This is a genomic window from Alishewanella jeotgali KCTC 22429, assembly GCF_000245735.1.
Lineage (GTDB): Bacteria > Pseudomonadota > Gammaproteobacteria > Enterobacterales > Alteromonadaceae > Alishewanella > Alishewanella jeotgali.
This window is the reverse complement of record NZ_AHTH01000040.1, coordinates 1-49,655: the sequence shown is the minus strand read 5'-3', so window position 1 is coordinate 49,655 and position 49,655 is coordinate 1. Positions and strand designations below refer to the sequence as shown.

The 49,655-nt window shown below is 48.3% G+C and carries 45 protein-coding genes and 1 tRNA gene; 28 read left to right on the top strand and 18 right to left on the bottom strand.

From position 1 onward, the window contains the following. Both ltrA and rpmE read right to left on the bottom strand, forming a co-directional pair. On the bottom strand, positions 1 to 1,029 hold a 1,029-nt coding region (ltrA, locus tag AJE_RS12500), incomplete at its 3' end, for a group II intron reverse transcriptase/maturase (RefSeq protein WP_237709356.1). A gap of 542 nt (positions 1,030 to 1,571) precedes the next feature. Continuing rightward, a complete protein-coding gene (rpmE, locus tag AJE_RS18260; RefSeq protein ID WP_008951171.1) occupies positions 1,572 to 1,784 on the bottom strand; it encodes a 50S ribosomal protein L31 in 213 nt (70 codons plus the stop codon). A 199-nt stretch (positions 1,785 to 1,983) separates the two neighbouring features. On the opposite strand from rpmE, the gene priA reads away from it, so the two are divergent. The 5 genes from priA to AJE_RS12475 all read left to right on the top strand — a co-directional run bounded on the left by priA (position 1,984) and on the right by AJE_RS12475 (position 7,143). Next, complete coding sequence (gene priA, locus AJE_RS12495) at positions 1,984 to 4,170, top strand: primosomal protein N' (protein ID WP_039928749.1); 2,187 nt, start codon at positions 1,984 to 1,986, stop codon at positions 4,168 to 4,170. A gap of 127 nt (positions 4,171 to 4,297) precedes the next feature. Further along, positions 4,298 to 4,855, top strand: a complete 558-nt coding sequence (locus tag AJE_RS12490; RefSeq protein WP_008951169.1) for an SPOR domain-containing protein — start codon at positions 4,298 to 4,300, stop codon at positions 4,853 to 4,855. A gap of 55 nt (positions 4,856 to 4,910) precedes the next feature. After that, a complete protein-coding gene (gene hslV / locus AJE_RS12485; protein ID WP_008609034.1) occupies positions 4,911 to 5,429 on the top strand; it encodes an ATP-dependent protease subunit HslV in 519 nt (172 codons plus the stop codon). A gap of 11 nt (positions 5,430 to 5,440) precedes the next feature. After that, positions 5,441 to 6,772 (top strand): HslU--HslV peptidase ATPase subunit, encoded by a 1,332-nt coding sequence (gene hslU, locus AJE_RS12480; RefSeq protein WP_008951168.1) that lies wholly within the window; start codon positions 5,441 to 5,443, stop codon positions 6,770 to 6,772. Beyond that, positions 6,772 to 7,143, top strand: a complete 372-nt coding sequence (locus AJE_RS12475) for a gamma-butyrobetaine hydroxylase family protein (protein ID WP_008951167.1) — start codon at positions 6,772 to 6,774, stop codon at positions 7,141 to 7,143. The genes hslU and AJE_RS12475 overlap by 1 nt, the downstream gene beginning before the upstream one ends. Before the next feature lie 10 nt (positions 7,144 to 7,153). Here AJE_RS12475 and AJE_RS12470 read toward each other — a convergent pair whose 3' ends face one another. Further along, positions 7,154 to 7,678: a phosphatase PAP2 family protein gene (locus AJE_RS12470; protein WP_008609037.1), complete on the bottom strand. Its 525-nt coding sequence runs from the start codon at positions 7,676 to 7,678 to the stop codon at positions 7,154 to 7,156. Between the two features lie 187 nt (positions 7,679 to 7,865). Here AJE_RS12470 and rraA point away from each other — a divergent pair, with 187 nt between their 5' ends. After that, the gene (gene rraA / locus AJE_RS12465; RefSeq protein WP_008951166.1) at positions 7,866 to 8,351 is read left to right on the top strand and encodes a ribonuclease E activity regulator RraA; all 486 of its coding nucleotides are present in this window, start codon (positions 7,866 to 7,868) and stop codon (positions 8,349 to 8,351) included. Between the two features lie 3 nt (positions 8,352 to 8,354). Further along, positions 8,355 to 9,422: a formimidoylglutamase gene (locus tag AJE_RS12460; RefSeq protein ID WP_008951165.1), complete on the top strand. Its 1,068-nt coding sequence runs from the start codon at positions 8,355 to 8,357 to the stop codon at positions 9,420 to 9,422. Between the two features lie 7 nt (positions 9,423 to 9,429). Here AJE_RS12460 and hutI read toward each other — a convergent pair whose 3' ends face one another. Continuing rightward, complete coding sequence (hutI, locus tag AJE_RS12455; protein WP_008951164.1) at positions 9,430 to 10,653, bottom strand: imidazolonepropionase; 1,224 nt, start codon at positions 10,651 to 10,653, stop codon at positions 9,430 to 9,432. 157 nt (positions 10,654 to 10,810) lie between these two features. Here hutI and hutC point away from each other — a divergent pair, with 157 nt between their 5' ends. From hutC to AJE_RS12435, 4 genes are all read left to right on the top strand, one after another. Continuing rightward, positions 10,811 to 11,518 carry a histidine utilization repressor gene (hutC, locus tag AJE_RS12450; RefSeq protein WP_008951163.1) on the top strand — a complete coding sequence of 236 codons (708 nt, stop codon included), beginning with the start codon at positions 10,811 to 10,813 and terminating at the stop codon, positions 11,516 to 11,518. Between the two features lie 11 nt (positions 11,519 to 11,529). Further along, a complete protein-coding gene (gene hutU, locus AJE_RS12445; RefSeq protein WP_008609042.1) occupies positions 11,530 to 13,212 on the top strand; it encodes a urocanate hydratase in 1,683 nt (560 codons plus the stop codon). A gap of 10 nt (positions 13,213 to 13,222) precedes the next feature. Beyond that, entirely contained in the window at positions 13,223 to 14,758 is a 1,536-nt protein-coding gene (gene hutH / locus AJE_RS12440; protein ID WP_008951162.1) for a histidine ammonia-lyase, read from the top strand. A gap of 164 nt (positions 14,759 to 14,922) precedes the next feature. Next, the gene (locus AJE_RS12435) at positions 14,923 to 16,944 is read left to right on the top strand and encodes a methyl-accepting chemotaxis protein (RefSeq protein WP_008951161.1); all 2,022 of its coding nucleotides are present in this window, start codon (positions 14,923 to 14,925) and stop codon (positions 16,942 to 16,944) included. Here AJE_RS12435 and AJE_RS12430 read toward each other — a convergent pair. Genes AJE_RS12430 through AJE_RS12415 form a run of 4 tightly spaced genes read right to left on the bottom strand, consistent with a single transcriptional unit; the run spans position 16,941 to position 20,054 of the window. Continuing rightward, positions 16,941 to 17,762, bottom strand: a complete 822-nt coding sequence (locus AJE_RS12430; RefSeq protein ID WP_008951160.1) for an NAD(P)H-binding protein — start codon at positions 17,760 to 17,762, stop codon at positions 16,941 to 16,943. The genes AJE_RS12435 and AJE_RS12430 overlap by 4 nt on opposite strands. A gap of 4 nt (positions 17,763 to 17,766) precedes the next feature. After that, on the bottom strand, positions 17,767 to 18,669 hold the full coding sequence (locus tag AJE_RS12425) for a bifunctional GNAT family N-acetyltransferase/hotdog fold thioesterase (RefSeq protein ID WP_008951159.1): 903 nt from the start codon (positions 18,667 to 18,669) through the stop codon (positions 17,767 to 17,769). Then, a complete protein-coding gene (dtd, locus tag AJE_RS12420) occupies positions 18,669 to 19,109 on the bottom strand; it encodes a D-aminoacyl-tRNA deacylase (RefSeq protein WP_008951158.1) in 441 nt (146 codons plus the stop codon). Before dtd ends, AJE_RS12425 begins: the two co-directional genes overlap by 1 nt. Positions 19,110 to 19,112: 3 nt before the next feature. After that, the gene (locus AJE_RS12415; protein WP_237709355.1) at positions 19,113 to 20,054 is read right to left on the bottom strand and encodes a virulence factor BrkB family protein; all 942 of its coding nucleotides are present in this window, start codon (positions 20,052 to 20,054) and stop codon (positions 19,113 to 19,115) included. 173 nt (positions 20,055 to 20,227) lie between these two features. Between AJE_RS12415 and AJE_RS12410 the strand changes: the two genes are divergently transcribed. Beyond that, the gene (locus tag AJE_RS12410) at positions 20,228 to 20,923 is read left to right on the top strand and encodes a pirin family protein (protein ID WP_008951156.1); all 696 of its coding nucleotides are present in this window, start codon (positions 20,228 to 20,230) and stop codon (positions 20,921 to 20,923) included. Positions 20,924 to 20,927: 4 nt separating this feature from the next. Here the strand turns inward: AJE_RS12410 and AJE_RS12405 are convergent, their stop codons facing one another. After that, complete coding sequence (locus tag AJE_RS12405; RefSeq protein WP_008951155.1) at positions 20,928 to 21,596, bottom strand: flagellar brake domain-containing protein; 669 nt, start codon at positions 21,594 to 21,596, stop codon at positions 20,928 to 20,930. A gap of 231 nt (positions 21,597 to 21,827) precedes the next feature. Between AJE_RS12405 and AJE_RS12400 the strand changes: the two genes are divergently transcribed. The 3 genes from AJE_RS12400 to AJE_RS12390 all read left to right on the top strand — a co-directional run bounded on the left by AJE_RS12400 (position 21,828) and on the right by AJE_RS12390 (position 24,198). Beyond that, a complete protein-coding gene (locus AJE_RS12400) occupies positions 21,828 to 22,274 on the top strand; it encodes a DoxX family protein (RefSeq protein ID WP_008951154.1) in 447 nt (148 codons plus the stop codon). Positions 22,275 to 22,343: 69 nt separating this feature from the next. Then, the gene (locus tag AJE_RS12395; RefSeq protein ID WP_008951153.1) at positions 22,344 to 23,225 is read left to right on the top strand and encodes a LysR family transcriptional regulator; all 882 of its coding nucleotides are present in this window, start codon (positions 22,344 to 22,346) and stop codon (positions 23,223 to 23,225) included. 55 nt (positions 23,226 to 23,280) lie between these two features. Continuing rightward, on the top strand, positions 23,281 to 24,198 hold the full coding sequence (locus AJE_RS12390; RefSeq protein WP_008951152.1) for a pirin family protein: 918 nt from the start codon (positions 23,281 to 23,283) through the stop codon (positions 24,196 to 24,198). Between the two features lie 3 nt (positions 24,199 to 24,201). Here the strand turns inward: AJE_RS12390 and AJE_RS12385 are convergent, their stop codons facing one another. The 4 genes from AJE_RS12385 to AJE_RS12375 form a co-directional block, all read right to left on the bottom strand. Further along, positions 24,202 to 25,584, bottom strand: a complete 1,383-nt coding sequence (locus AJE_RS12385; RefSeq protein WP_008951151.1) for an ATP-binding protein — start codon at positions 25,582 to 25,584, stop codon at positions 24,202 to 24,204. 36 nt (positions 25,585 to 25,620) lie between these two features. Then, positions 25,621 to 26,913 carry a methyl-accepting chemotaxis protein gene (locus AJE_RS12380; RefSeq protein ID WP_237709354.1) on the bottom strand — a complete coding sequence of 431 codons (1,293 nt, stop codon included), beginning with the start codon at positions 26,911 to 26,913 and terminating at the stop codon, positions 25,621 to 25,623. Between the two features lie 66 nt (positions 26,914 to 26,979). Further along, entirely contained in the window at positions 26,980 to 27,198 is a 219-nt protein-coding gene (locus AJE_RS18810; RefSeq protein WP_237709353.1) for a hypothetical protein, read from the bottom strand. 186 nt (positions 27,199 to 27,384) lie between these two features. Next, positions 27,385 to 29,583, bottom strand: coding sequence for a putative bifunctional diguanylate cyclase/phosphodiesterase (locus AJE_RS12375; RefSeq protein ID WP_008951150.1), 2,199 nt, complete (start codon positions 29,581 to 29,583; stop codon positions 27,385 to 27,387). A gap of 272 nt (positions 29,584 to 29,855) precedes the next feature. Between AJE_RS12375 and AJE_RS12370 the strand changes: the two genes are divergently transcribed. Together AJE_RS12370 and AJE_RS12365 are read left to right on the top strand one after the other, a co-directional pair. After that, complete coding sequence (locus AJE_RS12370; protein ID WP_039928748.1) at positions 29,856 to 30,626, top strand: substrate-binding periplasmic protein; 771 nt, start codon at positions 29,856 to 29,858, stop codon at positions 30,624 to 30,626. 77 nt (positions 30,627 to 30,703) lie between these two features. Continuing rightward, positions 30,704 to 31,411 carry a substrate-binding periplasmic protein gene (locus AJE_RS12365; protein WP_008951148.1) on the top strand — a complete coding sequence of 236 codons (708 nt, stop codon included), beginning with the start codon at positions 30,704 to 30,706 and terminating at the stop codon, positions 31,409 to 31,411. Between the two features lie 141 nt (positions 31,412 to 31,552). Here AJE_RS12365 and AJE_RS18570 read toward each other — a convergent pair. Continuing rightward, positions 31,553 to 31,643: transfer RNA gene (locus AJE_RS18570), tRNA-OTHER, on the bottom strand. A gap of 42 nt (positions 31,644 to 31,685) precedes the next feature. Between AJE_RS18570 and AJE_RS12360 the strand changes: the two genes are divergently transcribed. Then, positions 31,686 to 32,843 carry a tyrosine-type recombinase/integrase gene (locus AJE_RS12360; protein ID WP_008951147.1) on the top strand — a complete coding sequence of 386 codons (1,158 nt, stop codon included), beginning with the start codon at positions 31,686 to 31,688 and terminating at the stop codon, positions 32,841 to 32,843. Between the two features lie 483 nt (positions 32,844 to 33,326). On the opposite strand, the gene AJE_RS18905 is transcribed toward AJE_RS12360, so the two are convergent. Continuing rightward, positions 33,327 to 33,455 (bottom strand): hypothetical protein, encoded by a 129-nt coding sequence (locus AJE_RS18905; protein WP_272941543.1) that lies wholly within the window; start codon positions 33,453 to 33,455, stop codon positions 33,327 to 33,329. A gap of 184 nt (positions 33,456 to 33,639) precedes the next feature. On the opposite strand from AJE_RS18905, the gene AJE_RS12350 reads away from it, so the two are divergent. From AJE_RS12350 to AJE_RS12335, 3 genes are all read left to right on the top strand, one after another. Then, entirely contained in the window at positions 33,640 to 35,265 is a 1,626-nt protein-coding gene (locus AJE_RS12350; RefSeq protein ID WP_008951146.1) for a hypothetical protein, read from the top strand. Positions 35,266 to 35,273: 8 nt separating this feature from the next. After that, positions 35,274 to 36,053 carry a hypothetical protein gene (locus AJE_RS12345; RefSeq protein WP_008951145.1) on the top strand — a complete coding sequence of 260 codons (780 nt, stop codon included), beginning with the start codon at positions 35,274 to 35,276 and terminating at the stop codon, positions 36,051 to 36,053. 266 nt (positions 36,054 to 36,319) lie between these two features. Continuing rightward, a protein-coding gene (locus AJE_RS12335; protein WP_138984238.1) for an IS3 family transposase occupies positions 36,320 to 37,470 on the top strand; the annotation gives its coding sequence in 2 pieces (ribosomal slippage) (positions 36,320 to 36,560 and positions 36,560 to 37,470; 1,152 coding nt in all). Between the two features lie 255 nt (positions 37,471 to 37,725). Here AJE_RS12335 and AJE_RS12330 read toward each other — a convergent pair. Further along, a complete protein-coding gene (locus tag AJE_RS12330; RefSeq protein ID WP_039928747.1) occupies positions 37,726 to 38,217 on the bottom strand; it encodes a CC0125/CC1285 family lipoprotein in 492 nt (163 codons plus the stop codon). A gap of 387 nt (positions 38,218 to 38,604) precedes the next feature. On the opposite strand from AJE_RS12330, the gene AJE_RS12325 reads away from it, so the two are divergent. The 5 genes from AJE_RS12325 to AJE_RS12305 all read left to right on the top strand — a co-directional run bounded on the left by AJE_RS12325 (position 38,605) and on the right by AJE_RS12305 (position 45,039). Beyond that, on the top strand, positions 38,605 to 39,882 hold the full coding sequence (locus AJE_RS12325; RefSeq protein ID WP_008951140.1) for a tyrosine-type recombinase/integrase: 1,278 nt from the start codon (positions 38,605 to 38,607) through the stop codon (positions 39,880 to 39,882). Positions 39,883 to 39,982: 100 nt separating this feature from the next. Further along, positions 39,983 to 41,425, top strand: coding sequence for a serine/threonine protein kinase (locus AJE_RS12320; protein ID WP_008951139.1), 1,443 nt, complete (start codon positions 39,983 to 39,985; stop codon positions 41,423 to 41,425). After that, positions 41,415 to 42,575: a UvrD-helicase domain-containing protein gene (locus AJE_RS12315; protein ID WP_008951138.1), complete on the top strand. Its 1,161-nt coding sequence runs from the start codon at positions 41,415 to 41,417 to the stop codon at positions 42,573 to 42,575. Before AJE_RS12320 ends, AJE_RS12315 begins: the two co-directional genes overlap by 11 nt. Continuing rightward, positions 42,572 to 43,990 (top strand): hypothetical protein, encoded by a 1,419-nt coding sequence (locus tag AJE_RS12310; RefSeq protein ID WP_008951137.1) that lies wholly within the window; start codon positions 42,572 to 42,574, stop codon positions 43,988 to 43,990. Before AJE_RS12315 ends, AJE_RS12310 begins: the two co-directional genes overlap by 4 nt. A 209-nt stretch (positions 43,991 to 44,199) precedes the next feature. Beyond that, a complete protein-coding gene (locus AJE_RS12305) occupies positions 44,200 to 45,039 on the top strand; it encodes a hypothetical protein (RefSeq protein WP_008951136.1) in 840 nt (279 codons plus the stop codon). A 320-nt stretch (positions 45,040 to 45,359) separates the two neighbouring features. Here the strand turns inward: AJE_RS12305 and AJE_RS12300 are convergent, their stop codons facing one another. Both AJE_RS12300 and AJE_RS18005 read right to left on the bottom strand, forming a co-directional pair. Next, positions 45,360 to 46,343 carry a DUF4238 domain-containing protein gene (locus AJE_RS12300; protein ID WP_008951135.1) on the bottom strand — a complete coding sequence of 328 codons (984 nt, stop codon included), beginning with the start codon at positions 46,341 to 46,343 and terminating at the stop codon, positions 45,360 to 45,362. Positions 46,344 to 46,502: 159 nt separating this feature from the next. Continuing rightward, positions 46,503 to 47,252 carry an HNH endonuclease gene (locus AJE_RS18005; RefSeq protein ID WP_008951134.1) on the bottom strand — a complete coding sequence of 250 codons (750 nt, stop codon included), beginning with the start codon at positions 47,250 to 47,252 and terminating at the stop codon, positions 46,503 to 46,505. A 629-nt stretch (positions 47,253 to 47,881) separates the two neighbouring features. Between AJE_RS18005 and umuD the strand changes: the two genes are divergently transcribed. Both umuD and umuC read left to right on the top strand, forming a co-directional pair. Next, on the top strand, positions 47,882 to 48,316 hold the full coding sequence (gene umuD, locus AJE_RS12290; RefSeq protein ID WP_008951132.1) for a translesion error-prone DNA polymerase V autoproteolytic subunit: 435 nt from the start codon (positions 47,882 to 47,884) through the stop codon (positions 48,314 to 48,316). Beyond that, positions 48,313 to 49,599: a translesion error-prone DNA polymerase V subunit UmuC gene (gene umuC / locus AJE_RS12285; protein ID WP_008951131.1), complete on the top strand. Its 1,287-nt coding sequence runs from the start codon at positions 48,313 to 48,315 to the stop codon at positions 49,597 to 49,599. Before umuD ends, umuC begins: the two co-directional genes overlap by 4 nt. The last annotated feature ends 56 nt before the right edge of the window (positions 49,600 to 49,655 follow it).

Genomic DNA, 49,655 nt, shown 5'->3' with positions numbered 1-49,655 from the left:
ACTGATAACCTTTGCCACTGACTTTGAGCCGTTTCCTGTCGTCAGACTTCGGATTTTATCTTTCAGCCTGTCTACACTGCTTGGCGCAATTTTCAGTCGCACGACCTGGTGCTTGGTGAAGCTATATCCCAGGAACTTGCGCTCCCAGGGCCTGGCGACTGCACTTTTCTGCTCATTCACCTGCAGCTTCAATGTTTTCTCTAAGAATTCACCGATGCTGCAAAGCACCTGCTCGCCTGCCTTTTGACTACTGACATAGATGTTGCAGTCATCCGCATAGCGGCAGAAGCTATGTCCGCGCCGTTCAAGCTCCTTGTCCAGTTCGTCCAGCAGGATATTTGATAACAGTGGTGACAGCGGTCCGCCTTGTGGCATACCCTTATCACGTTTTAACACACCCTGCTCATCTACCATTTCTGCTTCCAGATATCGGCGGATGAGTTTGAGTAACCGGTCATCTTTGATGATTCGGGCTAACCTCGACATCAGGATGTCGTGGTCTACCCGGTCAAAGAACTTCTCTAAATCCATATCCACAACCCAGCGTTTGCCGCTATGGATGTACTGCTGCGCTTGGCGCACAGCTTGCCATGCATTGCGGTTTGCTCTGAAGCCATAACTGGAGTGTGAGAAGCCGGGCTCAACGTGAGGCGTGAGCACTTGCGCTATCGCTTGCTGGATGAGTCTGTCCACTACGGTCGGTATACCCAGTGTCCTTATCCCGCCATTTGGCTTGGGAATATCGACTTTGCGTATCCTCCGTGGCAGATAGCTACCCGTTATCAGTGCTTCTCTGACACTTGGCCAGTGTGCTTTCAGCCATGGCTTTAATGCCGATACACTCAGGTTATCAACCCCTGCTGCACCCTTGTTTTCCACCACTCGCTGATACGCCAGCATCAGGTTATCTCGGGTTATCACCGCTTCCATCGTCAGCGGTACTTCCGCTTTCGTTCGCCCATTGGCCGCCGTGTTAATTTCAGCACCATAATGCCGCGTCGGCGAATTCTGTTCGCATCTGCTATTCATGGCCGCAGTTTCCTGCGCTTGTGCATCATCAATCAGCATCGAGGTCCAATGTCCTAATCGCGGTTAAACATGTTCAGCCCTTCATGCTGTTGGTTTCAGCACTACTACGGCCTCGGCTGACTTCTGATGGCCCATCCCAACACCTTCCGATGTTAGTAGCACTTTGGCAGACCATCAGACCTCCCGGGGTAATTCGCGCGACCTTCCTGCTTATGCCTGTCGGCTTTACGTTGCAGCATTCCATGCAAGTATTGGGCTTTAGTGATAATGGCCACCTTACCCTGCTACAACGCCTAAACCGCTTCCTGTTCGTCAGGCCAGCATTTTGCTTTCAGCTTCCTTCAGATCCTACCTCACGATAGGCACCCTTGCCGTTCAGCTAACACTTCCCCTTGCCGGGTGTGTAGAGGACTTTCACCTCCAAGTCACCTGCTAACCACCACAGTCAGCAGATAGCGCCGGTCAAGGCGCTGCGCGCCATGCCCGGCGCACCATAAAAAAAAACCGGAGCCTGGCTCCGGTTTTTTCGTACTCGCTGCCGATTAACGGCTGCCCAGTACCGAGAAACGCTTTTTGAAGCGGTCTACACGACCACCAACATCCAACACTTTCTGCTTACCGGTATAGAACGGGTGGCAAGCTGAGCAAACGTCCAGGTGGATGTCTTTGCACAGAGCTGAACGGGTTTTGAAGGTATTACCGCAAGTACAGGTTGCAGTAATTTCTTTGTATTCCGGGTGGATACCTGGTTTCATGGGTTACCTCGTTAGGCCGTATCGCCATCTGGTCGCATTTTTTATCGCCAGACACCATACGTAATTACAGTTAATTTAGGGCGCGTAGCTTAATAGATAGCCGCTGAAGTTGCAACCAGAAAACCAGAAAAGCACAGATTTTTGTTTTACTTGGCAAGGCGCACGCGCTTCCTTAAACTTAACCCCTGATTTTGTTGCTATGGAAGCTGCTGTGACTGCGATCCGCGTTGCCCTGCCCGTACCCTTGCGCCAGCATTTTGATTACCTGTTACCGCCTGAACTTGAGGTGAGCATAGGCTGCCGGGTGCGGGTGCCCTTTGGTAAACGTGAACTGGTGGGGATTGTCTGGCAATTAGCGGTTAAACCCGACGTTAGTGAGCAACAACTTAAACCGGTGCTTGCCGTGATCGACCAGACGCCGGTCTTGCCAGCTTTACTGCGCCAACTTCTTAGCTTCGCTGCAGATTACTATCACCATCCACTGGGGGAGGTCCTCACGGCCGCCTTACCCGCACTGTTGCGTGAAGGCCGCCCACTCGCTGACTACCTGCCCCGTGCGTACCGACTGACCGACAGCGGTAAAGCCGCTAACCCGCAAAGCTTCTCACGCTCGGCTAAACAGGCAGAACTGTGGCAGGCCCTGACAACACAAGCGCTGGATGAAGCGACCGTCAAAAGCCACTACAGCGGCAGTGCGCTGAAGCAATTAATGGCCAAGGAGCTGGTCGAGTCGTTCCAAACCGAGATCGCGCCCTATCACTATCAGGGCCTAGCCGAGCCTGCGTTGCAATTAACCGCCGATCAGGCTCTGGCAGTAACCGCTGTTAATCAGGCCCAGGGCAGCTTCCGGCCCTTTTTGCTGGAAGGTGTCACCGGCTCCGGCAAAACCGAAGTCTACCTGCAGCTAATCCCCTCCCTGCTGGAGCTTGGTCAGCAAATACTGGTATTGCTACCGGAAATTGGCCTGACCCCACAAACGCTGGAACGCTTTAGCAAACGTTTCCGGGCCCCGGTACTGGTCTGGCATTCAAATTTAAGTGACGGCGAACGCCTTAACTGCTGGCTGCAAGCGGCCAGTGGCAGCGCAGCTGTGGTAATAGGTACCCGCTCGGCACTGTTTTTACCTTTTCGCAAGCTCGGACTCATTATTATTGACGAGGAACATGACCTGTCACTAAAACAGCAAGACGGCTTTCGTTATCACGCCCGGGATCTGGCGATTAAGCGCGCAGCACTGGAGTGTTGTCCGATCCTGCTTGGCTCGGCCACGCCGAGTCTCGAGTCACTGTATAACTGTCAGCAAGGTCGTTTTACCAAGCTGACACTGACAGCCCGCGCCAGTGGTCAGGCGATGCCGCAGCTGGAGCTGGTTGATCTGAAGCAACAGGTTTTACAATACGGACTGGCCGCACAAAGTATTCAACAAATGCAGCAACAGCTGAAACTGGGCAAACAGGTGATGCTGTTCTTAAATCGTCGCGGTTTTGCACCGGCTCTCAGCTGTCAGGATTGCGGCTGGTTGACCGAATGTCAGCGTTGTAGTGCTTTTACCACTTACCATAAACATAGCCGGCAGTTGGTCTGCCATCACTGCGGTGCTACCCGGGCCGTACCACGACAATGCGGCGGCTGTGGCAGTACCCGGCTGGCGCCGGTCGGTCAGGGTACCGAGCAACTGGAAGAGCATCTGAGTGTGTTGTTTCCAGAGGTTCCGGTAACGCGGCTTGACCGTGACAGTACCCGGCGTAAAGGTGCTTTCGCCAGCCTGTTAGCCGAAATTCAGCAACCTGGCCCCAGATTGATTTTGGGAACCCAGATGCTGGCTAAAGGCCATCATTTCCCCTTTGTTACTCTGGTGGTGATTGTCGACGTCGATGGCGCCCTGTATAGCGCCGACTTTCGTGCTCCTGAGCAACTGGGGCAGTTGCTGACCCAGGTTGCCGGCCGGGCCGGTCGTGGCCATGATAAAGGCAAGGTGTTACTGCAAACCCAACATCCGGAACACGCCTTGCTGCAGGACATCATGCTAAACGGTTATGCCGCCTTTGCCCGCAGTGCCCTGCTGGAGCGCCAGCAAACCCTGTTACCCCCCTGTCAGTATATGGCGCTATTCAGAGCAGAAGCCCATCAGAGTGAGCTTTGCCAGCAGTGGCTACAGCAGGTTGCCAGCTACTGTCAGCAGCAACCTCAGGTTCAACAGCTCGGCCCTCTGTTATCGCCGCTGGAACGCCGGGCAGGTAAATACCGCTGGCAATTACACCTCTATGCCGCACAACGGCCGCTGCTGCATCAACTGCTAAGTCAGGTTTTAGCAGAGGTATCGCAATGGCCGCTGAGCCGTAAAATCAAATGGCAGCTCGATGTCGATGCGCTGGATTTAAGTTAAGCCGCGAAAACCAGTGACTGCAGCGCCACGGCTTGTTTTGGTAACAGATCGGAGCTGCGTTATTTCCTTTTCTGCCGATCCGGGTAGAATACAGTGTGATTAGAAAAACAGGTAATTGATAAGTCGTATGCCACAAAAAGATTATGTGCGCGCCACCCGTCCGAAAGCACCCGCTAAAGGTCAGGCCAGAGGCAGTCGCGCCAAGGCGCCGGCGGCCAGTAATAAGCCCTGGCTGCTAATTGCGCTTACCTTGCTAACACTTAGCGTCTTTGTCTATGGTCTGTGGTTTTTAAAGCAACAACCGGTCAGTAGCAGTCAACCTGCAGCGGCACCGGTTAAGGCGCCGGCGAAAGATGAGTTACCGCCCAAACCGCAATCTGAGCCTTACCAATATATTAAAGAATTGGAAAACCGCGAAATTACGGTCGAAGTCCCCGAACAGCAACGTAGCGTGCCGGCGGTGTTACAGTGCGGCTCTTTCCGCCAGCAAGGCCAGGCTGAACAGATGAAAGCACAAATTGCCTTTGCCGGCATTACTGCCGATGTCAGACGTACCGAAGGCAGCAACGGCGTCTGGTTCCGGGTGGTAGTAGGCCCTTATGAATCGCGCCGGGCCGCCACTGCCGATATGAACCGATTACGGCAAATGGGGATTAATACCTGTCAGGTCCGTAACTGGACTTGAAAAACCCGGCTGTCCCCCTTACTTAAGCCCTATGTTTTCGCCATAGGGCTTTTTTATGACTACTATCGTCTCTGTTCGCCGCAATGGCCATGTTGCCATCGGTGGTGATGGCCAGGTCTCGCTGGGTAATACCGTAATGAAGGGTAATGCCCGCAAGGTTCGCCGCCTCTATCACAATAAGGTACTGGCCGGTTTTGCCGGCGGCACCGCTGATGCCTTTACCCTGTTCGAACGCTTCGAAGCCAAGCTGGAAATGCATCAGGGCCACTTAATGCGTGCCGCCGTTGAACTGGCGAAAGACTGGCGTACCGATCGTATGCTGCGTAAGCTGGAAGCCCTGTTAGCCGTGGCCGATGCCAATACCTCACTGATCATTACCGGTAATGGTGATGTGGTGCAGCCAGAGCATGATTTGATTGCCATTGGCAGTGGTGGCCCCTTTGCCCAGGCAGCCGCCACCGCTTTGTTACAAAATACTGAGCTCAGCGCCCGCGATATCGTGGAAAAAAGCCTGAAAATTGCCGGTGATATCTGTGTCTACACCAATCACCACCAGACTATTGAAGAATTGTAAGCAGGTAGCCCATGTCTGATATGACCCCAAGAGAAATAGTCCACGAGCTGGATCGCCATATTATTGGCCAGAACAAAGCCAAACGGGCTGTCGCCATCGCGCTGCGTAATCGTTGGCGCCGCATGCAATTAGATCCGGCGCTGCGCCAGGAAGTGACGCCAAAAAATATTCTGATGATAGGCCCTACCGGTGTCGGTAAAACCGAAATTGCCCGTCGCCTTGCCAAGCTGGCGAACGCGCCCTTTATTAAAGTCGAAGCGACCAAGTTTACCGAAGTCGGTTATGTCGGTAAGGAAGTGGAAAGTATTATCCGTGATCTGACAGACAGCGCGGTAAAGATGTTTCGCGAACAGGCCATTGCCAAAAACCGCTTTCGGGCCGAAGAAGCCGCGGAAGAGCGGATCCTCGATGCGCTGTTACCCAAACCCAAAGACGCCTGGGGCGAGCCGGAAAAAGCCAGCACCGACTCTAATACCCGGCAGATCTTCCGCAAAAAACTGCGTGAAGGCCAGTTAGATGACAAAGAAATCGAACTGGAACTGTCGCAGGGGCCTATTGGCGTAGAAATTATGGCGCCGCCGGGGATGGAAGAGATGACCTCGCAATTGCAGAGCATGTTCCAGAGCCTGGGCAGTGAGAAAAAGAAAAAACGTAAGTTGAAAATTAAAGATGCCTTTAAGCAGCTGATTGAAGAAGAGGCCGCCAAACTGGTCAATCCGGAAGAGCTGAAAGCCGAAGCGCTGGAGGCAGTAGAGCAAAATGGTATCGTGTTTTTGGATGAAATTGACAAAATCTGTAAGCGCGGCGAAACCAGCGGCCCTGACGTGTCACGCGAAGGTGTACAGCGTGACCTGCTGCCATTAATCGAAGGCTGCACGGTAAATACCAAGCATGGTATGGTCAAAACCGACCATATCCTGTTTATCGCCTCAGGTGCCTTCCAGATGAGCAAGCCGTCGGATCTGGTGCCTGAACTGCAAGGCCGGTTACCGATCCGCGTCGAGCTGGAAGCCTTAACCGCCGCCGATTTTGAGCGTATTCTGACGGAGCCCAAGGCGTCATTAACCGAGCAGGCGCGTGCGATGCTGGCGACTGAGGGTGTACAAATTCAGTTTACCGAAGATGGCATTAAACGTATCGCTGCCGCGGCGTTTCAGGTTAATGAAACCACTGAAAATATCGGCGCCCGGCGGCTGTATACGGTGATGGAGCGGTTGCTGGAAGAAATTTCCTACGATGCCGCCGACCATACCGGGCAACAAATTGCCATTGATGCGGCCTATGTTGAGCAGCATCTGGGTAGCCTGGTGCAGGATGAAGATCTGAGCCGGTTTATTCTGTAATGGCGACAGCACTGGTAAAACTGCATTACCACCGGCAACGGCGGATCCTGGATCTGCTGGATGCCGCGGGGCAGTGCCAGAGTTTAAGTGCGGAATTTCTGCGGGTGCATTCGCCATCCGCCGAAGTGCGTGGCCATGGCACACCACGGCTGGTCGCCAATAAGCGGCAGGTTGGGATCAGCGCCATCACCCCTGTTGGTCATTACGCGGTAAAATTGCAGTTTGACGATGGCCATCACACCGGCCTCTATAGTTTTGCCTACCTGCAACAACTGGCCAGCCAGCAGGAAACCCTATGGCAGCAATATCTGGCGCGGCTAAAAGCTGCCAATGCCAGTCGCGCCCCCCTGATCAATATTAAAAGCCTGTGACACCGCCTGCTCAGAGCAGCTTTGCTGCGCTGTAGCAGGAGGCAACGCCAAGGCTGATCCCAGCCAGGATATCCAGCGGAAAGTGCACACCCAGCATAATGCGCGACAAACCAACTAATAGCCCCCACAGTAACACTAACCAGAAACAGGCCGGAAAACAGAGCGCAACCGCTGTTACCACCACAAAGGCCGCAGCAGTATGCCCGGATGGCAGGCTAAAGGTATCAGAGGGTACGATATGCGCTACCACCGGGTGCAGCCTGACCGCCTGCTGCGGTCGCATCCGCCGGATAGTGTTTTTTAACAACAGATACAACGGCAGCTCTATCGCAAACGCCAGCAATAATAGCCGGGTAAACTGCCAACTATCTGCTACCTCAAGCACCAGCAGCAGTAGCACCAGTAATAAATACAGTGGACCATCGGCCGTTTTCGATATCCAGTAACTGCCGCGCGACAGCAGCAGCGAGGAGCTCCTGGCGAACAGCCGGCAGAAAAAAGCATGGTCCCAGTATTCCAGTCGTTTTAGCAACATGACAGTGATCCTGTTGTGCAATAACTAACCGGATACTAAGCAAGCTTAATGACGAAAAAATGACAGCGACGATTAAAAGTGCTGCCGCCCGCTGCGGCGCTGGCGCCAAAAGGCGATAAGTTCCGCTTGAGCTTATATGTCAGCGGGTTATACTGAGCACACCCCTTCTTCTGGTATGGAGTTAACCGTGGAATATAATACGTCTGAACTGTGCGATCTGTATGCGGATCAGGTTGATGTCGTTGAACCGATTTTTGCAAACTACGGCGGCCGCCGCTCCTTTGGCGGACAAATCCATACTGTTAAATGTTTTGAGGATAATGGCCTGATCCGTCAGGTACTGGCTGATAATGGCATTGGCAAGGTATTGCTGATTGACGGCGGCGGTTCGGCCCGGCGTGCGCTGATTGATGCCGAACTGGCCTCGCTGGCGGCCACCAATGGCTGGGAAGGCATTGTTTGCTATGGCAGTGTGCGCGATCTGGATGCCCTGGAAGACTTTGATATCGGTATTCAGGCGGTGAATGCCATTCCGATTGGTGCTGACGATAATGGTTTTGGTGAAACCGAGGTGCCGGTGAATTTTGCCGGTGTTACCTTCCTGCCGGGCGACCATTTGTATGCCGACAGCACGGGCATCATTCTGTCACCGGATGCGTTGGATCTCGAATAAGCTATGGCAGCAGTGCAGTATTTAACTAAGGCGCATCTAAGCGCCTTTTTTCAACCCCGTCCGGGTGAAAGCCGTCTGGCAGAACAATGCCAACTGCCGGATCCGACATTGGACCTAGCTGCGAATTTAGCCCGCCATGCCGCAACGGGCGGCCAGTTTGTGTTGCTGGGCATTCCCGAGGATATCGGCCCACGGGCCAACTGTGGCTTGCCCGGTGCCACCTTGGGCTGGCAGGCATTTTTAAGCAAATTTCTCAATCTGCAGGCAAACAGCTTACTGGATGCGCAGCAGCTGTTAGTGCTGGGTGAAGTCAGCTGTGCCGATTTACAGCAGCAGAGCAGCAACCTGAACGCCGCTCATGCCGCGGAGCTGATGCAACTCCGGCAACTCTGTGCTGAGCTGGATGAGCGGGTTGGTGCGGCGGTCGCGCCGATTTTTGCTGCCGGTCTTACCCCCATAGTAATTGGTGGCGGTCATAATAATGCACTGCCGCTGTTACAGGCACTCTACAGCTATACTGGTCAGGCTGCCAACTGTATCAATATTGATCCCCATGCCGATTTTCGTGCGCTGGAAGGCCGCCATAGCGGTAACGGTTTTAGCTATGCGATGGAGAAGCAGCTACTGCAGCATTATCTGGTGCTGGGCCTGCACCAGCAAAAAAATAATGCCGCCAGCCTGGCAGCACTGTCGGCTGCCGGTGCCGATTTTATCAGCTACCAGCAGATTTTTGTCCGCCAACAGCTAAGCTGGCAGCAAGCGCTGGATCTGGCCTGCGATAAAGTGCTTAGCGCCCATACGCCGCTGGCACTGGAGCTGGATACTGATGCCATTACCGCCATGCCGGCCAGTGCGCTGAATTACAGTGGTATCAGTGTGGCGCAGGCAGAGCAGGCGGTGTATCAAATCGCCCGTTTACCCGCTACCGCCTACCTGCATCTGGCCGAAGCCGCGCCGGCGCAACATCCCTCAGGTGTTAGCGCCGGGCTTAACCATTGTGGGCAGGTACTGAGCCAGCTGGTGCAGGCCTTTATTCTCGGCAAACAACGCCAGGCTGCTGTGGTGGAATAAATACCTGTTATGATAGCCGGCACAGACTGCCGGCTATCACCAGTTGTTTTAACGGCGCTACCCCAAACTGATAGCACAGCTCAGCCGGCTGAGTTATCGCATAACAGCCAAAGTCTGCCCGCATACCTGCTTGCAGTTGCCCCCGATCTTTCAGCCCCAGCGCAGTTGCAGCATGGCGGGTGACGCCGAGCAGGGCTTCTTCCGGGGTTAAACGAAACAGCGTGCAGGCCATATTCAGCATCAACTGCAAAGAACAAAACGGCGAGGTGCCGGGATTCAGATCGCTGGCAACCGCCATCGGGACCTGATATTGCCGCAGCAGCGCCAGTGGCGGCAGCTGGGTTTCACGCAGAAAATAATAGGCCCCCGGCAACAATACCGCGACAGTACCGGCTTTCGCCATCGCCGCCACACCGGCTTCATCCAGATATTCAACATGATCGGCCGATAAACCGCCAAACTCAGCCACCAGCGCACTGCCGCCCAGATTCGATAACTGCTCGGCATGGGCTTTTACCGGCAGACCTAGCGCCGTTGCCGCCGCAAACACCTTGCGACTTTGCGCCACACTAAAACCAATGCCCTCACAGAAGATATCTACGGCATCCACTAAGCCGAGCTGCTGCAACGTCGGCAACATCTGACACACCGCCTCGATATAGCCATCGGCATTATCTTTAAATTCCGGCGGTAACGCATGCGCGCCCAAAAAGGTTTTGATAATACTGGCCGGATGATGCTGCTCCAGCAAAGCCGCCACTTCTAACAGCTTTTGTTCACTGGCTAAATCCAGACCATAGCCGGATTTGATTTCAACCGTGGTCACTCCTTCCCGCAGCAGCGCATTTAAGCGATCTTTACCCAGCTTAAACAATGCTTCTTCACTGGCGTCGCGGGTTGCCCGAACGGTACTGGCAATGCCGCCGCCGGCCGCGGCAATTTGCTGATAACTGGCTCCTTGCAGACGCAGCTCAAACTCATTGGCGCGGTTACCGGCATACAACAAATGGGTATGGCAATCGATCAAACCAGGCAGCAGCCACTGCCCCTGCACATCATAAAGGGGTGTCACCAGGCTATCAAAAGGCGGCAGGTCGGCCTGAGGCCCGGCATAGGCAATCAGCCCATCCTTAACCGCCAATGCCCCCTGCTCAATAGCACCATAGGGGCTGCCGTTATCCGTCATCGTCGCCAGCTTCGCATTTAGCCATACCGCATCAAAGTCTGCCATTCTGTGCTCCTGTTTACCGCGGCGGTGCTCCGTAGCCGCGGTGTCATGCTGTTTAACCACTTTGCAAATAGTCTAACCGAAAAACTTGTATATACAACCAAGATCCGCTATTTTTACCACATCACTGCGTAACCCTTGCTAACAGGTCAGCCTCGCTATGGCGAAATTTGCCGAAATTAAAGAATTTATGCTGCGCCAGATCGAAAGCGGCGCCTGGCCGGAACATAGCCGGGTGCCATCGGAAAATGAATTGGCAGAGCAGTTCTCCGTCAGCCGGATGACGGCCCGGCGCGCGTTACAGGAACTGACCGAACAGGGCATCCTGTATCGCACCCAGGGCGTCGGTAGCTTTGTTGCCGCGTTAAAATCGCAATCCTCGTTGCTGGAAATCCGCAATATTGCCGATGAGGTGCAAAGCAGTGGCCATGCCTACCGCGCTAAGTTGTTACAGCTCACCGAACTGCCTTGCCCGACTATTGTGGCGACGGCTTTGGGGTTAAAACGCAATGAGCCGGTATTCTTCTCGCTGATCGTGCATTACTCCGATGCTCTTCCGCTGCAACTGGAAGCGCGTTATGTCAACCCGAAACAGGTGCCGCTGTATACCCAACAGGACTTTCAGGAAATCACCCCGCATCTCTATTTAAGCCAGATCGCACCGCTGACCGAAGCCGAGCATATAGTTGAAGCTATCTGGCCGGATGATTTTACCTGCCAGCAGTTGCTGCTGAAAAAACCCGAACCCTGCCTGCGTCTGACCCGCCGCACCTTTAGCCGTGACGGCGCGGTCAGCCTGGCTTATTTAACCTCTCCCGGCAGTCGTTACCGGCTGGGAGGCCACCTTAACTTTGCCCTACCCCGCTAACCGAGGTTGCTATGAACGATAACCGCATTGATAAAAGCCGGGTGATCCGCGCCCCCCGTGGCAGCCAAATCACCGCTAAAAGCTGGCAAACCGAAGCCGCCAAACGCATGCTGATGAATAATCTGGATCCGGAAGTGGCCGAACATCCCCAAGCGCTGGTGGTGTACGGCGGTATTGGCCGTGCCGCCCGCAACTGGGCCTGCTTTGATAAAATCGTCGAAGTACTGGACCGGCTGGAAGATAACCAAACCCTGCTGGTACAAAGCGGGAAACCGGTTGGCGTGTTTCCGACGCATCCGGATGCGCCACGGGTACTGATCGCCAACTCGAATCTGGTGCCGGCCTGGGCCAACTGGCAGCACTTTAACGAGCTGGACCGCAAAGGCCTGATGATGTACGGCCAGATGACGGCCGGCTCCTGGATCTATATCGGTACTCAGGGCATTGTGCAGGGGACTTATGAGACCTTTGTCGCCATTGCCAAACAACATTTTGCCGGCAAGGCAGCAGGCAAGTGGATCCTGACCGGCGGCCTCGGTGGCATGGGCGGCGCCCAGCCACTGGCCGCGACGATGGCGGGCTTTCATATGCTGGCCTGTGAAGTGGATGAAAGCCGCATCGATTTCCGGCTTAAGACCCGCTATCTGGATCAAAAAGCCTACTCGCTGGATGAAGCTTTGGCTATGTTAGAACAAGCCAAAGCCAGCGGTAAACCGACCTCAATCGGCTTGCTGGCCAATGCGGCCGACGTGTTTAGCGAGCTGGTGGCCCGCGGTATCACGCCGGATGTGGTCACCGATCAAACCTCGGCGCATGACCCGCTGAATGGCTATCTGCCACAGGGTTGGACGCTGGAGCAGGCGAAAGCCAAACGTACGGAGGATGAAGATGCAGTGGTCGCGGCCGCTAAAGCCTCAATGGCCGTACAGGTAAAAGCCATCTTAACTATGCAGCAGCGCGGTGCGGTAGCAACTGACTATGGTAATAATATCCGCCAGATGGCAAAGGATGTTGGCGTAGCTAATGCCTTTGATTTCCCTGGCTTTGTACCCGCCTATATCCGGCCACTGTTTTGTCAGGGCATTGGCCCCTTCCGCTGGGTAGCGCTGTCTGGCGATCCGCAAGATATCTATAAAACCGATGCCAAGGTAAAAGAGCTGATCCCGGACGATCCGCACCTGCATAACTGGCTGGATATGGCGCGTGAACGCATTCAATTTCAGGGCTTGCCAGCACGGATTTGCTGGATCGGCTTAAAAGATCGCGCCCGCATTGCGCTGGCCTTTAATGAGATGGTGAAAAACGGCGAACTCTCAGCCCCCATTATTATTGGCCGCGATCATCTGGACTCCGGCTCCGTTGCCAGCCCGAACCGCGAAACCGAAGCCATGCTGGATGGCTCAGATGCAGTATCGGATTGGCCATTACTAAACGCCCTGCTTAATACCGCCGGTGGCGCCACCTGGGTATCGCTGCATCATGGGGGTGGTGTGGGTATGGGTTACAGCCAACACAGTGGTGTGGTGATCCTGGCTGATGGTACCGAGCAGGCTGCCGCCCGCTTAAGCCGGGTGCTGTGGAATGATCCGGGCACAGGCGTGATGCGCCATGCCGATGCCGGTTACGCCATTGCTGTTGATTGCGCCGAAGAACAAGGCCTTGACTTGCCGATGATTAATCGCACTGCTAACTAGAGAAACGATCATGACTTATGCCCTACATTTAACGCCAGGTAAACTCTCACTGGCCCAATTACGTGCCGTGCAGCAAGGCCCGGTCACGGTGACACTGGATCCAGCTGCGATCCCGGCTATCGAAAAATCGGCTGCTTGTGTCGCCGATATTATTAAGCAAAACAAAGTGGTGTACGGTATTAATACCGGCTTTGGCCTGCTGGCCAATACCCGCATCAAGCATGAAGAGCTGGAACTGTTACAGCGCTCCATCGTATTATCGCACGCCGCCGGTTTTGGTCAGTTTATGGCCGACAGCACAGTGCGGCTAATGATGGTACTGAAAATTAACTCCCTGGCACGTGGCTTCTCTGGCATCCGTTTAAGCGTGATCCAGCTGCTAATTGACATGGTCAACGCCGGGCTTTATCCGTGCATTCCGGAAAAAGGCTCAGTCGGCGCCTCTGGTGATTTGGCACCGCTGGCGCATATGGTGCTGCCACTGATTGGCGAAGGTGAAATCTGTTATCAGGGCCAAATCTATGATGCAAAAGAAGCCTTAGCCCTGGTCGGTTTACAGCCGCTGACGCTGGCGGCCAAAGAAGGTCTGGCGCTGTTAAATGGCACCCAGGCTTCTACGGCTTTGGCATTGGAAGGTTTGTTCCGGGCCGAAGATCTGTTTGCCGCCGGTAGTGTGGTTGGCGCGTTAAGCGTGGAAGCCGCCCTGGGTAGCCGCGCGCCCTTTGACCCGCGTATTCATCTGGCTCGTGGCCAGCAAGGGCAAATTGACGCAGCCGCCATTTACCGACACCTGCTGCAAGATAGCTCAGAAGTCGGCCAATCGCATAAAGATTGCGAAAAGGTGCAGGATCCCTACTCGCTGCGCTGCCAGCCACAGGTAATGGGCGCCTGCTTAACACAAATCCGTCAGGCAGCCGCAGTGTTAGCGGTAGAAGCCAATGGTGTTACCGACAACCCGCTGGTATTTGCCGACGATGGCGATATCTTATCCGGCGGTAACTTCCATGCCGAGCCGGTGGCGATGGCCGCCGATAATCTGGCACTGGCGATTGCCGAAATTGGAGCCTTGTCGGAGCGGCGGATGGCGCTGTTAATTGATGCCAGCTTAAGTAAGCTACCCGCGTTTTTAGTGCCGAATGGCGGCGTGAATAGCGGCTTTATGATTGCGCAGGTCACAGCAGCGGCGTTGGCGTCGGAAAATAAATCCTTGGCGCATCCGGCCTCAGTGGATAGCCTACCGACATCAGCTAACCAGGAAGACCATGTGTCGATGGCCACCTTTGCCGCCCGCCGGCTGGCCGATATGGCCGAGAATACCACCGGCGTGCTGGCGGTAGAGTATCTGGCGGCAGCGCAAGGGCTGGATTTTCGTGCGCCGCTAAAAACCACGCCCTTACTGGAACAGGCCAAAGCCATCCTACGCGAGCAGGTAGCGTTTTATGATCAGGACCGCTATTTCGGCCCGGATATCGAGCGGAGCGCTAACTTACTGCGCGATGGCGCGCTGAATGCGCTGGTACCGGGCGGACTGCTCTGTAGTTTCTGACGCTTCTCAAAATAGCCCGGCACGCCGGGCTTTTTTAGCTAATTCGCCTCGTCATTTCCCTTTTCACTGGCTAGACCAGTGACCCAAAACCTGCTAACGTAAATCTGCGTGCCAGACGCTCAAAAATCACTATACTAAAATCTGGCCAGACAGGGGCTTACGCTATGAAGTTAACCGTTGCGCATAAAGTCATTATCGGCTTTGGCTTTATCACCCTCCTTTTACTGATCGCCAGTGTATCGGCTCTAAGCAGTTTTCGCAGTGTCACTACCGCCAATACCCAAATGAACGAATTGGCCGTACCGGCGCAACAACAAAGCAATCAGGCACAAATCCTGTTATTGCAGCTGGCCCGTCTGACCGCGTCCGGCTTTACGGCCGAGCAACAAGCCGATATTGAGCGATATCAGCAGAACTTCAATCAGCAACAACAGGCATTTAATCAATTGTTGGGCCAGTTTCAACAGTTAAATCTGGGCGGCGAGCTGCAGCAAAGTCTGAATAGTGCCACCGAACATGCCAACCGTTACACTGAGGCGTCCAGCACAATGTTTGGCGCCCGCCTGAGCAGTTTACGGCTGCAACAACAGCTGAGCACTGAGCTGGCCCGGCTGGAAACCCTGCTCGATGAAGCCGGCGCCGCCCTGATTGAACTGTCAGAGCTGGAATTACCGCGCAATCGCCAAACTGCAGAAATTATTGCCGGCACCGCCGGCCGCTTAGACGGTCAGTTGGTTGGTCTGGTGAATACGCTGCGGGAAACTGCAGCCTATAGCGAGTACAGCCAGTTGGAGCGCAATCAGGATAACGTTAGCTTTGCGCTCAGCGATATGCAGGTTAATGTCGATTATCTGGCGCAATTAGCCGAGTCAATTAATACCGATGGCCTGTGGCAGAATTTTGCTATGCACTGGCAGGAGTTAAATGATGCGCTCGGTGCAGAGCCTAATTTACTGACCTTAAAGCAACAACAACTCAGTGCCTTGCAGCAAGCCCGTAATGCCCTGAATACCGCGGAACAACAAGTCGGGCTGGCGCTGGAACTGCTGGATCAGGTGGTTAACGCAGCCGGGCTGCGCTTTAGTACCCTGCAACAACAAACCTCCGGCGCCCTCAGCTCCGGTAGTACCCGAACCTGGTTTATGATGCTGGTGCTGGTCGTACTGGCGGCGACCACCGCCTATTTTACTATTAGCGCGATGTTAAAACCGCTGGCTGGGATTAACCATGTGCTGGGCTATATCGCGCAGGGCGATCTGACCCGCAAGCTCCATATCGAACAGCAAGATGAATTTGGTGCCTTGTCGGAAAAGGTCAATAGCCTGATCAATGCCTTAAGTGGCTTACTGACCAATATCCAGCAAAATGCCACTGCCCTGAGCAGTACGGCGCAGCGTTCCACCACTGCGGTCGGCGAGATCAACCAGTCGCTGCATGCCCAGCAGCAGCAAATCGGTAGCGTAAATCAAATTACTGAGCAACTGGCAGAAAATACCCAGGCGGTCGCAATCCACGCCGCTGATGCCGGTGAAGCCATGCAGCAGGCCTTGCAGCAAAGCCAGCAAATCAGTCAACTGGCGGGGGCCAACAACCAGCGTATTAATAAGCTGGCACAGCAACTGGTTAGCACCAGCCAGATCATGAATAAGGTCGATGATCAGTCAACCAATATCGGCAGTATCCTGACCACTATCAGCGCCATTGCGGAGCAAACTAACCTGCTGGCACTCAATGCCGCCATTGAAGCGGCGCGTGCCGGTGAGCAAGGCCGTGGCTTTGCCGTGGTCGCCGATGAGGTACGCTCACTGGCCGGACGCACCCAGCAGGCCACCAGTGAAATCCGGCAGATGATTGAACATTTGCAACAACAAAGTCAGCAGGCGGTCGCCGCAGTATTAACCGGTAAACAGGAAGCCGAACAGTGTGTGACGACCATGACGGAACTGGTTGCCTCCCTGACCGCAGTCACAGAGGCGATTTCCGCCACGCTGCGGATCAGCAGTGCCGTCAATCAGGCCAGTCAAAGCCAGCAACAACTCGGGCAGGCTATCAATGACCGGATGCACGAAATTGTTGGCCTGGCGCAGCAAAGTGCCACTCAGGCCGAACAAACGATGAGCGAAAGTCAGGAAGTGGCCCGCCTGGCACAACAACTGACTGAGGGCGCGGCCCGGTTTAAAATCTAATTGCAGAGCGGCAAAGCGGTGCGGGGATCGGCAAACTGAAAGCTAAAATCCGCATCCTCGATAAAGCGCTGGCTGCACACCTGGCGGGCAGGCTCGATCGCCACGGCACTCAAATCAATACTGGCCGCGGTCAACCCCAGGCTCTCAGCTGCCGCCTGATAGAATTCGGCTTTTGTCACGTGCTGCGGCGAGCTCAGGTTATAACAGGCTGCGGGTAAGGGCCAACGGCTAAAGATCTGCAGCACAGCCGCTGCCACATCGGCACTATGCACCATATTGACCGGCTGCATCGCACCGCTAACGGCTCTGCCCTGAACAAAGCGACCGGGATGCCGAGCCGGCCCCATTAAGCCGGATAAGCGCAAGGTCAGCCAGCTACCCTGCTGTTGCAGTGCCTGCTCACCGGCTGCCAACAAGGCTACCCGTGGCTGAGTCAGTTGCAGCCCGGCCCGCTCGTTAACGACGCCACTGAGCCCCTGATAAATACCGGTTGAGCTAATATGGATCCCGCCCTTTATCCCTGCAGCCTGAGCTAACTGCGCCAGTTGCTGCAGTACCGGCGGATAATCCGACGCCCCACCTTGCCGGCCTCCGGGTGGAATAGTGCAAATTAGCCAGGCATCCTGAAAAAGTGCCAGCTGTGCATCGGACCAGGGCGGCTGGAAATCCAGCACTATGCCTTGGATCGGTGCCGGCAATGCCTCTGCTGAGGCTTGCGTGCGCCGGCTGCCAAAAACCTGATAACCCGCGGCAGCCAGCACCGGCGCAAGTTGTTGCCCCAGCCAACCACAGCCAATAATCAGTACTTTTTCTGCCATAAAGTTACTCCGGCAATACCGCATATAAGCCGCTAAACTCGGCGCAAAGCTCACCCTCAGCAAACAGCTGGACATTGATTTGCTGTTTTACCCGCTTGCCTGCGGCTAATGGCGTTAGATCACCAGATACGGCCGCAACTTTACACACTGCGGTGGGTTGGCTGCGAATGGGTTTCAGGTAGCGGATATTGGCATCGGCCAGCACCTGTGCGCCATGCAGGCCCAGACTCTGTAACTGTAAATACAGCATGCCCCAGCCGGTTAACGTCGCCAGCGTATAGATACTGCCGGCGAACATGGTCTGGTGCAGATTAATATTGGGTGGCAGCGGCGCCGTACATTGCAGCTGATAACCATCACATTGTTCGATCTGCAATTGCATATAGGCACTGAGCGGAATAGTGCGGTGCCAGGTTTGTTGCAGACTTTGGCACCATTGTTGCCAGTCTGCTGGACTACCGGCCAAACAGAGTTGTTTTTGCATCCGTTGATGCGTAATACCAAACTGGGTCGGCGCTGCTGCAACGACCCGATACCCCTGACGCTGATAAAACGCCAGCGCGCTGTCACGAGCATTTAGTATGATATATTTCATCCCCAGCTGCACGGCCTGTTGCTCCAGCGCCTGTAAAATTCGGCTACCGGCGCCTTTGCCCTGCCATGACTCAGCGACCGCCATATAGCGGACCTGAGCAGTGTCACTATCAACTTGATGTAAACGCCCGACAGCCGCGACCTGCCCTTGTGGATCCAGTAGCATCTGATGAAAGCTGCTTTGCTCCAACTCATCCTGCTCTGAACCCGGCGGTTGCTGCCAGGGTGCGCGCAGCACCTGCCAACGCAGCTGATAATAGGCCTGCCACTGTGCCGGAGTTTGCGGACTGATCAGGGTTAAGGTTTTTGCCATTAGCGGCTCTCCAGCATAAAAGTAACGGGGCCGTCGTTAGTCAGACTAACCTGCATATCGGCGGCAAACTGGCCGGTTGCAACCTTAAGCCCCAGCTCACGGCAGTACGTGCAAAATGCCTGATAATATTGCTCGGCCAGCGCCGGTGCCGCGGCGGGCGTAAAGCTGGGACGCAGACCGGATTGGGTATCCGCCGCCAGGGTAAATTGAGACACCACCAGCAAGGCTCCACCTGCCTGCTGTACATTCAGGTTCATCTTACCGTTGTCATCACTAAATACCCGGTAACGGCAAACTTTCTCAGCCAATTTACGCAGATCGGCTTCGCTATCCCCGGCTTCAACCGCCAATAACACCAATAAACCCCGTTCGATTGCGCCAATTGTGCTGCCGGCGACCTCAACTTTGGCCTGACTGACTCTTTGAATTAATGCTTTCATTGACTACTCTGTTTCAGCTGCAACTGATTTGTCCGCACGCTGCGGCACCGGACAAACTTCATCTTCCCGACACTCCCCCGCTTCCCGCTGTTGTAGTAAGGCGGTGAGTTCCGCTCCCAGCAATACCACCATCCAGGATAAATGGATCCAGACAAACAAAATAGGTAACAGCGCCAGGGCACCATAAATCGTCTGATAAGTCGGAAAGTTTGTGACATAAAAGGCAAAGCCCCGCTTGGATAACTCAAACAGCACCATCGCCAATAAGGCGCCCCAAAGTGCATGTTTAACCCGGACTTTAAGGTTGGGCACAACCAGATATAAAATAAAAAAGGCTGCCAGTGACATCAGATAAGGCACCACCCCCAGCACCAGGGTTGAGAAACCCGGCGTATAGTCGTCCGCAAAGGTACTTAGCCTGACCAGATAAGAGGTTACGCCAATCGACAGCCCAAACAGGATGGGGCCCAACGTCAGAATCATCCAGTAAATTGAAAACGAGATAATTAAACGTGGCCGGCTGGTGACCCGCCAGATTTTATTTAGCGTTTTATCAATATTGTGAATAAGCAATAAGGCAAAAAACACCAGCGCCAGAATGCCGATCGCCGTCATACCGCCGGTATTACCGATAAAACGCGTAATATAAGCCTGGATCTCTTCACCGCGGGAGGGGATTACATTGGCGTAAATAACAGACTCCAGGTTCGCCTGAAACTCGGCAAACATCGGAAAAGCACTTAACATTGAAAACATCACGGTGACCAGCGGCACCAGCGACAGTAAGGTGACATAAGCCAGATATCCACCAATCATTGAGATCTGATCTTGTTGACACCGTTGCCAGTAAGCCTGCGTAAATTCCTTGGTTTGTTGCCAATAGTTACGCCACTCGGAAATCTGCATCCCGCCCTCGCTTTCCCCATCCACATTGGGGCTAAGCATAACGGAAATGCAAAGCCGACTCTACTTTTGCCCGTTCAATGGTGGCGAATGGTTCTTATTAAACGAACATATCATCATATTAAATTCTATATATTCGTTTTAGTGACCTGAGTAAACTAGCAAGCAAGCTTTCGCCGCAGTCAGCGGGCGAAATTAACTTAGCGGAGGTTAGCATGCTAGACGTTATTCGCGCCAACGAACGTGGACGCGCCCACTTTGGCTGGCTAAAAAGCCAGCATACGTTTTCCTTTGGCGATTACTATAATCCGCAGCAAATGGGATTCTCGGCGCTACGCGTGATCAACGATGATGAAGTCGCGCCCGGGGCCGGTTTTAGCACCCATGGGCATCGCAATATGGAAATTATCAGTTATGTGCTGCAAGGGCAAATTGCCCATAAGGACTCAGCAGGTAATGAGGAGATTTTACCGGCTGGCGAATTTCAGCTAATGAGTGCCGGTAAAGGTATTTACCATAGTGAATATAACGCCAGCAAAACAGCGCCACTGAAGTTTCTACAGATCTGGATCGAGCCAAACCAGTTTGATGGCGCCCCGGGCTATCAGCAAAAGGATTTTGGCCGGCAGCCGGGTTTAACCTGGGTCATTACCCCGGATGGCCGGGATGGCACTTTAACTATCAAGCAGGATGCGGCGCTGGCACAGCTGCTACTGGCGGAAAATGACAGCGTGGATTTTCCGCTGCAAACAGGTCGGGCTTATTATCTGCATCTGATCCAGGGGGAGCTGGCTCTCGCCGGGTTAACACTACAACCGGGCGACGGTTTAAAAATTGCGGCCATGGACCAACTACAGGGCCTGGCTACGAAAGGACCTTTGCAGGCCCTATGGTTTGATTTACCAACCTGAACAGTTAGTTTTTTTTAGAAAGCTGCATTAGCTTTTGCAGTGCCCCGTCAGACAAAGGTGTATTAAATTCTAATCCCAAGCGCAATTCACCTTTTGGCCTGGCACTGCGCTTAATCATTGCAGATACTGGCGGTAAGTCAGCCGGTAGTTTCAATATTACTGTCTCGCCACGTCCCATTAATGGTGCACTGTCCCCAAGGGATGCGAGTCCACCTTTGACAGACAAATCAACTAAAGTAGCGTTGAGGATGCTATGCTCTGCATTCTCCAACTGCACCGGAATATGTACCGGATTACGGTTGTCAGCTCGGAGCGACAAATATTGTGTGACCATTGGATAACGGATAATCAACATCCGCTGCGGCTGGCTTACCACATTTAATAACTCTGATTTGAACGCATAGACCCGACCTTGCTCGGCCTCAACCACAAAGCGGCATATCAACCCGGTGTTATGTGACAGCATCTGCTTCGGCAGCACCGGCTCCGAGCTGGACAGTCGCAGGATCAGATACTGCTTTTTTTCATACCCCACCAACTCAGCCCGTAAACGCACGCCGGAATTAACCAGCAGCTGTAGCTCTATCCGCAACCCCAGGGTAAAAGTCTGCCAAAAGGCTGAGTCCTGCGGTATATCATCCAGACTTACCGAGCCCTTATTGTCCAGTTTCATCCATAGCTCTCCGCTAGCCCGCAGTCATTATCTAATATTCTACCAGTAATACCGAACAAGCCCTATACCACTGCAGTCGCAACCAGAAGCACTATAATTCTTTAAATTCGAACATTATATATAAATATATCCTATTTTAAGAAACAAACATTGCAACTATAGTTATCCCAACGACAGCAGTTATCGTCGGCAACCTAAGACATCGTACTTTATAAATTCGAGGACACTCAGATGAGCAAAGCAAAACAGTTATTCCAACAGATCACGCAAACCAACGCCGGCTGGGACGCCCTAGCATTACGGGTACCGGTGGGCATTATCTTCGCCGCCCATGGCGCGCAAAAGCTTTTTGGCTGGTTTGGCGGCTACGGCCTGGAAGGGACCGGCGCCTGGATGGATAGCATCGGTTTAAGCCCAGGCGTGCTAATGGCCTTTTTAGCCGGCGCGGCAGAATTTTTCGGTGGGCTGGCGTTAATTCTGGGCTTACTAACGCGCCCGGCGGCTGCCGCCCTGGCCTTTGCCATGCTGATTGCAATCTTTAGCGTGCATTTTGAAAACGGCCTCTTTATGAGTAACAATGGCTATGAGTTTGGCTTAGCATTACTGGCTGCTAGTGTGTCACTGTTGTTTAGCGGTGCCGGTAAAATCTCTCTGGACCGCTGGTTAAGTCGCAAGTAATAAAACTCAGCCAGTCTGTCGGTAACGACAGACTGGCTCTCGCTTTTTCCGTTCTTACAGGAGTATAAGATGGCGCGTTCAACACTGGAGCAATGGCGGATGTTTAAGGCTGTCGCTGAACATGGTGGTTTTCATCAGGCTGCTGAAGTGGTTTATAAAAGTCAGTCTACTATTCATCATGCAGTGCACAAGCTGGAGCAAACGCTGGATGTGCAATTATTTCAGGTTGAAGGCCGTAAGACATTACTGACTGCTGCGGGTGAACAGCTACTCAGACGAATTAACTTTCTGCTGACCGAAGCCGAGCGGATGGAAAATGTCGCACTGAATTTAAAAGCCGGCGTTGAATCCAGGCTCAGTATTGCGGTGGATGAAGCCTTTCCGCGCGATCTGCTGTATCAAACACTGGCAGCCGTGTCGGCAGAGTATCCGCTGATCCGCATTGAGCTGCTGGAAACTATCCTATCTGGTGCCAACGAGTTACTCAGTCAGGGCAAAGCAGAAATAGCGGTCTCGCCTTTTACGCTGCCGGATAATTTGAGTGAAGATCTGTGCCAGATTGAATTTGTTGCTGTCGCCGGGCCTCAGCATCCGCTGACGCAGCCGCGGCGAGAACTTACGCTGGAGGAGCTGAAAAACTGCCGGCAAATTGTGCTGCGTGATTCAGCACAGCAGCAAAAGAAGGATGTTGGTTGGCTTGGTTCAGAACAACGCTGGACGGTCAGCCATGTTGCAACGTCAATCGAATTATTACGTAAAAACCTGGGCTTTGCCTGGTTGCCACGCCACGCGGTGCAACCCTTTCTCGATAATGGTGAGCTGCTGCCATTACTGCTACCCCGGGGCAGTAGCCGTACCTTTACGTTTTATCTGAACTTTAACGATGCCGATACGCTGGGGCCGGTGGCACGCAGCTTTATCGGGCATCTACGCTATCTGACAAGCTTGTAGTTATGACCAATGTCGCCTAGGCTGGGTAAAACTACGATACTAAGGGAGACTTTTGATGAGTAATGAACAGTTACAAGTCGACGCCGAATGTGAACTGGGACAAAGCTGTCCGGGCATCGCCCTGATTATTGATCCTAAACCTAAAGATCTCGGTGGCTTTACCGTACGCCGCTGTTTACCGGTGCGCGAACAACGTAATGTCGGGCCCTGGATCTTTTTTGATGAAATGGGGCCTGCGCAATTTTCCGCCGGTAGCGGCGTCAATGTCAGGCCACATCCGCATATCAATCTGGCAACGGTAATCTATCTGTTTGCCGGTGAAATTCTACACCGCGATTCGGTTGGCAGTTATCAGCCAATTCAGCCCGGGGATATTAACCTGATGGTGGCCGGGCGTGGTATCGTACATTCCGAGCGCGAGCGACCAGAGATCCAGCGGCAGCCCCACCCTTTGCATGGCTTACAACTCTGGCTGGCGCTACCGGAAGCCGACGAAGAATGTGAACCTGCGTTTTATCATTATCCTGCCGCTCAGATCCCGACGCTGGAATTGGCGGGCGTGCCGGTGCGGGTAATGATTGGTTCCGCTTATGGCGTGACTTCTCCGGTAAAAACCTTTTTTGAAACCCTGTATTTGGAAGCACGGCTACAACAGGGACAGAGCCTTAAACTACCTAATGTTACCGAACGGGCGCTGTACCTGACCCGTGGTGAGTTGGAGCTCAACGGCACCGTGCTTAAGGCGCGGCAACTGGTGGTATTACATCCTGGCGCTGAACTTGAAGTTAAGGCACTTAGCGAGTGTCAGCTGGCATTAATTGGCGGCGAGAGCATTAGTAAACGCTATATCGAGTGGAATTTTGTTTCCAGTCGCAAAGAGCGGATTGAGCAAGCGAAAGCCGACTGGCAGGCCGGCCGTTTCGCCAAGGTGACCGGCGACGAGGAAGAGTTTATTCCTTTACCGGGTAGCTAAGCCTTAAGACTCGGGTGACAAACTACCCAACTTCAAACTAAACCGGGTACCAATACCCGGTTTGGATGCCACTGTTAGTTCACCACCAAGATTTTTTTGCACAATATTATAAACGATAGACAATCCAAGTCCGGTGCCGCCACGACCTCGCCGGGTGGTAAAAAACGGTTCAAAGATCCGCTGCAAATGATCCCGGGGAATACCACAACCGTTATCTGTAAGCTGCAACAACAAGCGTCCATCACTCAAAGCCTGGGTTTCAACCCGGATCCGCGCCCGTTCAACCGCCTGCGGCGGCTCAAAAGCATGAATACAGGCATTGGTTACCAAATTGGTTAACACCTGCGCAATAGCGCCAGGATAAGAGTGCAACACCAAGCCGCTGTTTAGATCCAGTTCCAACTGCACCTCATGTTGTCTGCAAAACGGCAATAAGGTTTGTAAGACGGCCTGGATATAATCATCAATCGCAAACTGATGTAATTCATAGTGCGACTGGTCAACCGCACTTTGTTTAAACTGGCGAATAAGCTCTGCTGCACGGTGCAGGTTGCGCTCGACTAATGCCGTGGAATGCTGTAATTCAGCCAGTGTTTGTTCCAGCTGGACTTTTCCAAGTATGCCGGCATGCACACTATCCGCTAAAGCCGTCAACAGGTAGCTACAATGTGAAATGCCGGTCAGGCCAATGCCGACCGGCGTATTCACTTCATGTGCAATACCAGCAACCAAATTGCCCAGCGATGCCATTTTCTCCGATTCAATCAAGTGTTGCTGGGTTTGCTTCAGCTGATCCAAGGTTTTCTGTAAATGCGCGGTCCGTTCATTGACCAGGCTTTCCAACCGCTCATTGGCATGTTCCAGTTGCAGTTGATAGCGTTGTCGTTCTGCGGCGGCCATGACCCGACCATACAGATCTGACAACACGCCAACAAAGCCGGCATCCTCTTCACTCCAATCCCGGTAGTGCCCGGTCTGCTCACAGCAAATGATACCGATCACCTCACCTTGATAGCGTAACGGCACATCAAGCATCGACCAGATATCAAGCGGAATAAGATAGGATTCAGCAAATTCGCGGGTTGCGTTATCGTTACGAGCATCTTTGGCATTAATCACCCGCTTTTTATCCAACGCCGCGAAGTATTGCGGAAACTGTTGCCGCGTTAACGCAGGTAACTCATTCACACTCAGCTCTTTCGGGCAAATTTGCTGGCAATGCATCGCATCCCGCTTAACATCGTACAGCCAGATACTGGCGCGAGCGATGTCTAAACCATCCAGACATCGCTGCAAAATAGCACTTTCAGCCTGCTCCTTGTTACCACTATCCAATACCGGATCCATCGATAGTGACAGCAGCAAATTATCCTGTAGTTCTTTCATCTGACCTGTTCCAACCCCAGACTAGCTCGTATCGGCCTATGCCACCTTAAAGCGGGCCGCAACCTGCTGGAGATCATTGCCAAGCTGGCTTAGGTTAGAGCTGGCCATCGCTGTCTGTTCACTGGCAACAGCAGACTGCTCAGCCACATCACGGATACTAAAAATACTGCGGTTAATTTGCTCTGCCACCGTACTTTGTTGTAATGCTGCGGCCGCAATTTGCTGATTCATCGCCTGAATGCTCTGCACGGCCTTGCTGATCGTTTCGATGGCATCGCTGACATTATCGGCACTTCCTAGGGTATGTTCGGCCAAGCCAGCACTTTTATCCATATTAGCAACAGCGCTTTCGGCTTTTTGCTGTAAATCGCTGATTAACTTCTCAATTTGACCGGTTGACTCCTGAGTTCTAAATGCCAGCGCCCGTACTTCGTCGGCAACAACTGAGAAGCCACGCCCGGCATCGCCAGCCCGCGCGGCTTCAATGGCCGCATTGAGCGCCAACAAATTAGTTTGATCGGCAATGCTTTTAATTACATCCAACACGGCTCCAATATTGCTACTTTGCTGTTTTAACTCACTGATCGCCTGCGCAGAATTCGCTACCTCATGCGCCAGGGTCTTTATTTGGTGAATGGTTTGACTCACCACCTGCTCACCAAGCTGCGCCTGGGTTGCTGATTCTGTTGCAGCACTGGAAGCTTCTTCAGCATTTTTTGCCACATCCTGAACCGTCGTCGCCATTTCGTTCATCGCGGTGGCAACCTGCTCCGTTTCGGCTTTCTGTTGGCTGACGCCAGCCGCATTTTGCTCAGAAATGGCGGCCATTTCTTCTGTTGCAGCAGCAAGCTGGGCGATACCTGAGGTCAGGTTATGTAGTAAGTCACGTAAGCTGACCGTCATTTGTTGCATCGCTTTCATTAACTGGCCCGGCTCATCCAGTCGATCGGTCGGAAGATTTGCCGTCAGATCGCCGGCAGCAATTTGCTCGGCGACACCGACAGCACGTCGTAGCGGAATGACGACCATCGACGTGATAACTAATGCAGCGGCAATACCAATCAAAATGGCGACAAGCGCAGCCAGTAAAATGGTACGCTCTACCTGTGTGACCTGTTGTTCCAAATTATTCAATTGATTGGCGACCGAGTCCGTTCCCGCCTGATCGGCTGCCCGGGCGGCCTGCTCCATTTGCTCCTCAAGTTGACTTGCGGCAGCAGAGCCGGGCTCAGCCGCAGCCAGGCGGGATAAGGCTTGCTGATATGTATCAATATGTTGCAACATCTGCTGCATTAGTTGCCGGCTTTGCTCGGTACTAAATTGCGCCAAGCTTTGCTCGCCCAGCCTTTTGGCATCGGCGGCCAGTGTAACCGCACGCTGGTAATACTGACGGTCCTAGCGCAGCAGAAAGTTTTTCTCCTGTTGCCGCGCTTCACTGATCAGTAAATTGGCTTCGCTGACATTCGCTACTAACTGAAAACGGCTGCTTAAATTCTCCAGCGCGTTATAACTTAGCCAGGAAATCAGCACCAGAATAAACAGAATAGCGCCAAAACCGCTAAACAATTTGCCGCGAACACTAAGGTTTTGCATAAATATGGTAAAAGCAGTCATGTGACAATTCCTATTTATTTGTTTTATTGTTATTTTTCGCCAGGAACTGCAGGCGAAACCTCAGTATATAAGCTGAAGTTGAATTAGCAAGCCGGGTTTAGAACAGCGGCTCGTTCTTTAAAAAGTATAGCCTGCCAGATGCAGAGCGGTGACATTATCGGCCAACAGCTAAAAGCGACTCATGTATCAAGGCTGCACTGCCAGCCAGGGTTCCAATTGAGCAACTGGCATCGGCCGGGCAATCCCATACCCCTGACCATAACGGTAGCCAATCTCCAGTAATTTTTGGGTGTGGGCGTTCGTTTCGACGCCTTCGGCAATGGTATTTAACTGAAAACTCTCAGCTAACAGACGCACACCTTGCAGGATCGCCAGATCATCCGCATCGGTCAGGACATCGCGAACAAAACTTTGATCCAGTTTTAAGGTACTAATGGGTAATCGCTTCAGATATGACAATGAAGAGTAGCCGGTACCAAAATCATCCAGCGAAAAACTAACGCCCAATGCCGCGCAAGCCAGCATGGTCTGAGAGACATGCTGAAAGTCCTGCAAGGCACTGGTTTCAACGATTTCCAATTCCAGACATTTCAGTGAAACCTGCGGAAACTCCGTCGCCAGTTGCGTGAGTTGCTGCGAAAAATCCGGCTGTTGTAAATGATTGGCGGCAATATTGACCGAAATCGGCAAACTTCGTCCCTGCTGCTGCCAGAGCGCAAGCTGGGTTAAGGCCTGGCGCAGTACCCAGTTTCCAAGCATAATACCAAGCGGATGTTGCTCAATCAGCGGTAAAAAAGTCCCTGGCGCCAACAAGCCCAATTCCGGGTGCTGCCAGCGGATCAAGGCTTCGACACCGATACAGTGACCGCTTTGTAAATCCACTTTTGGCTGATAATGCAACTCAAACTGATTTTGCTCTAAGCCGAGCTGAATCGCCTGCAGGCGTTGATGCAGATCTCTGGCTTGCAGATCGGCCGCCAGATCAAAATAGTGAATACGGTTTTTACCCGCCTGCTTGGCCAGATACATTGCCTGATCAGCCTGTCGTAGCAGTTGTTCCGGCTCAACAGCCAGCTGCTGTGGATAAAAACTTACCCCGATACTGGCCGATAGCTGCGAGCTAACGCCATCAATCAGAACTGGCGTTGCCATCGCATCCAACGCTTGCTGCAATACCGCCGAACAATCGGAATTATGCTCAAGCCCGGTCAGTAATAACACAAACTCATCACCGCTGATCCGCGATACCAGGCTGCCCGCAGTAGCCTGTTCGCTGAGACGCCGGCTTAGCTCTAGTAATACCCTGTCGCCATGCGGATGGCCAAGTTGATCATTTACCGCTTTAAAACCATCCAAGTCGATAAAAGCCAATGCCAGACTTTGTTGCTGCTGGGTGGCTTGTTGCATCGCCTGTTGCAGTCGTTCAGCCAGTAAAAAACGGTTGGGCAAGCCGGTAAGAGGATCATAATGTGCCAGTTGCTTTAGCCGCTGCTGTGCAGACTGACGATTTTGCTCAAGCTGGGCGAGTCGCTGCTGCGTATGACTTAACCAACCGAGTACAGTGTTAGTATCTTGCTCGGCCAAAGGCGCCGGCTGCGTAAAAACTCCCTGCCCCAATTGTTCGATACGACGGTAGATCTCTGTTACCGGTGCGCCCAGAACGGCACGCTCCCGCTGCTTAAAGCGCCAGAGTAACCACAGTAACATTACGCCTAGCAACACAAATAATGCCCGCAGTAACCTGGCCTGCCGCTCAGCAGCGATGACTGCAGCATCAGTACGTTGCCGCATCAGGCTATATAGCTGGTCGATCGGTTGCATAATGCCGGCTTTGGCCTGGTGATAGGCGGTATCATGCAGCATCCGCAGCGCTTGCTCCCTAAGCATTGGTTCACCGCTGGCGACCAAGCGCATTGCTTCCTGCTCAATCTGAGTCAGCGCATCCGAAGCCTGCTTCGCCGACACCAGTTGTGACAGCTCGGACTCGGTAAAGCCAGCTTCTCGCATTAAGTCCAGTAGTGCCACCGCCTTGGCTGTCGCTCGGGGGCGGCGATCAGTTTCATCTACCAGATCCCAGTAGATATGGTGATAGTCGACCGGACGCGGTAAGTCGCCATTGCGGATGGCAAAGATTTCGTTAAAGTAACGCCGGTAACGCTCGTCCCCGGTGACCGCATAGGTACGCACCATACGGGTTAAATCATCAGAAGATTGCCGCAACTCATCGGCCAGCAGGAAGGACTGCAGCCGTTGCTGATGCGCCAGCTCGATATCACGCTCAGCATCGACATAAAGCCGGAAACTGATGACAAACAATACCAATACCAGCAAGGCAACAGCCAGATGTAACTCAAATGCGAGAGGTAAACCAAGTTTGCGCTTCAACCAAAACTCCCGAATGGCTGTGACGGCCTATTATACTTTGCTAATTTGAGCTTAGCATAGGCGACAACCGGCTTCACTGACTATTGCTAAGATCTGAAATCCAATACGACAGTAAAGGACAGCAGGTTTGATCTTAGATGGCATCACAGAAAACGACAGAAAGTATCCGTATTGCCTCACAACGTAAAGTGCCAAGCCGAGGAGCAACCCGCTTGTTTTTTAAACAGATCGTGCTATCGTAAAAGACGCAGCGGTATTCATCTGAGGTGTTGGTGCGCAGCTTCTTACTGGTTATATTATTTCTGCTAAGTAGTAACTTGGCAGCTGTCGAGCGTACAACGGTGAGAGCTATTGTCAGCGCCTCCAACGCCCCTCCTTATGCACTTTTTGACGAAAGCGGTAGTCTCATCGCAGGCATTAGCAAAGACATTCTGGATGAGCTAAGCAAACGCAGCGAGTTGAACTGGCAATATCTTCCTTTACCGCGCGGCCGTGTTGAACAATGGCTGCTGCGCGACGATGCTGATATCGCCTGCTTTTTAAACCCGGCCTGGGTTGAGCAGCCTGAGCAACTGCTATGGAGCCCGGCACTTTTTACGACGCAACAGGTTATCGTTAGACGCAGCACCAGCCCGGCCATTCAAAATATTACTGATCTGTTTGGCAAACGCTTGGGCACCGATCGGGGCTTTAGTTATCCGGAGCTCGATGCTATCTTTGCACAACGCTTAGCGGTACGCGATGACGCCTCTTCGCTACAAATCAATCTGAGCCGATTACAGAAACAAAGGCTGGATGCCGTTTTAACGGTAGATCTGGCTTATCTTTATCATCAGCAACAATATCCCAGTGAAGGTTTACAAGCGGACCCATTATGGGCAGAGCCAGCCAACGTATATTGTGCCTTAAATCAGCACCAACCAGAGCTAACGGCACGCCTGCTGCTGACATTACAGCAAATGGTAGCTGATGGCACTGTTGCTAACATTCTAAAACGCTACCGCCAAGCCGAACCCTCAAATCAATCAACCCCTGTCCTGTGAAAATGGCTTGCACCTTTGCATACAGATGGTCAAACTAGCCCCCAAATACGCTCATTTGAATTTATATCGGTAAGACTATGCGTCTGTTTGTGCTGCTACTACTGTTGTTTTCTGTCAGGTTGTACGCCTTGGATAAAACCCTGACCGTAGCGGTTAACGATGGCGCCCCCTGGGCGTACTATGACAACACAACCGGTGTTACAGGCATTGATGTAGAAATTATTCGCCAGATTTTTCAGACGCTCGGTTATCAAACGGAATTCCACCTGCTTGGTTATAACCGGCTAATTAAAGAATTTAATGACGGCAAGTTTGATGTGGCCAGCCCCGCCGCCTTTGCTTCTGACAGCGGGCATTTCACTGCCCACTACCTACCGTTTCAGGATGTAGCCGTCTCACTTAAACATAAGTCACTAAAGATTGAGCAGATATCTGATTTACATAATAAAAAAATCGTTGCTTATCAGTTTGCCAGCAGTGTACTGGGCCCGGAGTTCGCTAACAGCGTAAAACAGGCTAACTATATTGAGATAGCAGAACGGGAATTACAACTTAAGCTACTGGTCAATCACAGGGCCGATGTGGTGATTGGCGAGCGGCGCTTGCTAAGCTATATTACGCAGCGACATTTTCCTGATACAGAACTTGCTATTCATCCTATCTTTGTCACTCAATCTTATGGCGCTATTGTCAAAGATCGGCAGCTGCAACAGCTGTTTGATCAGCAACTAATCAAAATGCAAGCCTCAGGTGAACTGCAGCGCATCCTGCAACAGTGGCCCTAAGATAGACTAAGCTCTGCGGTGGCTGTCGATATATGTTTCAGCGCTAACCTGCTGTCAACTTTCTACGCATGATTACTTGATGAGACTTGAGCCAAAAACCAACGGAAGCGCAGCAAAAAGCGCTGCTAATTTGGAGATAATTGGTGCCTAGGGTCGGACTCGAACCGACACGGAGTTTCCCCCGGCGGATTTTGAATTAACCGCTTGTATTTTTACGCCATTAAAAACATACTGTTATAAGTGTTTTTTAAAACTATAACAGAAACTATCACAGATGACCTACCAGCACCCCACAGGAAAAGCGCGGCTGTACAAACAGGCCGGTTCAGCCAAATGGTATATGGACTACTACGATCAGTTTGGCAAAAGGCGACAAGTCAGCACCAGAACCACTGATTTTGATAAAGCCAAACAAATGCTGGACGAGCAGATGCTGGTGTTAAAGCTGGTTCGTGAAAATCGGATCGATCTTGCCCCGCGTTGCTTTGTTACGGTTGAAAAGGCAGCAAACGAAACAATCAAACATTTAGAACAGCGTCAAGCGAGAGGGTTAAAGGAAAATAAGCGTAGTCTCTTAAAAATCATAGAATTGTTCGGACCTTTAGACATTAACAAATTGAAACGAAAGGAACTTTATGAGATTTACAACCGTGAAATGTCAGAGACAATGGTCAGGAACTACAATCGCGCTTTTAAATTGCTGTTTAACCATTGTATTGATTTAGGGTATATCGAGGTTAAACCTGAGCTGCCAGAGCCAAGAATCAGCGAGAAAAACAAGCGAACACCAGCAACACAGGAGCAAATCAAATTGCTCCGGCAAAGATTTATAGAGAAATCAGCCACCTCAAAAAACTTGCTCGGCAGGAGCAACTTTATGCTACTGAACCATTTTATAGAGTTACTACTTCTAACAGGCACTAGGTATGGAGAACTCCGATATTTGCGGTTTGACGATGTCCACCCTCAGAAAATTGGAGAAACTAACGCCTTCGTAATGAATATTAGAAAAAGCAAAACTTCAACACGCCAAATCATTATTTGCCAAAAAGCTTACCGCTGCATACAACTGACCAAAATCCAGAAAAATATACACCACCTCGATACAGAGTACGTTTTCAGCAGGGAGCCTGGTTTTTTTCCTGACTTTACCAGCATTTTAAAGGAAGACAGGAACAGGTATAAAGAATGGTATAACGCCAATGGTGTGTTTGACTTTACCTTGTATATGCTTCGGCATACCTTTATTACCGATAAAATCAGAGAGGGTAGAAACTTATTTTTACTCGCACAGCACTGCGGCACCTCAGTCCAAATGATCGAAGATTACTACGCCGACGCCATAGCCAATAAGGACGTTAATTATATTTTTTCTGACGACCAGTTCAGCAAACAGCTACAAAACCAAAGCCTTATGACAGACCTGTTTTAATGATTTTTACCTTTTTAAAAATGCGACAATACAACTTTTAAATGAAAATTATTTGTATTTTAGCTATTGAAAATAGTTTTTTATATGTTACCTGTAAATTAATGACGTATTTTTAAATACATGCTTTAAGCGTTATTTACAGTTTGGAATCAAGATGTCTTGGGCTGTAAATGGTCAGGCCGCTTACAAGGGGAGATCCAAGGCGGCACCCGCGAGGGTGGTTTCAGGTATGAAATCGACAGGTACTAAATCAGTGAACAGAGGGGCAAACAACGCTATCACGGTAAAAAAAAGCGGCAGTTACCAGTAACGAGGAAATATTAAGAGATCACGGACAAAAGGGGGGATTGGCAGCCGCTGCTTGGGTTGTAAGTTTTGTCCAGTCGAATGTGTTCAGCAACAAGATCGACCAAGGTGAAAAAGCACCGAGTAATCCATAGTCCTAGGGGCTTGGTTTGCCGGTGAAAAAGTAAAGAATTAAGATCACCTAACCCAAACCACCAAACCACCAAACCACCAAACCACCAAACCACCAAACCACCAAACCACCAAACCACCAAACCACCAAACCACCAAACCACCAAACCACCAAACATTTTCAGCATTTGACATTTTATTTCAATATGTTAGATGTAAATCATAAGTAATGATTTTCAATAACCATTTATTAAGCGCCCTTGCACTTTTTGCTGCGCAAAAGTCCTATGACACTATAAATGGCGCTACCGCGGGTCTAATTCTTTTGGCTAAACGAAAGCTATTACTTACTTTCGCATAACCAAAAAAATTACCAATCATGAGAGAAACAACCGCCCTATTTAAGTTTATCAATTACCGTAAAACGTCCTATAAAAAACCATTCAGCAGCAACCGAAGGCGCATAAACGGACTGGCCCAATTGGAAGAGTCGATCAGGCACAGCCTGCAGTGTTCGCAACAAGAACTAAAAACTGTTGCTCAGTTCAACCCCGATTTGCAGCACCTGTGTTATCTAATGTCCGGTAAAACTAAACGCCTAACCCGTTTTAGCCCTGATAAGCAGATCCGCCAGTGCTATGCTGATAAACAAATTAAACGCATTACCGACCGTTTAAATACTATTGAAAGCGGTACACCTGATCAACTTCAAGCCATTGCAACAGAAAAGCAAAAAACCGATCAGGATATCCAAAACCTGAAATACAGTTTAAGGCGTTTAGGTGAACCATTTAGCAGCATTATCAGCGACAGTAAGACCGAGATAACAGAGGAACAGATTAATGCGATCAGAGACATTGCTGAACGAGATCCAGCGATTAAACGAGTAAAGCAAAAACTCAACACGGTTGCGAGGTACGCCAAAGCTCATAATCAGCGAATAGCGTTAAACAACAAAACAAACCTGCAGGCAAACAGCACCGTATTGGCGCACGAAGCTATTTTTACCATACCAGTACATAACGGTGTTGAATTGGACAGCCAGACAATGCTGGGCATTATCAGCAGTTTTTATGAGAAGTATTTGCCAGACTTTACCATTATGTTCGCGGTATATCACGCCAATGAAAAACTGGCAGAAGATCAAACCGGCAACCATGTACATATTTTTGTTGATGGTTATAACCAGAGCAGCGGCAAATATGACCTGCCAAGCCAAATCAGGCTATTGGCCGATAAATATGCACGGTTTTACAAACTGCCCGAAATAGGCGCAGATAAACAATTATCAGCAGATAAAAACAAGCGCGTTGGCGAATATATCCAGCAGCTGTTTTACCAACACGCTAACAAGCATCTGAAAGGCCAGGATCTTAAACTGGCATTTTTACCCGATACAGACGAACGCCAGAAAATCAGAGCGGAAATCAGAAAGCAGGCCGATCTGCCAAAACACCAACGTAAGTTTAGTTTTTACAACCGCGCCAAAGAACAAACCGAACAATTAAAAAAACAGGCTAAACAGGCGATTGAAGCGGCAAAAAAAGCCAAGGTAATAGCAGAGCAAGCAGAACAGAAAACAGAGCAAGAAAAACAGCAATTAACGCTATTATTGCAACAGCAGCAAGCCGCAGCGGAAAAACATAAACAGCTTGAACTAGAAACCCACCTTTTAACCTATCAGGCCGAACAAGCCAGAAAGGAAGAACAGGAAACCAGAGCGTTTTTAGATTATTTTTTTAGGCTAAGTGAAGCATTAAACAAGTGGTGGTCTAGCCTGATAAAAAAAGTCCCTGAAATAGTGATTATAAAGGCCGCTGCGGATGTTAAAAAAAGCATTGACGCCTTTTCCGACTCAACTAATCCAAACTTTGTGAATCAGCTAAATCAATTTGTTAGCCTTGAATATGATAGAGCTATGATAGTAGAAAAGGCACAAAAATTAAGCGACAATGCAAAGGTTTCAAATTATTTGCACGTTACCCGACGTCAGAAAAGGATTTAGGTAATTTTATGTTTGGAAATAAACGCCGAGAGTTCAACGCTCGAATTTCGTTACTATTCCCTGGTTTCGGTTTTACTCTGGATGACGCCGGTGTTTTTAACACTTTATCGGCACTCGATATTGCTTGGGAACGAAAATACAACGACTATGAAAGTGCGCTATTTTGCGCTTATATAGTCTATGGTGGGATGTTAAAAAATCAAGACATTCGGGCTAACGACACCCTAAAAAAAATCCTCTTTATCCAGAAAGAATGGCTAAGTAAGAACGTTTTACAGCCAACACTCTTAAAAGATTGGACCGCAAAAGTTATTGACTGGCAGAAAAAATACCTATCCGAAAATGATAAAAGTGACGAGTTAAAAGAGAGTAGCCCTTCACAAAGTAGGGCATCAGAAATCTACGAAAGAGACTTTGAGTTCTCTGGCAATTTTCCTGATTTTGCTAACGCTGATTTTTATAGTTCCTTCTATATCCCCGAAAATAACAAGATTTATTTTTTTGGTGCCTGCCCTATGGTTGCTCAAAAGGTAGTCTCACATGAGTTGCCAATTAGTTATCAGTTAGTAATGGCAGTATTCACAGAGGATGATGTTCCTCTTCTTTTTGTGACATTAGAAAAAAATCTATTAGGGCAGCTAACCCTAGGAGTACTTCATAGAAACGGAGATCACGAAAACCTTGGTCCGGGTGATCGTTATAAAACCATCGATTCATTTGAAAGCGTTGCTCTGGATATAATATCTGACAGATTAGCTTTCAACCTTGATGACATAATTCAAGGTTAACTAATTAAGTAGCTCATCAAGAGATACTTGTGATTTAGCACCATGTATGCTTGCGGCTTTAACTTGTTTGATAAGCCTATAACCGTTTTTTTCGAAGTGAGCAGACCGCCAAGAGTTACCTTTAAAGCCAAAAAGAATATGGATTAACAACAAACTTGGTAAAACAAACATATCCATTTCTAGTGGCATTCTGTTAAGAGCTATGATCCGTACCAACACTTTTGGACACCTTGCTAAGTGAGTACAATCGCTTAACGAGGTGAATAATGTCAACAAAGAAAGTCCGCAAAACACATACCGCTGAATTTAAAGCTGAAGCTCTGAAATTGGCTGATAAGATCGGTGTAGCTGCCGCAGCCAGGGAATTAAAGCTTTATGAATCTCAATTGTATAACTGGCGCTCTGCTGCCGAGAAAAAGTCTACCACCAGTGAACGTGAATCCGAGCTTGCCGCTGAAGTAGCACGCTTAAAGCGTCAGCTAGCTGAGCAAGCAGAGGATTTAGCCATCTTAAAAAAGGCGGCCACCTACTTCGCGAAGAACCAAAAATAGCGCGGTTTGAGTTTATTCTGGAGCATCAGCACCTGTTCTCGTTAATCAGAATGGTTGCGGTGCTTCAGGTGTCGCGAAGTGGGTATTATGCCTGGCGTAAAAGCGGCCTGACGACAAGCCCAAGGGCGGTGAAGCGTGCACAGCGAGATGTCTTGATAAAGGAAGCCTTTGACGATTCCAAAGCACGTAATGGTGCTAGGCGAATTCAGGTAGACCTTGCTGAGCATGGTGATAAACCTGACGTAAAAACCATACGAAACAGCATGGCACGTCAGGGATTGGTGGCCAAAGCGGCGCGCAAGTTCAAGGTTACAACGGATAGCAATCATACGCTCCCTGTTGCACCAAATTTGCTTGAACAAGACTTTAACGCAACAGGCCCGAATCAGAAATGGGTCGGTGATATTACGTACTTGATGACCAGCGAAGGCTGGCTATATTTGGCGGTGATCATTGATCTGTATTCGCGAGCAGTGATTGGCTGGTCGATGAGCAACCGCATGACAGCAGACTTGGTGTGTGATGCGCTTAAAATGGCTTTGTTCCGGCGCAGACGCCCAAAAAAGGTGATCGTTCATAGTGATCGCGGCAGCCAGTATTGCTCGCATGATTACCGCGCCTTGATTACAAAGCACCAACTGGTGCAAAGCATGAGCCGTAAAGGCAACTGCTGGGACAACGCTTGTGCGGAAAGCTTCTTCCATTCATTGAAGGTTGAAGCGCTTCAGGATGAGCCAATAATGGATCGGGAAACAATGCGTCAACACGTTTTTGAGTATATTGAAGTTGATTACAACAAGACCAGAAGGCATAGTGCTCTTGGCTATCTTAGCCCAGAGAGTTTTGAATTAAAGAACAGTGCTTAGTGAAGTGTCCACTGTTGCTGGTACAGATCACTATTCCACTACTTATAGCTGTTATGCCAATGATTTTTAGATTTTTGAAAACTGCCCAGATTCCTGTAAATAGAAACGCCCAGAAGTTAAAGCCATTAGGGATAAACTCAAATTTACCTTGTTCACTTCTGTAAATATTCCAAGTCTTCAATAAAACCACCAGATCAGCTTAAACAGAACGTATGTGTTTTGTCACAAGAAAATCACACTCAACCGATAGGGATATTAAAACTTTAAATTATATTTATTCTTGATTTCAGCCATAAAGGTTTCAATGTGAAAAATCTCTAAATGACGACCTTCTGGTAAACCGTCACTATAAAGAACACCAATCTCAACTCCAGGCTTATAAACTGGCATCGAATTGTCGGTTGTCGTGCTTGTTCCAGAAAAATAAGCAGTGTTTCCGAAACTGCTGACATTACCCGAAGTTGTTGTCGTAGACCCAGAATTGATTATTTCAGTTCTAGATTTATCCAACGTACCAGCAATTACAAAGTGCGTAAAACCCAACTTACTCCCAATTTCAGCAGCTCTAAGCTTGGCGAAATCGTTAGCTTTTTGGCTATCCGTAAAAGCATTACCACTAAATCCGATAATGTAAGCATTCTCAGAAACCATTCTGTGATAAAAGCCACCTGTACCACCCATTGGTTGATAGGCAGTCGCACAACCTGTTAAGAAAAGGATTAAAAGCAATATCTTCCATGATTTCATAACGTCACCAATGATTTGGAATAATATAGTTAACATAACGTGCGAAAGCGCTAATGTAAACATCCGAATTGATGGGGAACGTTTAAAGGTTGGATATAGAAAATTAGGAGTGGTGGCTCAGGTCGGACTCGAACCGACACCCTGTTTCCAGGACCGGATTTTGAACAGACCTCAATTAAAATAGCAGTCTATAAAACAATGAGTTAAACTCGACTTTAGAAACTTTGCAAATTCTTTGCAAGAACTTCGGACTGCTATCATGCCTAAACATCAGCCATCAGAGCAACTTTTGCTCAAAAAGTCAGCGCAATTTATGCTCACTCAACATGGCTATCCTAGCCTATTACCCACTGCCAAAGACTCGAATCAACAGCATGGAGAATGGCAATGAGTGTTCAACTTGAACGACATGATGTTACCACCGGCTTATACATCTTCCTTCAGAATAACAGTAAACGCTGGTATGCCAGATTTGTCATTGATGGTAAGTGGTATTGCAAGGCAACTAAAGAAGAAGACAAAGAAAAGGCCATAGCAAAAGCACACCGCATATTCGTAGAGCATCAGATTAGGTTCGAAACTAACACACTGACCACCAGTAAACGGTTCAAGGATGTTGCTGAAAAAGCCATTGCTACCATGAAACATGATATGGAACGTGGTGCGGGTAAAGTCATCTATGAAGACTATATTGGCTGCTTAAACAGATACCATATCCCATTCTTCGACCGGACTTTCATCACCAGCATAGACGTTGACGCACTTCGAGCCTTCGATAAGTGGCGCGAAGAGAAAATGAAACGTAAGCCTGCTCGTTCTACCCTTCTAACACATAACGCTGCACTGCAACTGGTTTTCAAAGAGGCAGTAGAAAACAAGTGGATGCTGGCCTCACAAATACCAGCTCTTGCAGCAGATGGCGCGAATATGGTTCGTCGAGCAGCTTTTACACCTGCCGAATACGAACGCATTCTTGAAAAGTTGTTTGAAATGGAAGAAAACAGCCGGAAAGAAGTAACAAAGCAGATCCGCGAATTGACGCAAGACTATGCAGAATTTGTGATTAATACTGGTATGCGACCAGGTACTGAGCTAGACAACCTAACATGGGGTGATCTTCATATTGAGCGCCATGAAGATCAAGCTACCTTTTATATAAGCGTACGCAAGGGTAAAACGACACTGCATACTGGTACTCGTGAAGTCGTATGCAAACGCAGTTTACAACGCACAATCTGGCGAATGACAGAACGTTTTCCAAATCGTCAGGCAAAAGACCTACTTTTCAGATTACCAGATGGTTCAGAAACCAAAGAAATTAGTCGTACCTTTAATGCTGCACTTAAAGAACTTGGCCTTGACGAATCACCACATGGTAAAAGAACACTGTATTCACTTCGTCATTCGTTTATTACATGGGAGCTGGTAGCGCAAAAGGTGACTATTGATGTGCTGGCTCGTCAGTGCGGTACAAGTATTGAAATGATCGAACGCCACTACAGCCATGTGATACCTCGCATGTTCAGTCAGCAACTATCAGGCGTGGTAATTCCCGACAAAAAGGAAATCGAGAAAAAGTGGGAGCATCAGGAATCGTTAATAAAACTATGGAAAGAGCGGTTTATTCAGTGGGAAAAGAGCTATAAACGAAAAGGTTGTATCTAATGTTATTGCATCCTAAGGACAAAAGGCATTAATGTAAAACAAATTGGGACGGATTAGTTCACTCGTGTGAACAATTATTTGTTATTAAGGATGAAGAGTAATGCCAGGGCTTGATTCGCAGACTATTGAAGATTTAACAGAACGAGCAAAACGATTTCTAAACCAATCAGGTGGATATGAAGACATTTCATTCATCGATGCTGGAGGCTCAGCTGCTGTTTTTCGAGTTATACGCAAAGGTAGAACAAGTGCTTTAAAAGTATTTGACCCAAAGTTTTTTTCTGGTTCAAGAGGAGCGTCAGAAAGAAGACGACTGGAAGTACAACGTAAACTCATCGGACACTCGTGTGATAGCCTTGTGCAGACTTTTTGCGCAGAAGAAGCTGAAAATACCGCATTTGTAGAAATGGAATTTATAGAATGGCCGCAATTAGCAAAGTGTTTGGTTAATATACCCGATAAGTCTGTTGTTCTTTTGATAGGACAACTAGTTGAAGCTGTCAGGTATTTGGAAGAAAAAAATATTGTTCATCGAGACATTAAGCCTGAAAATATACATGTTTCTGATGATTTTAAGCATTTAAAACTTCTTGACCTTGGCGTTTCTCGAGAGTTTGATTCACTTGACGAAAATGATGCGGCTATTACAGATGACGCTCAAAGGCGTCCATTCCTCGCAACAGCACAATACAGTTCGCCAGAGTACCTTTTTAGATTAGATCAACCAACATCAAAACTCTGGAAAGGTTTAAACTTTTACCAAGTTGGCGCAGTGCTGCACGATCTGATAAATAAAGAGCCCCTTTTTGGATATGAGATATCACTAGAAAATAGGTGGCTAGTCGCGAGGGCTGTTCTTACAAAACTACCATCATTTACCACAGCAGAGTCGGACACACTTTCAAAGGCGAAAGCACTTGCTCTCAGATGTTTATGTAAGGATATAGATACTCGTTTAGCACTTGTTAGCTGGGAGGATTTTAACCTAGAAGGTTCCACTGACCCTTTATCCGCACTAAAAGGCAGGCTATCACGTACTACCGTGATTCAAGGAGCAGAGAGAGCGAGAAGCCTGACAGAGAAACTTAATTTCGAAAGAATTCAGTTCTTGAACAGTTTATTTGGAAATGTCAGAGCGGAATTAATCGAAGCATGTGGCACTCAATTACCTCTCGAAATGGTCATTTCCTGTGAGAATACATTTACTGAGGCACACTTCACTTTTTCACCTGAGTTTGACTTAAACCTAAGGTGTTCGATTAGAGTTGAATGGCAATCGGGTATTCATGAGAAAACAGCTCTTGTCTCCCTAAGTGCTCAAATAGCAGCTAAATCAAAGACAATAGACTCAAACAGCATTACTTTTAACCCAGTATTTGAGATCTCAATTAATGAAGGAGCCAGTAATAGTGCGGTGCTAATTGCGTCAGAAATCTCGCTGAGAGTCGTTAATGCTTTAGATTTAATGGAAACAGCTGGCGAACAAATCATGCAGCTTGACGGTTTTGAAATCAGTAACAAGGAAAATAGCAATGAGAACTAGTTGGTGGCGAACCAAAAACGAGTTAGATACAGATCAAATTGCATTCATACAACTACCTCCGACTGGTCGCTACGCTTTGATTGGCCCACCAGGATCTGGCAAGACCAACTTATTGCTACTTAGGGCACAATACATTGCCGGAAAAGGTGAAAAGAATGTTCTGATAATTACTTATACCAAAGCTCTTGCTGATTTTATTAGAACCGGAATCAATTCAAATGGATTCATAAGAAGTGATCAGGTGAAAACATTTCATTCATGGGCAAACTCGCATATTCTTGAGCATTTGGGACAACGAGGAATAACTGCCGGAGCCGAATTTAATGACGAGAAAAGAGCTGAAATTCTTGAACTGATTAAGACTGCAAATTCAAAAATTCCAGGCAGAAAAATATACAGCGCAATATTCGTTGATGAAGCCCAAGACTTAACTCTTGGAGAGCTAGAAGCTCTTCTTTGCTTGAGTGACAACGTTTGCATTTGCGGGGATGAAAATCAAGGAATCTACAGAAGAGATGGGCTTAAAGCCATTCATAGTTTAGGGCTTATAGTGCATAAACTAAATCGTCATTTTAGAATTGGACAGCGTATTGCGAGAGCTGCTGACAGACTGTGTCCTCCTGATGAAGGTGTTTTAGGGCTTGAAGCGACATCTAATTACAATATTAGAACTCTAGGTGAATCAAGCGCAAATATGCATATATGCTCCAATGTTAATGAGCAGTTCGATAAGATGATTGATTTTATTAGGGTTCAGCTCGATGCATTTAATGACGACAGCATTGGTATTTTCTGCGGAACCAAAGATTCCATAATAAATTTAAAAACTCTCTTTGAAACAACAGATTTGGCAGATCTCGTACTCGCACATGGCGTTGACGAGGAAGCAAGCTTCTCTTCGGATAAAAGAATTCATATTATGACAATTCACGCAGCTAAAGGCACTGAATTTAGATGTGTGCATATTTTCAAAGCTGAAGAGTTGAAGTCACACCCATTAAATAGAAGTCGTTTAGGATACACTGCAATAACTCGAGCCAAAACAGCATTAAATATATTTCGCACAGGTGATACAAACGCACCGTTGGAAAATGCATTCTCGGTACCAGCACATATTGATATCGATGACTTATTCCAGGTGACATCATGAAAAACTCAAAGCTCAGCTGGAGTCTAGTAAGCAAAGAGGACTTACTTGATATATTTTTAGGTGAGTTCTCTATTATTAACAACTCAAGTCGCTTACCAATTCGTGATGTAAAAGAAGGAAAATTAACTATCGGCTTCACTAGTGATGGCTCCCTTTTCGCGGGAGGTAATCCTCATTTATTGGTTTTAGAGGATCACTTGCTTAGCGAAACAATGTCATGGCTTCGTGTGTATTCAGAGGAAATGTCTCCATTAAGCCAATTTGTTAGAGTGGTTTTACGAAGTGATCTAGACGTCTTCGACCTCGCCGCTGAAAGAGAGTGGAAGCATAGCTACCATCAATCTGAACGTTGGGCTTCTATTGCTGTTGGTGAAACGCTAGCATTAGCTGAAGGAGAGTTAGATCTCCGAACTATGGCACTCTCTAGATTATCTTATTCATTTTCTTTACCTATTGGTCGAACATCATTTAATTTCAACAGCGAGAAAAGTACTCGTACATGTGCAAATAGATTAAGAAAAATTGAATCTGAACAAAGGTTCGGTAGACGCTCTATATCTGTAGAACAACTTACCCCTATTTGGGCACTCGCATATTCAAATCTATTGGGTAGAGTATCTGCAGACGAAGCAGTAGAGATAGTTCTCGAGTATTCTGCGAAGTATTACAACTCATATAAAAACATTAACCAACATTTTGAAATAAAATCGCTTGCCAATTTTAATGGGCTAAAAAGCAACTCTACTGAAGAAAGAGTTATGGCTTTTAATCACCTAGTTTCTGAGGTAACTAATAGACTGTCTCAAGGCAATATTGAGGGTTACGCACCAATCTTAGCTGCCGCAGCATGGATGGTAGGCAGAGGAACATCCCATGTTTTCCTACTCAAACGAATAGGCAAAATTATACCTATCAGCTATGTTTGGTTTGGTTTAATAGCAGCCCTTTGTGGACCTCGAGGATGGGACTCTGCATGGATACGAACAGTGAAAGGAGCTGAGCGCTTACTCAAGTATGAATTTAACTGGACGGAGGTGTCTAACACCGATATTTCTTGGCCCGAATTTTCTTGGCTCATTGATACGTTTGAAAATTTAGAGCAGATTAATTCACTTCCTAAAATGCTACCCAGAACATTAGCAGTAGAGATCGTTCCTGGAGCGTCGGTACACTTACGTCTAGCCGGCACTGTAGCAGAACAGGAAAATCGTCCAACAGAAATTCAAAGTGAAAAAGAGAACAATTTGCGAAATGCACTTAGTCAATTTATGTATTTGACCGAGAAGTTTAAAGATCTAATAGAACCTAATATCCATGAAAAATATGTGGTTCGGACTAACCAGAATGAGCAAAAACAGAAGTCTACAGAGAAAAAAACACGTTCAACTCGAACAAACAGAGAACCAAAAATATAGTTAATTGAAATTGAATCGCTATCATTTTGATAATGAACGTATTTTGCAGCAGCTAATTTAAACTTGTCTTTGGACATTAAAAAAATAAAGGTAGTTCTTAAAAAATTCTGACCTTATTTTTGCTAAAGCAGCTTATGCTTAGGTGCAGATTCAAGTCATATTCTGGTCTTAAGCTAAACAATTTGAAAAATAGTGAATTGGGAGATTGAATGCTGGATGCCGTATGCACTTATGCTGGAACACAAAAGACGTACAACATTCTCAATTTTCAGAAGCTGCCAGAAACAGACATAGAAAAATATAGACAACACTTAAAATGTCCAAAATGTGGTGGTCAGGCTTATTACCGAAAAAAAAGTAGTGACGGTAAAGCGGCTTGTTTTGGGTCTCGTTATCATGGTGATGATTGTAAAGAAGGTAATTCGTCTGCTCAGCGTGAGCGTGAAGTGAGGCATGCAACTGAGGTAAATCAAATAGTCGCGGCCTCTAGTGAAATAATTTTTGATTTCTTTGCCAAAGAATCCAAATCATCTGCTGAAGCCAGACAGCCCTCGTCGCGACCTAAGCAAGGTGGTTCTAATACAACGAGATCACACACTGGAAATACAGAGCAAATTCGTTTAAAAGTTCTCGGCATGGAAAAGGCGTTGAACAGCCTCATGCATGGGAGCGACTTAGCTGAAGCCGACATATTGATTGAAATTGGCCAAGGCTATAAGTACAAAGCCAAAAATTTGTTTGTCAATTTTGCTGACGCAGAGGCAGCAGATAGCTTAAAAGATGCACGCCCCAAAATGTTTTGGGGCACAATTTCTCATGCAGATGTTGATATGGAATGGCTTAATCCTTCAGACTGCGATGACGTTGGAGTCCCTATTAAAAGATACAAAGATGAGATATTTAAGCGATTCAAAGTTAATGAGAGACGGGATTTGGAAGGTGCTGGATTGATGTTATTTGGAAAGTGTTTCTGGAATGCTCAGCGGACAAGGAAAATAATCGAATTATGGAATGAAGAAAGAATTTTCATTTCAGTTCTAGAAGACTAATTGACAGTCAACTGAAGATAACCCAATGCTTTAAAAAGCAAATACCGAATAGAGAAAGTTGCGCCATGCTAAAGCATTATTGGGGTTCCACTGCACAATTTTTTCAGGCGTTGCAGCGCCTGCGGCGTAAAAATTGTAACTTGCTAATGCTCAATACGGTTGTTGTTTTAAGTTGTGTTTGACGACAGATCTTATAGAGCAAACCGAATTGAGTCCCCTCCTAAAAGTGATCTACCAATTGGAATAGTTATTTATTGGCAAATATGAGCTGTAGATGGAGCACACCAATTAGTGACAAATATTTAGTAATGTGTAATTTATTAAATTTTTCTCACAAAGTTAAATTTATAACTTACAGATGGCCTGTTGGCATTAAGGAATGGCCGCTTGTTTATTTCGGTAAGGTTTGTATTTTCAGTAAATCTCATTTCTTTAAATGATCTGATGATTTCAGTTAGGTGTTTTATTGATACCTGCTTACTGAAATAAATATTTTTACTGCTATTTAGGTACTGTAGCACGTTAAGATAAAAGACATCTTGACTATTATATATCGTGTGATAGCTACTTTTCCTATTGCCAATTTTATATTTTTTGTCATCGTAAAAAACTAGCAATAGCTTGGGTGTTAGGGGTAATAGCATTCTATAAAAACAGATAGGGTCATTCTCTGGCACGTAAACTAATGGATTATCGCTGACAATAAACGGATTTTTTGTCTTATTTTCAAGGACTTTCATTTTCAATTTAAGGGCCGATGCTATGATTCCATTTGCTGAAATAAATAGAGGTGAATGCAGTTTTTTAACTTCCAATTTTACATTATCAATAAAATCTAATAGTTCTTCTTCAGTAAGTTGACCATTGGCTACATCTGCCAGTTTTTTTACTAATTCGAGTTTTGAATGTTCTTTTATTACGGAAAAATTTTTCTCTACTACCTCTTTTGCAAAATTTAGAGCTTTTTCTGTTCTAACATACTGATATACTGAAAAAATTGTTAGATATAGATGTTCTGCGCTAAGGTGTTTAATATTTGATTTTTCTTGACCAATTGTATTTTTAATTATATTTCCAATTGCTGTTTCGATATTTCCTAACTTAGACTCTATTACTAGATCTTTACCATAGAAATAATCAGCAGCGCATTGAGAGGCATATGGAATCGAAGTTTTTATTTTTTCGGTCGAAATAACAACCATACCTATGTGGGTATTTTCGCTATTTTTGGCGTATTCACGCTTGTGAGCAAACTGCCTTAATAAAACTTTTGGCACATAGTGTTGCAATTTATACTCAGCCACTACTCCTTGCTCCTTAATATAGTTAACTGCGTTAATAGCATTGATAAAGCGCACATATGTTTATCGAAACAAGGCTAAGTCCACTCTTTGCTTATTATTGAGGGAATATTAATTCCTATTTTTAACATTTTAATGTCTGAAGCACCTTAAGGGGAGCGATTATAAACCATAAAAATTATTATGATAATCTATATATTTTTCTGATATATAATGCCCACATGCTCCACGAAGCATATCTATTGATAACCTTATGACTCCATAGTCGAGTTCCACATGATGATTAGGGCAAACACAGACCATATTGTCTATAACATCTGGTCCATTATGTGGCATACCAAGCGGTTGAATATGATGAGCTTCCGAATAGCGTGTACCATTGGGCATAATAATAGTATGCCCACAGATTTGGCATTCATTGTTATGTATAGCCTTAATTTGTTGGGACAACTTAGAATCTCGAAGAATCCGATAAACAGTTGCTTCAACTCTCTCAGGTATATCAAGATCAACGGCTCTGGGGCTCTCGACTAGAGTTAGTCCAATCAGATATGGAGCCCAATTAAACGATAGCGATTTCACAATCTCATGCTCCCACCACCGAAAGTCATCTATTGCTCTCTCGTAGAGATCAAAGTATCCAGAACCAGGTTGCATATAAAAATCGGATTTCCTCTCCATGTTAACTATCAAGCCAGTAATAGCAGGGAAACCATTAATTTTTGTCCATCTCGCTAATTCATCCAGCCCCTGACGCTGCAGACTTCTACCATAAGTTTCTGCCATCAACTCTAAACCAAGTTGTGTGTGTGCTGTACCGTATGAAATATATGTCTTTGGGTTAGCTACTCTGATCTGCGGCAGGACACTAACAAGTAGCTCAAGCAAACGCCTTCCTTGGTCACTCAACATAATTATCTACCTAATATAATAGCTACCGGTAGCCCGTCAGCTGTTGAAATGTATCGCTATTTATTTTAAGGCATCGACTAGCAACGCTAGTTAAATCAGTGTGGTGCTAATAAAGCACTTTAATGTCTATTAAAGTGCGTCTTTTGCACTAAATCAGATACAAAGTACTGTTCTTGTCTCTAACTTAGACAAATCTGATGGGCTTGTCACTAGTCTAGTGAAAATTAACACTAATTACACAAATGAGGACGCTTGATCACTCTAATTCGTCTAATATGCTACCGTACCAGTTTAATAGCTGCTGATAGCTTTCGAACGATTTCTTGAGTGAGTAGCACGTTATGTTGTCTACGCTGACGACTGATATTCTTAACTTGTGATCACGCTTTTCAATTTTCGGTAAGTTTAGAAGAGTCCGGCCTACTGATTTCCATCTCCATAGCTGTTGCCTGAACTGCGCTTCACTAACCTCTATCGTTTCCATACTGAATATCGTCATTAAATTTTACGTAAAATAAATGTATATGAATTGGACGGCACTTTCAAATTCAACACCAACTAATCATGCACTACCGTTTTTCCTGCCTTCTTCTTATACTGTATATAAATACACTATAACGAGGTGTGATATGTCAGCAGAAATTCTTGGCAAGGTGTCAGCAGTAAGACGCTACTTACCTATACCTTTTTACAGCAATAAGGTAGCCGCTGGGTTTCCCTCCCCTGCTCAAGACTATGTTGAAAGAACCCTGGATCTAAACGAACTCTGCATTAAGCATCCTGCGGCAACGTTTTTCGTAAAAGTCAGCGGTGATTCGATTCAGGACGCCGGTATATATGACAGCGACATTCTGGTTGTGGATCGCGCTCTTGAGGCTAAACATGGAGATATTGTCGTCGCTGCACTTAGCAATGAGTTCACTGTTAAAGAGTTATGCTTAACACCGACTATCAGATTGATACCACACAACCCCAAGTACCAAGCAATTGATATTACCTCAGAGAACGAACTAGAAATCTTCGGTGTAGTTACTAACGTGGTACGTAAAATAAGAAGGCCATGACAACGAAAACCTTTGCGCTTGTTGACTGCAATAACTTTTACGCTAGCTGCGAAAAGATGTTCAGGCCAGATCTAAGAAATGCAGCTGTTGTCGTGTTATCTAATAATGACGGCTGTGTTGTAGCTCGCTCTAAAGAAGCCAAAGCTCTTGGTATCAAGATGGGAGTACCAGCATTTCAAATCCGAGACCTGATTGATTCCGGTAGAGTATTAGCTTGTTCCTCAAACTACGCACTTTATGCCGATATATCAGCCAGAGTAATGACGACGCTAGAACAACTCGCACCAGCAGTTGAGGTTTACTCGATAGATGAGGCGTTTCTGGACCTAACAGGTGTAACGAATTGCGTCGACCTAACCGCATTCGGTCAACAGGTACGGAATACGATTCAAAAGTGGATTGGCATTACCGTATGTGTCGGCATTGCTCCGACTAAAACACTGGCTAAGTTAGCGAATCATGCAGCTAAGAAATGGCAAAAGGCCGGTGGAGTTGTTGACCTGACTGATAGAGAGAGGCAGCGAAAACTTATGAGCTTGCTACCTGTTAGTGAAGTGTGGGGCATTGGTAGTAAGTTAACGGCAAAGCTAAACAAGCTAGGCATTAACACGGTTCTCGATCTGGCAGATGCTGAACCTGCATTTATGCGCCAGCAATTTTCAGTAGTCGTATCGCGTATTGTGCAGGAGCTAAACGGTGAATCATGCTTGGAGTTGGAACAAGTAGCACCAACTAAAAAGGAGATTGTGAGTTCACGTTCATTCGGTGAAAGGATTATCTGCAAACAGCAGATGCAGGAAGCGATTAGCGAGTATGTCAGTCGTGCTTGCCAGAAACTGCGTAAAGAGCAACAAGTAGCCAAGCAGTTGAGTGTGTTTCTTCGAACCAGCCCATTCAGTGATAGAGAACGTGATCCGTACTATGCAAACAGCATCAGTACATCGCTTGTAACACCGAGCGCTGACACTCGTGATTTCATTAGTCTCGCAATCAAGCTGCTTGATAAGATCTGGCGTGACGGATATCGCTATGCAAAAGCCGGAGTGATGCTGTCAGATTTCTATGATGAAAGTGTGTATCAAGGTAGCCTGTTTGAGCCTGAACCACCTAGCTATCAGAGCAAAGCATTGATGACCGTTATTGATAAACTTAATGGCAGTGGAAAAGGCAAAGTATGGTTTGCCAGTCAGGGTGTAATACAAGACTGGTCGATGAAACGCGGTATGTTATCGCCACAGTACACTACCAGTTGGGTAGACTTACCTACAGCTAAATTGAATTAGTCTCGACTTAATCTGACACATCTACTTGAAAAGATGAGAGTTACCAGTTTTGATAT

What these genes read in the sequence shown, in the direction of transcription:
- AJE_RS12460 (WP_008951165.1), top strand. Translation starts at nt 8,355, where the DNA reads ATGGCAGCAGTGCAGTATTTAACTAAGGCGCATCTAAGCGCCTTTTTT.
- AJE_RS12315 (WP_008951138.1), top strand. Translation starts at nt 41,415, where the DNA reads ATGAGAACTAGTTGGTGGCGAACCAAAAACGAGTTAGATACAGATCAA.
- umuD (WP_008951132.1), top strand. Translation starts at nt 47,882, where the DNA reads ATGTCAGCAGAAATTCTTGGCAAGGTGTCAGCAGTAAGACGCTACTTA.
- hslU (WP_008951168.1), top strand. Translation starts at nt 5,441, where the DNA reads ATGTCTGATATGACCCCAAGAGAAATAGTCCACGAGCTGGATCGCCAT.
- umuC (WP_008951131.1), top strand. Translation starts at nt 48,313, where the DNA reads ATGACAACGAAAACCTTTGCGCTTGTTGACTGCAATAACTTTTACGCT.
- rpmE (WP_008951171.1), bottom strand. Translation starts at nt 1,784, where the DNA reads ATGAAACCAGGTATCCACCCGGAATACAAAGAAATTACTGCAACCTGT.
- AJE_RS12470 (WP_008609037.1), bottom strand. Translation starts at nt 7,678, where the DNA reads ATGTTGCTAAAACGACTGGAATACTGGGACCATGCTTTTTTCTGCCGG.
- AJE_RS12435 (WP_008951161.1), top strand. Translation starts at nt 14,923, where the DNA reads ATGAAGTTAACCGTTGCGCATAAAGTCATTATCGGCTTTGGCTTTATC.
- AJE_RS12310 (WP_008951137.1), top strand. Translation starts at nt 42,572, where the DNA reads ATGAAAAACTCAAAGCTCAGCTGGAGTCTAGTAAGCAAAGAGGACTTA.
- hutH (WP_008951162.1), top strand. Translation starts at nt 13,223, where the DNA reads ATGACTTATGCCCTACATTTAACGCCAGGTAAACTCTCACTGGCCCAA.
- hutI (WP_008951164.1), bottom strand. Translation starts at nt 10,653, where the DNA reads ATGGCAGACTTTGATGCGGTATGGCTAAATGCGAAGCTGGCGACGATG.
- AJE_RS12390 (WP_008951152.1), top strand. Translation starts at nt 23,281, where the DNA reads ATGAGTAATGAACAGTTACAAGTCGACGCCGAATGTGAACTGGGACAA.
- AJE_RS18905 (WP_272941543.1), bottom strand. Translation starts at nt 33,455, where the DNA reads ATGTCAAATGCTGAAAATGTTTGGTGGTTTGGTGGTTTGGTGGTTTGG.
- dtd (WP_008951158.1), bottom strand. Translation starts at nt 19,109, where the DNA reads ATGAAAGCATTAATTCAAAGAGTCAGTCAGGCCAAAGTTGAGGTCGCC.
- AJE_RS12360 (WP_008951147.1), top strand. Translation starts at nt 31,686, where the DNA reads ATGACCTACCAGCACCCCACAGGAAAAGCGCGGCTGTACAAACAGGCC.
- AJE_RS12350 (WP_008951146.1), top strand. Translation starts at nt 33,640, where the DNA reads ATGAGAGAAACAACCGCCCTATTTAAGTTTATCAATTACCGTAAAACG.
- AJE_RS12425 (WP_008951159.1), bottom strand. Translation starts at nt 18,669, where the DNA reads ATGGCAAAAACCTTAACCCTGATCAGTCCGCAAACTCCGGCACAGTGG.
- AJE_RS12330 (WP_039928747.1), bottom strand. Translation starts at nt 38,217, where the DNA reads ATGAAATCATGGAAGATATTGCTTTTAATCCTTTTCTTAACAGGTTGT.
- AJE_RS12365 (WP_008951148.1), top strand. Translation starts at nt 30,704, where the DNA reads ATGCGTCTGTTTGTGCTGCTACTACTGTTGTTTTCTGTCAGGTTGTAC.
- AJE_RS12320 (WP_008951139.1), top strand. Translation starts at nt 39,983, where the DNA reads ATGCCAGGGCTTGATTCGCAGACTATTGAAGATTTAACAGAACGAGCA.
- AJE_RS12475 (WP_008951167.1), top strand. Translation starts at nt 6,772, where the DNA reads ATGGCGACAGCACTGGTAAAACTGCATTACCACCGGCAACGGCGGATC.
- AJE_RS12410 (WP_008951156.1), top strand. Translation starts at nt 20,228, where the DNA reads ATGCTAGACGTTATTCGCGCCAACGAACGTGGACGCGCCCACTTTGGC.
- AJE_RS12345 (WP_008951145.1), top strand. Translation starts at nt 35,274, where the DNA reads ATGTTTGGAAATAAACGCCGAGAGTTCAACGCTCGAATTTCGTTACTA.
- hutU (WP_008609042.1), top strand. Translation starts at nt 11,530, where the DNA reads ATGAACGATAACCGCATTGATAAAAGCCGGGTGATCCGCGCCCCCCGT.
- priA (WP_039928749.1), top strand. Translation starts at nt 1,984, where the DNA reads ATGGAAGCTGCTGTGACTGCGATCCGCGTTGCCCTGCCCGTACCCTTG.
- AJE_RS12430 (WP_008951160.1), bottom strand. Translation starts at nt 17,762, where the DNA reads ATGGCAGAAAAAGTACTGATTATTGGCTGTGGTTGGCTGGGGCAACAA.
- AJE_RS12415 (WP_237709355.1), bottom strand. Translation starts at nt 20,054, where the DNA reads ATGCTTAGCCCCAATGTGGATGGGGAAAGCGAGGGCGGGATGCAGATT.
- AJE_RS12405 (WP_008951155.1), bottom strand. Translation starts at nt 21,596, where the DNA reads ATGAAACTGGACAATAAGGGCTCGGTAAGTCTGGATGATATACCGCAG.
- AJE_RS12385 (WP_008951151.1), bottom strand. Translation starts at nt 25,584, where the DNA reads ATGAAAGAACTACAGGATAATTTGCTGCTGTCACTATCGATGGATCCG.
- hslV (WP_008609034.1), top strand. Translation starts at nt 4,911, where the DNA reads ATGACTACTATCGTCTCTGTTCGCCGCAATGGCCATGTTGCCATCGGT.
- AJE_RS12490 (WP_008951169.1), top strand. Translation starts at nt 4,298, where the DNA reads ATGCCACAAAAAGATTATGTGCGCGCCACCCGTCCGAAAGCACCCGCT.
- AJE_RS12395 (WP_008951153.1), top strand. Translation starts at nt 22,344, where the DNA reads ATGGCGCGTTCAACACTGGAGCAATGGCGGATGTTTAAGGCTGTCGCT.
- hutC (WP_008951163.1), top strand. Translation starts at nt 10,811, where the DNA reads ATGGCGAAATTTGCCGAAATTAAAGAATTTATGCTGCGCCAGATCGAA.
- AJE_RS12325 (WP_008951140.1), top strand. Translation starts at nt 38,605, where the DNA reads ATGAGTGTTCAACTTGAACGACATGATGTTACCACCGGCTTATACATC.
- AJE_RS12305 (WP_008951136.1), top strand. Translation starts at nt 44,200, where the DNA reads ATGCTGGATGCCGTATGCACTTATGCTGGAACACAAAAGACGTACAAC.
- AJE_RS18810 (WP_237709353.1), bottom strand. Translation starts at nt 27,198, where the DNA reads ATGACTGCTTTTACCATATTTATGCAAAACCTTAGTGTTCGCGGCAAA.
- AJE_RS18005 (WP_008951134.1), bottom strand. Translation starts at nt 47,252, where the DNA reads ATGTTGAGTGACCAAGGAAGGCGTTTGCTTGAGCTACTTGTTAGTGTC.
- AJE_RS12400 (WP_008951154.1), top strand. Translation starts at nt 21,828, where the DNA reads ATGAGCAAAGCAAAACAGTTATTCCAACAGATCACGCAAACCAACGCC.